Here is a 55361-nt window from a genome sequence, read left to right on the forward strand (position 1 = left end):
CTAACCCGCGCCAGTTCTAGCGATGCCCAATTTTTCCCGGTGGTTCGGGTGTGCCATTTCGATCACCTCCCCATTTGTGCCGCCAAGCAAAACAGGCCCGAAGGCCTGTTGCTGCAAGGCAGGTCGGGGCCTGCGGAGCAGGTACGCCTTATTGCGGGTCGGTCACGAAACCGATCTTGCGCACGCCGGCGCGCTGGGCGCTGGCCATGGCCTGGGCCACGCGCTCGTAGCGCACTTCCTTGTCGCCGCGGATGTGCAGGTCCGGCTGGGGCTGCTTGGCAGCCTCGGCCTGCAGGCGCGGGAACAGTTCCTCGTCCGTCACCTGCGACTCGTTCCAGTAGTACTTGCCGTCGGCCGCCACGGACAGGCGCACGGTTTCGGGCTTGATGTCCTCGGGCTGGTTGGTGGCCCGGGGCAGGTCCACGTTCACCGAGTGCTTCATCACGGGCACGGTGATGATGAAGATGATGAGCAGCACCAGCATGACGTCCACCAGCGGCGTCATGTTGATCTCGTTCATCACGTCATCGGCTTCGTCTTGCGTTCCGAAGGCCATGGCTCAGCTGCCTTTCTTGATGGGCAGCACCTTGCCCTGTTCGCCGCCGGCGGACACGCGGGCACCGGTCACGAAGTAGGCGTGCAGGTCGTGGGCAAAGCTGTTGAGGCCGCCCAGGATGGACTTGTTGCCACGCACCAGGGCGTTGTAGCCGAGCACGGCGGGGATGGCCACGGCCAGGCCCAGGGCGGTCATGATCAGCGCTTCGCCGATGGGACCGGCCACCTTGTCGATGGTCGACTGGCCCGAGGTGCCGATGGCCAGCAGCGCGTGGTAGATGCCCCAGACGGTACCGAACAGGCCGATGAAGGGGGCCGTGGAGCCGACCGAGGCCAGGATGGCCAGGCCCGATTGCAGGCGCGCGGTGAACTCGTCGATGCAGTTGCGCAGGCAGCGCGTGACCCAGTCGCTCACGTCCAGGCTGTCGTGCAGGTGGGCCTTGGTGTTGCGATGGTGGGCCGTTGCTTCGCGGCCTTCCAGGGCCAGGTGGCGGAAGGGGTTGGTGTTGTCGTTGCCCAGCTTGGAGAGGCCGGCGGCGAAGTCCTCGCTGTGCCAGAAATCCTGGGCGGCACGGGTGTGCTTCTTGAACTTCACGATGTCCAGGGCCTTGATGATGATGACGATCCACGAGGCCAGGGACATGGCCAGCAGGATGACGGCCACTGCGCGGGTGACAAAGTCGCCCTGGATCCATACGTTGGCGATGCCGAATTGCGATTCCATGAGAACTCCTGATGATTATTCGAGAACAAAATTGACGGGCACCAGGTTCCACATGGTCTCCGGCACGCCATTGCGCTTTCCGGGCACGAAGCGCCAGCGCATGACGGCTTCCTGGGCCTGGCGGTCCAGGCGTTCGAAGCCGCTGGACTTGTTGATTTCGACCTTCTGCGGCGCGCCGTCGGTACCGATCAGCACGCGCAGGATGACCTTGCCCTGCTCGCCCATGCGCTTGCTGATGGCGGGGTAGCTGGGCTTGGGGTTGTTCAGGTAGGCCGCGTCGCTGGACGGCAGCTCGATCTTGGGCGGGGCAGGTGGGGCGGGCGGAGCCGGGGGCGGCGCCTCCACGGCCACGGGTGCGGCGATGGGTGGGGCCGGGGGCTGCGGCGTGGTGACGCCCGTGGGAGCATTGGGGGCCGGTGTGGGGTCGGGAATGGCCACTGGCATGGGCGCTGGTTTCGGTGCCTTGACCTGGGGGGCCGGCCGTGGTGGCGGCGGCGCCGGCGGCTTGGGCGGCGGCGGTTCGACCTTGGGCGCCGGTGGCGCGATGAATTCGCTGAGCAGCTCGGCCGGCACGATGACTTCCGCCGCGCGGCGCAGCAGGCCCGACTGCAGCGCCCAGATCCCCGCCACATGCAGCAGCACGACGGAACCTACGATCACGGTATTGCGACTGACGCCCCCGGGAGGGGCAAAACGATCAGGGTGAGACATAAGTGTGATGGCGGCTGCCGCCGCTTGCGCAGCGCGACGCAGGCCTGTGAGACCTTGATTATTTGCGGAAGATCCACCAGGCCGAGCCTGCGACGAGGATCAGGCTGCCGGCGAGTGGTGAGAGGAGTTCCATGCCCTGCTTTCCATGATGGAGCTGGCAAGCTGGATCGTCTGGGGCGCTGCCTCGTTGTGCAGGGCGGCGACCGGACCCGTAGCGCTGCATTGGGCCACCACGTCGCGGGCGCAGCTTTCGCAGCATCCGCATTGCGTGGCAACGCCCAGTTCGAACTGGATTTCATCAAAGCTCATGCCCGCACGGGCGTGGCGGGCGATCTCGCGGTCAGAAATCCGGCGGCAAACACAGACGATCATGGCGGCAGGCAGTGGTGGCTGGCTGGTAGAAGATGGGTGATTATAAATGCGAATTTTTCGCATTTGCAATAAATCATTCAGCGTAAGAGGGGAAACCCGACAATTCGGTTCCCATCCATTGCACCGCCGGCATGTGGCAGCGCCGTGTCCCAGCCGGGCGGGAGCGGCAGGAGGACGCAAAAAAGCCGGCACAGGGCCGGCTTGATTGCAGGAGCGCGGGCGCGTTCCGTGGGGGCGGTGGCAGGACTGCCTTGGCGCTTACTTGACGTGCTTGCCGATCAGGCCAGCCAGTTCAAACATCGACACCTGGGGCTTGCCGAACAGCTCCTTGAGCTTGGCGTCTGCATTGATGTTGCGCTTGTTGGCAGCATCCTGCAGGTTGTTGGCCTTGATGTAGACCCACAGCTTGCTGATGATCTCCGTGCGTGGCAGCGGTGCCGAGCCGACCACAGCCGCCAGGGCGGGGCTGGGGGTGAGGGCCTTCATGAACGCAGCATTGGGCGTGCGCTTCTTGGCAGGAGCGGCGGCCTTGGTGGCTGGCGCCTTGGCGGCGGGAGCTGTTTTTGCCGGAGCCTTTTTTGCAGTTGCCATGTTGGATTTTCCTTGTTGGAAGTAGATTGTCTGACCAGTGAGAGCCTAGCCTCTCTGCTGGCAGGCCGATGCTACTGGGAAAAAAACGCGTTTCCAAGGGAGAAAACGCTTTTTTTGCCTCGATTTGTTGCTTGGGTGCCCCGGGGAAGGTAAAGCTCCCTGTTTTGGTGCTTTCCCTAGGGGAAAAACGGGCTCCCGCAGTCTATTCGGGTGCGCGCTGCGCGGGGCCCGGCCGGGGCCGTGGGCGGCTGTGCACGACAATGGCAGGTGATCACCGCCCAGGCGGCATTCTTCCCATTTTTCGCACGAAAGGTCCATGCAACATGACAGCCCCATCCTCTCCGGCATTCAGCACCTGCGACTTCTGCGATGCGCACAAGGGCGACGACAGCGGCGCCTTCCGCGTGCTGCCCCCGGTGTTCCAGGACCTGGGCGGCGTGCCGGCCTTTTGCGGGCCGGTGAGCACCGTCAAGTGCTTCGAGGACAACACCCTGGTCAAGGCCGCAGTCGATTCGCCCGGCAACGGCCGCGTGCTGGTGGTGGACGGCGGCGGCTCGCTGCGCAAGGCCCTGGTCGGAGGAAACCTGGCCGCGGCCGCGGCACGCAACGGTTGGGCCGGCGTGGTGGTGGATGGCTGCGTGCGCGACATCGCCGAGCTGCGGGCCGCGGCCGTGGGCATCCGCGCCCTGGCGCTGATGCCGCTGCCCACCGAAAAGCGCAACGAGGGCGGGCGTGACGTGGCGGTGCAGATCCAGGGCGTGTGGGTGCGCCCCGGCGACTGGCTCTATGCCGATGCCGACGGCATCGTGGTCAGCTCGGCGTCACTGTCGGCCTGAGGCGTCTTTTCCGACCCGCCAGGCCAGGCGTGAGGGCAGGGTGGCCAGCAGCACGCTGGCCAGCGCGATGGCAAAGGCCACGAGCTGCAGGCCGCTGAGCGATTCGCCCAGCACCAGCACGCCCACCAGGGCTGCGCTCACCGGCAGCAGCACGGTGAACACGCCGCCCTGCGCGGCAGGCACCGCGCGCAGGCCGGTCATCCACAGCCACACGGTCCAGATGCTCGCGGCCAGCGCATAGAACACCAGCAGCAGCCAGGTGCCCCAGCCCACGGCCGCGAAGTCGAAGTGCCACGCGGCATACAGGCCCAGCGGCGCCGACAGGGCAAAACCCCAGAGGTTGATGATGGAGGTGATGCGCCGGGGGCCCAGCGCACCGGTGAGCTTCTTGCCGATCACGGAGTACGCCGCCTCGCACACCACGGCGCCCAACAGCAGCACCTGGCCGAGCCAGGCCGGGCCGGCCTTGCCGGTGGTCGCGCCAGGTTCGGGCCCATGGCCCGGGCTGGCGATGGCAAACATGGCAATGCCGGCGACGGCCAGGCCCACGGCCACCCAGGTGCGCGGTGGCACCCTCTCGCGCAGAAAGGCCCAGCTCATCAGCGCCACGGCGGCTGGCATGCTGGCCATGGTGACCCCGGCCGTGACCGCATTGGTCAGGCTCACGCCGTAGATCATGCAGGCGGTGAACAGGAAGTTGCCGAGGAAGGATTCGAGGAACAGCAGGCGCCGGGTCTGGGCGGTCATCGGCGGCTCGTCAGCCGGCTTCTTCAGCCAGTGCAGCATGGCCAGGCCGCCGATGCCAAAACGCATCCAGGCGAGCAAAAACACCGGCAGCACCGCGGCGAGAGGCTTGGACAGGGCGACATAGCTGCCCACCAGGGACATGCTGAGGCCCAGGCACAGGTAGGCCAGGGGGCGGGAGGGCGGGGCGGAGCGGGACATGGGGGCTGGGGCGCACAGCGGCTTGCGGGCTGCGCAAAGGGAGGGCAGGGCTGCCTACACTGGCGGTCTGCAAAAGAAACGGACCCGCATGATGCCTGACGAAATCCCTTCTCCGAGCCCTGCGCGCTGTGTTTTTGTCTACGGGACGCTGCGCCGGGGCGGCTCCAACGACATCACGCGGCTGCTTCCCGCCCCACGCTTCTTGGGGCCCGCCCAGATCCAGGGCACGCTGTACCACCTGGGGGGCTATCCGGGGCTGGTGCTGGGGGATGGCGGGGCCGTCGTGGGCGAGGTCTATGCGATCGAGCCCGGGCTCGAGTCGCGCCTGGACGGGATCGAGGAAATCCACGGGCGGCCTGACGACGAGTATTTCAAGCGCAAGGTCCGATTGCTGGTGGATGGCGACCCCGTCGACTGCCTTGTGTACGAGATCAATCCCGACCGGCTGACCGCGGCGCCTCGCATCGACAGCGGAGACTGGATCCTGCAAGCAGGTGGCAGCCCCGCCTGATGCGGCGTGCGCCCCGCGGCTTTGCGCAACGGGCGTAAGCACTTGTGTCGGATCAACGTGTGAGTCCCTGGTTCTTCAGGGGTGAGGCACCTTATTTCATATTGCAAAAATTGCTTTTGCCGATGTGGAATGCAAGAATGTTGCGGTGCGGCAATTTCTCTCAATACGAGAAAATGGTTTTCATATTGAGGAATTTGAAGCATAAAGTCTTGTTTTATAAGGGAAAAATTTATCTCTTATATAAGACATAAGAGCTTGTGCAACTCTTATACAAGACTTAAAGTTCTCTCCATGGGCAGCAGACGCAGCCCGGTGTTTTCAACCAACCTCAGGAGTAGACCCCATGCCCCAATCCTTCAACGAACAACTGAGCCGCGAACAGCAGATTGCCGCCCTGGAAAAAGACTGGGCGACCAACCCCCGCTGGAAGGGCATCAAGCGCGGTTACACCGCTGCCGACGTGGTGCGTCTGCGCGGCTCCTTCCAGGTCGAACACACGCTGGCCCGCCGCGGTGCCGAGAAGCTGTGGGACCTGGTGAACAACGAGCCCTACGTGAACTGCCTGGGCGCGCTGACCGGTGGCCAGGCCATGCAGCAGGTGAAGGCCGGCATCAAGGCCATCTACCTGTCGGGCTGGCAAGTCGCTGCCGACAACAACGAATATTCGGCCATGTACCCCGACCAGTCGCTGTACCCCGTCGACTCGGTGCCAAAGGTGGTGGAGCGCATCAACAACTCCTTCACCCGTGCTGATGAAATCCAGTGGTCCAAGGGCATCAACCCCGGTGACAAGGGCTACATCGACTACCACGCCCCCATCGTGGCCGATGCCGAAGCCGGTTTCGGCGGCGTGCTCAACGCCTACGAACTGATGAAGGCCATGATCCGCGCCGGTGCCGGCGGCGTGCACTTCGAAGACCAACTGGCTTCCGTGAAGAAGTGCGGCCACATGGGCGGCAAGGTGCTGGTGCCCACCACCGAAGCCTGCCAGAAGCTGATCGCCGCCCGCATGGCTGCCGACGTGTACGGCGTGCCCACCCTGGTGATCGCCCGTACCGATGCCGAAGCCGCCGACCTGCTGACCAGCGACTACGACGAGAACGACAAGCCCTTCCTGACCGGTGAGCGCACCGCCGAAGGCTTCTACAAGACCAAGAAGGGCATGGACCAAGCCATCTCGCGCGCCGTGGCCTATGCCGAGTACGCCGACCTGGTGTGGTGCGAAACCGGCACGCCGGACCTGGAGTTCGCCCGCAAGTTCGCCGAAGCCGTGCACGCCAAGCACCCCGGCAAGCTGCTGGCCTACAACTGCTCGCCTTCGTTCAACTGGAAGAAGAACCTGGACGACGCCACCATCGCCAAGTTCCAGCGCGAGCTGGGCGCCATGGGCTACAAGTACCAGTTCATCACGCTGGCTGGCATCCACTCCATGTGGTACAACATGTTCGATCTGGCCCAGGACTACGTGGCCCGCGGCATGTCGGCATACGTCGAGAAGGTGCAGGAGCCAGAATTCGCTGCCCGCGACCGTGGCTACAGCTTCGTGTCGCACCAGCAGGAGGTGGGCACGGGTTACTTCGACGAAGTGACCACCGTGATCCAGGGCGGCAAGTCCAGCGTGACCGCGCTGACCGGCTCGACCGAAGAAGAGCAGTTCCACTGATCCGGAATTCCTCGCCAAGAGGGATGAGGAGACTGCAAGAGGCCACCCGCGGGTGGCTTTTTGCATGGCCGGGCCCCGGGGGCTGACGTTGCCACCGTGCGACGCCGGTGCTGCTGCGCTGCAGCAGGGGGGCGAACATGGTTAAAATGGCGCAATCAACTGTTTGATTTCCCACAAGGGCGAGAAAGGCAATCTGGTTATGACACCGCGAACTACCACGGAGTTCTCCACCGGCCACTAGTGGCTGGCCGTTCGCGCCTGCACGAGATTCACCTCTCCCCAATCAAAAGCGCGGCCGGTTCCGCGCTTTTTTGTTTTTCGGTTTCGGCTGGCCTGCGCCCCGCAATCGACCCCCGATACCCACAATCTACCGACGATACCCATCATGATTCACATCACGCTCCCCGACGGCTCGCAGCGAGAGTTTCCCGGCCCGGTCACGGTCGCCGAAGTGGCGGCTTCCATCGGCACCGGCCTGGCCAAGGCCGCGCTGGCCGGCAAGATTGGCGACAAGGTGGTGGACACCAGCTATCAGATCACGGCCGACAGCCCGCTGTCCATCGTGACGGCCAAGGATGCCGATGGCCTGGACGTGATCCGCCACTCCACGGCCCACTTGCTGGCCTATGCCGTCAAGGAGTTGTTCCCCGAAGCGCAGGTGACCATCGGCCCGGTGATCGAGAACGGTTTCTTCTACGATTTTGCGTACAAGCGCCCCTTCACGCCCGAAGACCTGGTGGCCATCGAAAAGCGCATGGCCGAGCTGGCTGCCAAGGACGAGCCCGTGGTGCGCCGCGTGCTGCCGCGCGACGAGGCTGTGGCCTACTTCAAGGGCCTGGGCGAGCATTACAAGGCCGAGATCATCGCCAGCATCCCGAGCAACGAGGACGTGAGCCTGTACCGCGAAGGAGCGTTCGAGGACCTGTGCCGCGGCCCCCACGTGCCCAGCACGGGCAAGCTCAAGTTCTTCAAGCTCATGAAGGTGGCCGGCGCCTACTGGCGCGGCGACCACCGCAATGAGATGCTGCAGCGCATCTACGGCACGGCCTGGTCCACCAAGGACGAGCTGCAGCAGTACCTCACCATGCTGGAAGAGGCGGAAAAGCGCGACCACCGCAAGCTCGGCCGCGAGCTCGACCTGTTCCACATGGACGAGCACTCGCCCGGCACCGTGTTCTGGCACCCCAAGGGCTGGGCCCTGTGGCAGGAGGTGGAGCAGTACATGCGCCGTGTGTACCGCAACAACGGCTACCAGGAGGTCAAGGGCCCGCAGATCCTGGACAAGCAGCTGTGGGAGAAGACCGGCCACTGGGACAAGTACCACGAGAACATGTTCACGACCGAGTCGGAAAAGCGCGAGTACGCGCTCAAGCCGATGAACTGCCCGGGCCACATCCTGATCTACAAGCAGGGCATCAAGAGCTACCGCGACCTGCCGCTGCGCTACGGCGAATTCGGTGCCTGCCACCGCAACGAGCCGACGGGCGGCCTGCACGGCATCATGCGCGTGCGCGGCTTCACGCAGGACGATGGCCACATCTTCTGCACCGAAGAGCAGGTGCTGGAGGAGTGCGCCAATTACACGGCGCTGGTGCAGAAGGTCTACAAGGACTTCGGTTTCACCAACATCATCTACAAGGTGGCGACGCGGCCCGAGGCGCGCATCGGCACCGATGAGTCGTGGGACCGCGCCGAGCAGGCGCTGATGGCCGGCCTGCGCCATTCGGGCTGCGAGTTCGAGATCGCCGAAGGCGAGGGCGCCTTCTACGGCCCCAAGATCGAGTACACGCTCAAGGACGCGCTGGGTCGCCAGTGGCAATGCGGCACGATGCAGATCGACCCGAACCTGCCCGAGCGCCTGGACGCCGAATACGTGGCCGAGGACGGCAGCCGCAAGCGTCCGCTGATGCTGCACCGCGCCACGGTGGGCAGCATGGAACGTTTCATCGGCATGCTGATCGAACACTACGCCGGTGCCTTCCCCGTGTGGCTGGCCCCGGTGCAGGTCTCGGTGCTCAATATCACCGACGCGCAGGCCGACTACTGTCGCGAAATTGTTGAACGGCTGCAAAAAGCACTGCCGAATCAAGACCTTAGGGTAGCCCTGGATCTGCGCAACGAGAAGATTACGTATAAAATACGCGAGCATTCGTTGCAAAAGCTGCCGTACATCCTTGTCGCGGGCGACAAGGAGAAGGCGGCCGGCGCCGTTGCAGTGCGCGGCCGGGGCAATCGTGACCTCGGAGTGATGTCCATCGAAGCGTTCGCTGAGCTGATCGCGAAGGACATCGCCACCAAAGCCTGATGTTTGACTCAAAACCTGCTTTGTTGCACGCCAGCTGTGCGGCTGTTGCTACACATTTTGTAGTATTTTGATTGAAGGAAAATAGCCATCGCTACTGAATTTCGTGATCGTCGCCACCGTGAAGAGCGCAAGCACCGCCTGAACCGTGAAATCATGGCCCCCGAAGTCCGCCTCTCTGGCCCGGACAACGAGCCTTTGGGTGTGGTCAGCCTCATGGAAGCCCTGCGCATGGCGGGCGAGCTGGACGTGGACCTGGTGGAAATTGCCGCCACGGCCAATCCTCCGGTGTGCCGCCTGATGGACTACGGCAAGTTCAAGTACCAGGAGCAAAAGCGTGCTGCCGAGGCGAAAGCCAAGCAGACGGTGATCGAGATCAAGGAAGTCAAATTCCGTCCGGGTACGGACGATGGTGACTACAACATCAAGATGCGCAACATTCGCCGCTTCCTGGCCGAAGGTGACAAGTGCAAGATCACGCTGCGGTTCCGCGGCCGTGAAATCACCCACCAGGAGCTGGGGCTGGCGCTGCTCAACCGCATTCGCGACGAGCTGGCCGACTCCATCATCATCGAGCAGTTTCCCAAGCTGGAAGGCCGCCAGATGATCATGATGATTGCGCCGGGCAAGAAGAAGCCCGCCGCTGCCAAGCCGGCCGCCACCGAAGGCACGCCTTCGGGCAGCGCCGCCTGAGACGGCAGCAGTACAGAGACAGGATTTGCCAGGCGGTCCCCGCAAGGGATTGCCGGGCGATAGGCAGCGCGAAAGCACTGCCGCACAGCCGGTGAAAACAGGCTGAAAAAGTGGCTCGGGGCCAACAAGTTTGCAGATCGGTTTCTGCAAACGCCTCACGAGCACAAAGAAAAGGAGCATTCACATGCCCAAAATGAAGACCAAGAGCAGCGCGAAAAAGCGTTTCCGCGTCCGTCCAGGTGGTACCGTCAAGCGCGGTCAAGCCTTCAAGCGTCACATCTTGACCAAGAAGACCACCAAGAACAAGCGCCACCTGCGTGGTGCAGTGAATGTGCATGAGACCAACATGGGCTCGATCGCACAAATGCTGCCCAGCGCTGGCCTGTAAATAACGACGAACAAGGAGTACTCACATGCCTCGCGTCAAACGTGGTGTAACGGCCCGTGCCCGTCACAAGAAAGTTCTCGCCCTCGCAAAGGGCTTCCGTGGTCGCCGCGGTAACGTCTTCCGCATCGCCAAACAGGCGGTGATGAAGGCTGGGCAATATGCCTACCGTGACCGCCGCACCAAGAAGCGCGTGTTCCGCCAGTTGTGGATCGCCCGTATCAACGCCGCTGCGCGTGAATTGGGCCTGACCTACAGCCAGTTCGCCAACGGCCTGAAGAAGGCATCCATCGAGATCGACCGCAAGATGCTGGCCGACCTCGCAGTGCACGACAAGGCTGCCTTTGGCAGCATCGTGGAGCAAGTCAAGGCCAAGCTGGCTGCTTGAGTTCACGACAGGCGGCCGTCTCTCACCGGACGGCTGCTTGCGCAATAACAGCAAGGGCTAGGGCTTGTGAAGGCACTAGCCCTTGTTCATTTTCAAGAGTCGATATGAACGAGTTGGATACCCTGGTCGAGAGCGCGACGCAACTGTTTGCCCAAAGCGCCACCCCTGCTGATCTGGAAAACGCCAAGGCGCAGTTCCTGGGCAAGTCGGGCCGCGTGACCGAGCTCATGAAGGGCATGGCCCAGCTGTCGGTGGACGAGAAGAAGTCCCGCGGCGCCGCCATCAACGTCGCCAAGCAGGCCATCGAGGCCGCGCTGACCGCGCGCCGCCAGGCGCTGGCCGATGCCGAACTGCAGGTCCAGCTCAAGGCCGAGGCCCTGGACGTGAGCCTGCCAGGGCGCCAGCGCGGCAATGGCGGCCTGCACCCGGTGTCGCTCACGCTCGAGCGCATCGAGGGCATCTTCGGCTCCATGGGTTTCGACGTGGCCCAGGGCCCCGAGATCGAGACCGACTGGTTCAACTTCACCGCGCTGAACACGCCGGAAGACCATCCCGCGCGTTCCATGCACGACACCTTCTACGTCGAAGGCGGCACGCCCGAGGCGCCCAACCTGCTGCGCACGCACACCAGCCCGATGCAGATCCGCCACGCGGTGCAGCATGTGAAGCAGCACCGCGCCGCGCTCGATGCCGGCCTGCCCATGCCCGAGATCCGCGTCATCGCGCCGGGCCGCACCTACCGCGTGGACAGCGATGCCACGCACTCGCCCATGTTCCACCAGTGCGAAGGCCTGTGGATCGGCGAGAACGTGAGCTTCAAGGACCTGAAGGTGGTCTTCACGGCCTTCTGCCGCACCTTCTTCGAAAGCGATGATCTGGTGCTGCGCTTTCGCCCGAGCTTCTTCCCGTTCACCGAGCCCAGCGCCGAGATCGACATCCAGTTCCAGACCGGCCCGCTGGCCGGCCGCTGGCTGGAGGTGGCGGGCTCCGGCCAGGTGCACCCCAACGTGGTGCGTAACATGGGCCTGGACCCCGAAAAGTACATCGGCTTTGCCTTCGGCATGGGCCCCGACCGCCTGACCATGCTGCGCTATGGCGTGAACGACCTGCGCCTGTTCTTCGACGGCGACATCCGCTTTTTGTCGCAGTTCCAGTAAAGGCTGGCCGCAAGGCTGGGCCGCCGAGCCGTTTTCGCCCTGGCGCGCGCTGCATTGAGGCTGCGCAGGGCACCTTCCGTACAAGAGTTCGACTATGCAATTCCCTGAATCCTGGTTGCGTGAGTTCTGCAACCCACCCCTTTCGACCGGCGAGCTGGCCGAGACGCTGACCATGGCCGGCCTGGAGGTGGAAGAGCTGCGCCCTGTGGCGCCGCCGTTCTCCAAGATCGTCGTGGGCGAGATCAAGGAAGCCGTGCAGCACCCCGACGCCGACCGCCTGCGCGTGTGCCAGGTGGATGTGGGCCAGGGGGCCCTGCTCAACATCGTCTGCGGTGCGCCCAATGCGCGCGTCGGCATCAAGGTGCCCTGCGCTCTGGTGGGCGCCGAGCTGCCGCCTGGCGACGATGGCAAACCCTTCCTCATCAAGGTGGGCAAGCTGCGCGGCGTGGAAAGCCAGGGCATGCTGTGCTCGGCACGCGAACTCAAGCTGTCGGAAGACCATGGCGGCCTGCTCGAGCTGGATGCCAGCGCCCCCGTGGGCCAGGACATCCGCGAGCACCTGAACCTGGACGACACGCTGTTCACGCTCAAGCTCACGCCCAACCTGGCGCACTGCCTGAGCGTGTACGGCATCGCCCGCGAAGTCTCGGCGCTGACCGGCGTGCCGCTGTCGCAGCCGGCCTTCCCGGCCGTGGCGGCCAAGGCCGCCGACAAGCTGGCCGTGAAGATCAGCGCGCCCGACCTGTGCGGCCGCTTCTCCGGCCGCGTGGTGCGCAACGTGAACACGCGCGCCACCACGCCGCAGTGGATGCTGGACCGCCTGGCGCGCTGCGGCCAGCGCGGCGTGTCCCCGCTGGTGGACATCTCCAACTACGTGATGTTCGAGCTGGGCCGCCCCTCGCATATCTTCGACCTGGACAAGATCCATGGCGGGCTGGATGTGCGCTGGGGCAAGGCGGGCGAGTCGCTCAAGCTGCTCAACGGCAACACCATCACGGTGGACGACAAGGTCGGAGTGATCGCCGACGGCCAGCAGGTCGAGTCGCTGGCCGGCATCATGGGCGGCGATGCCACCGCCGTGTCCGACGACACGAAGCACATCTACATCGAGGCCGCCTTCTGGTGGCCCAAGGCCGTGGCCGGCCGTTCGCGCCGCTACAACTTCTCGACCGATGCTGGCCACCGCTTCGAGCGCGGCGTGGATCCCGAACTGACGGTGGAGCACATCGAGCGCATCACCCAGCTGGTGATCGACATCTGCGGCACGCCCGAGACGGCCTGCGGCCCCATGGACGACCAGCGCGTGAATGTGCCCGTGCCCGCACCCGTCACGCTGCGCGTGGCGCGTGCGGCCAAGGTCATCGGCATGCCGATCACGCAGGCGCAGTGCGCTGACGTGTTCAAGCGCCTGGGCCTGCCGTTCAGCGAAGGCGAAGGCACCGTGACCGTGACCCCGCCGGCCTACCGCTTCGACATCACCATCGAGGAAGACCTGATCGAAGAGGTCGCGCGCATGGTGGGCTACAACAACCTGCCCACCACGCCGCCGCTGGCCCCCATCACGCCCAAGCTGCCGGCCGAAGCCACGCGCAGCCCGTTCGCCGTGCGCCGCACGCTGGCCGGCCTGGGCTACCAGGAGACGATCAACTTCAGCTTCGTGGAAGAGCGCTGGGAGCATGAGCTCGCGGGCAACGCCCAGCCGATCAAGCTGCTCAACCCCATCGCCAGCCAGATGAGCGTGATGCGCTCCAGCCTGCTGGGCTCGCTGCTGCAGGTGCTCAAGTTCAACCTGGACCGCCGCGCCGAGCGCGTGCGCGTGTTCGAGCTGGGCCGCGTGTTCCTGCGCGATGCCAGCATGAAGAACACCGACACCACGGTGGAGGGCTTCCACCAGCCCATGCGCGTGGCCGGTGTGGCCTATGGCGCCAACGACATGCTGCAGTGGGGCCGCAAGGAGCAGGGCATCGACTTCTTCGACGTGAAGGGTGATGTCGAGGCCCTGCTGGCACCGCTCAAGGCCACCTTCGAGCCCGGCGAGCACCCGGCCATGCACCCCGGCCGCTGCGCTCGCGTGCTGGTGCAGGGCCAGCCCATCGGTTTCGTGGGCGAGCTGCACCCGCAGTGGCGCCAGTCGTGGGAGCTGCCGCTGGCGCCCGTGATGTTCGAGCTGGAGCTCGATGCCGTGCTGCAGCGTGTGGTGCCGCAGTTCAAGCCGGTGGCCAAGCACCAGGCGGTGGAGCGCGATCTGGCCGTGGTGGTGGCCGAGCGCGTGACGCATGCCGAGGTGGTGGCGGCCGTGCAGGCGGCCATTCCTGGTGGCATGCTGCGCTCTGCCGTGCTGTTCGACGTCTACCGCCCCAAGCCGCTCAAGGCCGGTGAAGAGACGCCGGCCGGTGGCCTGGCCCCGGGCGAGAAGAGCCTGGCTGTGCGCCTGACCCTGGGCAGCGATGAAGCCACGCTGACCGAGGCCGAGATCGAGTCCGCCGTGCAGGCGGCTGTGACGCAGCTCACACAGCGGGTGGGCGCGCGGCTGCGCGGCTGACCATCGCGGCGACAATAGCCCAAGCGAACGAACACAACAACATGACGATGCTGAAGGGGAGAGATGCCGTGATCGAATTTGCAGTCGAAAGCCTGGAAACCCCTGCGCTCACCAAGGCGCAGCTGGCCGATCTCTTGTTCGACCAGATCGGGCTGAACAAGCGCGAGTCCAAGGACATGATCGACGCCTTCTTCGACCTCGTCTCGCAGAGTCTGGTGGAGGGCAACGACGTGAAGTTGTCGGGCTTCGGCAACTTCCAGATCCGCACCAAGGCGCCGCGTCCCGGGCGCAACCCGCGCACCGGCGAGGCCATCCCGATCCAGGCGCGCCGGGTGGTGACCTTCCACGCCAGCAGCAAGCTCAAGGAACAGATCCAGGCCGCGGCCGGATTGTGAATTTTTGCCTGATTGGTGGCTGAATCGGGGCTGGCGGTCTGGCGGTTCCTGCCGGCCTGCAGTACCCTTGCAGGCTTTCCCGTTTGATTGCTGAATCACCCATGGGCACTGTGCTTCCCGCCATTCCTGCCAAGCGCTACTTCACCATCGGTGAGGTCGCGGAGCTGTGCGGCGTGAAGCCGCATGTGCTGCGCTATTGGGAACAGGAATTCACCCAGCTGCGCCCGATGAAGCGGCGCGGCAACCGGCGCTACTACCAGCACCACGAGGTGCTCATGATCCGCCGTATCCGCGACCTGCTGTATGAACAGGGTTTCACCATCAGCGGTGCCCGCAACAAGCTGCAGGAGCTGGCCCTGCCGGCGCGCAGCGAAGTGGGGCAGGGCGATCCCGATGCGCCGTACATCGAACCGCCGAGCATGCTGATCGATGATGCGATTGCGCTGTCCATCGGTTCGTCGGCCTTTGTTTTCGACTCGAATGCAGTGCGCCAGGAATTATTTGAGATTCGAGCCCTACTTTCTCCGAACTAGCCAAATTTGTGCATATAATCTAAGTCTTGTCGGCGTGTAGCGCAGCCTGGTAGCGCACTTGCATGGGGTGCAAGGGGTCGCGAGTTCGAATCCCGCCACGCCGACCATTTTTTTCCGATGAACAACGGGCTATCGCCACAAGCGGTAGCCCGTTTTTCTTTGTGCGCTCGCCTGCGGCAGCCTGGCGATCAGCACACCGGGTGTTGCCGGCCGGCGGCCTTGCCATCGCGTTCTGGTGGTCATGCTTTCCTTCATCCCGGTACCTGCACGGAGCCCTTGGGCAGCCTTGGCCTCGCATGGGTGCTCGCCGCCGGCAGCGCAACCCATTTTTGTTTATGTATCCATGTGTTTCTGGTAAGTTCTGCGACCGCAAGGTCGAAGACTTTTCTTGGCCAGATCACCGTCAAGGTCAACAAGACCACGGCCTTCCATCCCGCGCCGACACCGAGCTCGTGAACGACAGGCTGCGCTAGAGGGCTGCTGCCATGGGTGCTGACGCGGTGGTGCTGGCGCTATGGCGACGTGGGCATTTCGATGATGAGCTGGGGTAGCCTGGAGGGCAAGGGCCGTGCAGTCAAGTTCCTACCTTAAGGTGCTGGGCGGCGCGGCCGCATTGGTCCTCGTGGCGGGTTGTGCCACCCGGGCGCCTGCGCTGCCGCTGGGTGCGGCCATTGGTTCGGCCACGGACCGCAGGCCGCAGTCGCGCTACCAGTTCCGCTACACCGTGCGGCTGGGTGATGGCGAGATGCGCTACGTGGACGAATACACAACCACCCCGTTCCGGCACTCGCCGGGCCTGTGTGTGCGCGTGCCTGAGCTCGTGCAGGTGGGGCAGCACGTCTGCAGCCAGACGCCGGAGTCGGTGCGCCAGCGCTACCTGGCGATGGAGTGGACGCCGCCCGCCGCCGTGGCGGCGCCGGTTGGCGGTCCGCCTGCCGCATCGACAGCCGATGGAGTGCCCGCGCCGGCGACCCCCGCGGACGCTGCTGTACCCAGGTCTGCCAACAATCCCCCTGCCAAGCCGGTGTTGTAGCCGGCGCTGCAGCCGGTGGTTTCGCCCGCGCACCCGAGGAGCGTGGGGTGCCCTGGAGCGGGCCTTTAGCGCCCCAGCCGGGCCAGCGACTGCTGGATGTTGGCAAAAGCCTGGGTGAGCTTGTGGGTGGCGCGCTGCAGCTGCTCGGGCTGGACCTCACTGGTGCGGCGGCACCGCGGGCAGGTGATGCGCGGGTTCAGCTTGAGCCTGCCCAGCCGTTCCTTGACGGTCTGCTGGCAGTGCGGACAGGGCAGTTCGATGCTGGCGTCGTCCAGAACAGCCATGGTAGCCCCTCTCGAAAGATGGTGGGTGTGAACTGGTGGAGGTTGCAGGGCCATTGTGACCGGTTTGTGGGGTGGCTTCAAATCCCGGTGGACCGCGCTGCCCTGCACCGCGGGGAGCCGCACCCGCCCGGGCCGTGCTGGTCAGCTGTCGCGCCGCCGCCGCACCTGCCCGGTGAAAGCCCCTTGCATCGAGGCCGATGGTTACAATAGGTACAGGCTGTGGGATGGCCGTGGGGGTTGCGCACACAGGTGTCGGCATGCCCGGGTGCCGGGTGGTTCGGTGGCATGGTCCAGGCGATGGCAGTCGTGCCCGAGACTGCCTGCAGGACGTTGCGCAGCGCCGATGACCTGCCATTGGCAATGAAAGCCCATTGCCCGTGGTCCTGGGCTTTTTTGTGTGTGCGCATGGCAGGCCTTGGTGCGTGTCCTGTTCAGCCGGGTGGGGTGGGGTGGTGGCCCCGACAACGACAACAAGTGCTCAGTGGGGATTGCATGATCGATGGACTGATTTCGGGCCGCCTGTACGGGGGTCCAGAGCGCCGTCTTGACAAGGTGGGTAAGCCCTACATGGTGGCCAAGGTGCGGGCCCCCAGTGCGGAAGGTGAGATGCTGTTCGTCAACGTCATCGCGTTCGATGACGATGTGTGCATGGCCATGGAGCAATTGCACGACGGGGAGTCCATCTCCGTGGCCGGCTCCATCACGCCCAAGGTCTGGACGGACAAGCAGGGCAACGTGCGCCCGGCGCTCGACATGGTGGCCCACCGGGTGCTGAGTGCGCGCGACGCCTACCAGACGCAGATGAACTGAAGGGGGGAGGGTAGGCGCTGGCTCGCCTGCCGGGTTCATTGAACAGGTTCTTGCGCCTCAGCCAGGCCGGTGCTGCACTGCGGGCGATGGCGCCCGTCCAAAGCCCAGTGCCACCATTTCCTCGTGTGAAAGATACAGCTCGCGCACTTCGGGCTGGCGGTTTTCTATGGAGCGGCGGCGTTCGTGCTTGCCGGGCGGGCCGTCTTCCCGCTGGCGGCGGTCCGTGCCGCTTCTGCGCTCGTGCAGCACGCTCCGGTCCATGGCCGGGGCCTGCAAGGTTGGGGCGAAAGATGGGCTCATGTCTGCTGCAATCGTTGACCGCATCCAGTATGCCCGCACGGTCGGGTCGCATGGCCTCGAAAAGGCCGGCAAACGCCCCCAACTGACGGTTGTTGACGTTTGCCGGTTCGTCGTGGATGCACCACCGCAGGCGGGCATTCCCGTCTTCTGTTCCGGTGCGGCTGCCGGGCTGGCTGTTCAGGCGGCTTTCTCGATGGCCTGCTTGAGCAGGGACAGGCCGAGATCGATCTCCGAGTCGCTGACCGTGAGCGGCGGTGCGATCCGGAAGACGCCGCCCATGCCTGGCAACTGCACGATGTTCATGCTCAGGCCCAGCGCCATGCAGGCGCGGGTGATCGCCGAGCCGAGTTCGGGGGCCACCTGCTTGCCGGTCTTGCTCTTGACGATTTCCACGCCCAGCAGCAGGCCGCGGCCGCGCACGTCGCCGATGCAGTCGAACTCGGCCTGCAGTGAGCGCAGGCCTGCCTCCAGGCGCTGCCCGGCCACCCTGGCGCGCTCCACCAGGCCGTCGCGCGTGACCACCTCCAGCACCTTCAGGCCGACGGCGGCCGGCAGCGGGTCGGAGACATGCGTGGTGTAAAACAGGAAGCCGCGCTCGTGGCAGGTTTCCTCGATCTGGGCAGAGGTCAGCACGGCGGAGAGCGGCAGGCCCGCCCCCAGTGTCTTCGACAGCGTGAGGATGTCCGGGGCCACGCCATCGCGGTTGCAGGCGAACATGAGGCCGGTGCGGCCCACGCCGGTCTGGGCCTCGTCCACGATCAGCAGCATGCCGCGCTCGGTGCATTTCTTTTTCAGGGCTGCCAGGTAGCCGGTCGGCAGATCGATCAGCCCACCGGAGCTGAGGATGGGCTCGGCGATGAAGGCCGCCAGGTTGCCGCTGGACTGCTGGTCGATCAGCTCGAACGCGTAGTCGAGTTCGGCCTGCCAGTCGAAAGCGCCGTTGCGCTCGAAGCGGGGCCGGTAGGGGTAGGGCGCGGGGATGGCGAAGGAGCCCACGGCCGCCGGACCGTAGCCCCTGCGCCCGGCGCTGTAGGTGGCCGAGGCGGCGGCCCCGGTCATGCCGTGCCATGACTGGGCGAAGCTCACGACCTCGTACTTGCCGGTGTACAGCTTGGCCATCTTGATGGCGGCTTCGTTCGCTTCCGCCCCGGTGCTCAGCAGCATGGAGCGGCTCAGGCCCTCGGGCGCGATCTCCGCCAGCCGCGTGGCCAGGTCCACCACCGGGCGGCTGAGCATGCCGCTGAACAGGTGGTCCAGGTTGCGCGCATGCTCGGCCACCACCTGGGCGATCTCCGGGTGGCCATGGCCCAGCAGCGAACTCATCTGGCCCGAGGTGAAGTCGAGGATGGCACGGCCATCGGCGTCGTAGACGAAGCTGCCCTGGGCGCGCTCGATGATCAGGGGCTCGAAGCTGCCGCCATAGCGGATCAGGTGCTTGCGGGCGTTGTCCCAGAACGTGGGGTTGGTGTTGCGTGACATGGGGCCTCTCTGGCGGGGTGGTTTGTCGTCCTGCCAGCTTAGGGACGCGAACCCGGCCCGGGAAGCGAATAATTCTGATGTGCGGCATCAGGGGCGGTGATGGCCGGCCCTTGCGGGTGACGGGCCTTCAGGCCAGCGGGAGGAACCGGTGCACGTGGGCTGCAAACGCCGCAGTGAGCGCGGAGGGCTGGGTGCGGTCGAAGGCCAGCGTGATGCCTACGCTGGGCAGCTCGGGAAGCCCGTGCGCTGGGGTGAGGATCTCCAGGTCGTCCGGCACTGCGGTGCGCGTGAGCACCGTGACGGCCTGCCCGGAGCGGGCCATGCCGACCAGTCCCATGAGGCTGCTGCTGGCATAGGCGATGCGGTAGCTGCGGCCCGCGGCCTTCAGGGCGCGCAGGGGAAGTTGGTGGTCGAGGGCGTCCGGCGCACCCAGGGCCAGGGGCAGGGGGTCCATGGCCGCCAGTGCCGTACCGCGCCGGGCCACCCACACCAGGGGCTCGCTGCGCACCACTTCTTCTTTTTCTCCATCGCCACGGCCCTGTTGCACAGACACCAGCGCCAGGTCGACCGCACGCCTGGCCACCAGCTCCAGCAGCCGGGGCGTCGGGGCGCATGCCACCTCCATCTGCACGCGGGGGTGCAGGCTGGCGAAGCCCTGGAGCAGGTACGGCAGGAACACGGCGGCATAGTCGTCCGGACAGCCCAAGCGCAGCACGCCGGAGATCTGCGTGCCGCGCAGTTCGGCGAGCGCCTCGTCGTGCTTGCGCAGCAACTCGCCCGCGTGCTGCACCAGCCGCTCGCCCGCCGCGGTCAGCGTCACGCCGCGGGCCGTGCGGTGCAGCAGGGGTTGGCCGGCCACGTCTTCCAGCCGCTGCATCTGCATGCTCAGCGCCGACTGTGTGCGCCCGACGCGCGCTGCGGCCTTGCCCAGCACGCCGGTTTCGGCAACGGCGACAAGGCTGCGCAGCAGATCGAGATCGAGGGATTGGCTCACGGTAGGCTCCTCGTGGCATGGTGCCATGCAAAAAGCCCCTGACTCTTGCGAATCAGGGGCTTTGCGTTTGGTGCCGGAGAGATGAATCGAACACCCGACCTTCTCATTACGAATGAGCTGCTCTACCGACTGAGCTACACCGGCGTAAGACTTAGATTATAGCGTGGAATGGTAGCTTGTCACGCGTTCCACTTCATTTTTTGATCCGAGGATCACGCTGACGCGTTCATGCAACTGCGTGGGCACTATGTCCATGATGCGCTCTTTGCCGTTGGTGGCCGCGCCGCCGGCCTGCTCGATCAGCCAGGACATGGGGTTGGCCTCGTACATCAGGCGCAGCTTGCCGGGCTTGTTGGGCTCGCGCTTGTCCCAGGGGTACATGAAGATGCCGCCGCGCGTGAGGATGCGGTGCACGTCGGCCACCATGCTGGCAATCCAGCGCATGTTGAAGTCCTTGCCGCGCGGCCCGTCCTTGCCCTGCAGGCATTCGTCGATGTAGCGCTTCACGGGCTCGTCCCAGTGGCGCATGTTGCTCATGTTGATGGCGAATTCCTTGGTGTCGTCCGGAATGCGCACGTTCTCTTCGGTGAGCACGAAGGAGCCCTGCTCGCGGTCCAGCGTGAACATGGCCACGCCGTCGCCCACGGTCAGCACCAGCGTGGTCTGCGGGCCGTAGATGCAGTAGCCCGCGGCCACCTGGGCGGTGCCGGGCTGCAGGAAGTCGCCGGCCTCGACGCCGCGGTCGTCGTCGGGCTTCTTGAGCACGCTGAAGATGGTGCCGATGCTCACGTTGACGTCGATGTTGCTCGAGCCATCGAGGGGATCGAACAGCAGCAGGTATTCGCCCTGCGGGTAGCGGTTGGGCACCAGGTAGATGCCGTCCATTTCTTCCGAGGCCATGGCCGCCAGGTGGCCGCCCCATTCGTTGGCTTCGATCAGCACCTCGTTGGCGATGATGTCCAGCTTCTTCTGGATCTCGCCCTGCACGTTTTCGCTCGATGCCGAGCCGAGCACGCCGCCCAGGGCGCCCTTGTTGACGGCCTGGCTGATGCTCTTGCACGAGCGCGCCACCACTTCGAGCAGCAGGCGCAGTTGGGAAGGGATGTGCCCGTCGATGCGCTGCTGTTCGACGAGGTAGCGGGTGAGGGATATGCGGGAACTCATCGTTGAATCGTCCTTGGCGGGTTTTGGATTATTTGGATTGCTGCTCGCGCTCGGACAGCTCGGCCAGCGTGGCCTCTGCTTCTTCCAGCAGGTCTTCGTCGCCGCTGGCGCGGGCGATGGCCACCCGCTGCTGGAGCAGGCTGTGCGCCAGGGCGCTGTCGCCGGTCTCATGGGCCAGCACGCCTTGCTGGAACAGGGTGTCCAGCACGATGCCATCGTCCTTGAGGGTCTGGCCCAGGGCCAGCCGCTGCTGCAGGTAGTGCTGTGCCTGGGTAGGGTCACCCAGTTCGTAGGCGTTCTGCGCCAGGTTGTTCACCAGGCCTGCCAGGCGTTGGTCGGTGTCGGAGCCGAATACCTGCCGTGCGTCGGCCAGCAACTGCTGGTTGTGTGCCAGGGCCTCGGCAAAGCGGCCGGCCTCGTGCAGGGCATAGCCGATCTCTTCGCGGATGCCCAGCTTCTGGTCTGCGCTCAGCGTGGCACCCTCCTGCTCGGCCCAGTGGGCCGACTGGCGCAGGTGCTCGATGGCGGTGTCGTACTCTTCGGACTGCAGCGCCGATTCGCCGATGGCGTAGTGCTTCTGGCAGCGGTCCGCCGTGGTGAGGTCGCCCAGTGCCGAGCGGATGGCCAGCGAGCGCAGCCCCAGGGGCAGGCCCTCGTCGTCCATCTGGCGCTTGGAATACACCACGAACTGCAGCCACAGCAACTGGGCCAGCTCGGGCGACTCTGCGCCCAGGCCTTCGGCCAGAGGCCGCAGGGCGGCCAGGTCGGCCGACATGGCCGAGCCGCTGAACATGGCGTCGGCGTCGTACACCGTGTCGAGCAACTGGTTGAAGCGCCGCGCGAACTCCTGCGCGGAATCGGTGAATGCCATGGTGTGTCGCTTGTCGTCAGTCTGCCAGCGCGCGGGTGACCACCTCGCGCACGTCGTTGCTCAGGTCCGGGCGCGTGGCCACGCGGGCAATCGCCTCGCGGGCGGCCGTGCGCCAGGGTTCGGCCAGCTTCTTCCAGCGGTCGAGCGCGCGCGCCAGGCGGGCGGCGACCTGCGGGTTGATGGCGTCGAGCTCGATCACGCGGTCGCTCCAGAACACATAGCCGGCCGCGTCGGTGCGGTGGAAGGCGCCGGGGTTGGCGCTGCAGTAGCTGAAGATCACGCTGCGCGCGCGGTTCGGGTTCTTCAGGCTGAAGTCCGGGTGCTGCATCAGCTGGCGCACGGCGGGCAGCACATTGCCACCCTTGTCGGGCGCGCCGGCCTGCAGGGCGAACCACTTGTCGATGACCAGGGGTTCGTCCTTGAACAGGGCGTGGAAGCGCGCCAGCGCCGGGGCCGCGTGCACGCTGCCGCTGGCCACCAGGGCCGTGAGCGCGTTGAAGCGGTCGGTCATGTTGCTGGCCACCTTGAAGCGCTGGTAGGCCTTGCCGGGCCACACCTCGTCGCCCGTGCGCTGGGCGGCGATGCACAGCATGTGCAATGCCATGCCGCTGAGCGAGCGGCGGCCCGAGGAGACCGGGTCGGGGCTGTAGCCGCCGGTGTCCTGGTTCTGTTCCCACGCCCATTCCCAGTCGGCCTTGAGGGCCAGGGCGAGCTGTTCGCGCATGGCTTCGCGCACGGCGTGGATGCGCTGCGGGTCCACCACGTCGAGCTGCTCGGCGATGTAGGTCTCGGACGGCAGGGTGAGCACCAGTTCCTTGAAGGCCGCATCGAGCACCGGGTTGCGCAGCACGCCGCGCAATGCATCGACCACGGCCGCGGGCAGGATGTCGCCGCTGCTCGGGCCGCTGCCGGTGATTGCGTGGATGGCGGTGCGCAGCGCCAGGCGCTGGCCGGCTTCCCAGCGGTTGAAGGCGTCGGGGTCGTTGGCCAGCAGGGTAAGCAACTGCTCGTCGCTGTAGTCGATGTCCAGCACCACGGGGGCGCTGAAGTCGCGCAGCAGCGAGGGCACGGGCGCGGCATCGAGGCCGGTGAACACCAGGGTTTGGGAGGCCTCGGTCAGCACCACGGTGCGCGATGGCGCGCTGGCGGCGTCCTCGCCCTGCAGTTGCAAGGGCAGGGCGGCGCCGTCGAGCGTGAGCAGGCCCAGGTTGACCGGTATCACGAAGGGCAGCTTTTCGGCCTGGCCCGGCGTGGGCGCGCAGCTTTGCGACAGGGTCAGCGTGTAGCTGCGCGCGGCGGCATCGTAGCTGCCCGTGGCCTTCACGCGCGGCGTGCCGGCCTGGCTGTACCAGCGCTTGAACTGGGGCAGCAGGCGCGCCAGGTCGCTTTGCGGGTTGGCGTCGGCAATGGCCTGGGCGAAGTCGTCGCAGGTCACGGCCTGGCCGTCGTGGCGCTCGAAATACAGCTTCATGCCCTTGGCAAAGCCTTCGCGGCCCACCAGGGTGTGCATCATGCGCACCACCTCGGCACCCTTTTCGTAGATGGTGACGGTGTAGAAGTTGTTGATCTCGATGTAGCTGTCGGGCCGCACCGGATGGGCCATGGGGCCGGCATCCTCGGGGAACTGGGCGGTGCGCAGCACGCGCACGTCCTCGATGCGCTTGACGGCGCGGGCTGAGAGGCTGCCGGCCAGGTCCTGGCTGAACTCCTGGTCGCGAAAGACGGTGAGGCCTTCCTTCAAGCTCAGCTGGAACCAGTCGCGGCAGGTCACGCGGTTGCCGGTCCAGTTGTGGAAGTACTCGTGGCCGACCACGCTCTCGATGTTGGCGAAGTCCACGTCGGTGGCGGTCGATTCGCTGGCCAGCACGTACTTCGTGTTGAAGATGTTCAGGCCCTTGTTCTCCATGGCGCCCATGTTGAAGTCGCTGGTGGCGACGATCATGAAGCGCTCCAGGTCCAGCGGCAGGCCGAAGCGCGCCTCGTCCCAGGCCACGCTGGCCATCAGCGAGTTCATGGCGTGCTCGGTCTTGCCCAGGTCGCCAGGGCGCACGTAGACCTGCAGCAGGTGGTCCGTGCCAGCACGGGCGCGGATCTTCTGCTCGCGCGCCACCAGCTTGCCCGCCACCAGGGCGAACAGGTAGCAGGGCTTCTTGTGCGGGTCCACCCACTTGGCGAAGTGGCGGCCTTCGTCGAGGTCGCCGCTGTCCACGAGGTTGCCGTTGGACAGCAGCACCGGGTACTGGGCCTTGTTGGCGCGCAGGGTGACGGTGTAGCTGGCCATCACGTCCGGGCGGTCCAGGAAGTAGGTGATGCGGCGGAAGCCCTCGGCTTCGCACTGCGTGAAGAAAGTGCCCTGGCTCACGTACAGGCCCATCAGGTGCGTGTTCTTGGCGGGGCAGCAGGTGGTGAAGATCTCGAGCGCGAAGGCATCGGTGCCGGTGGGCAGGTTCTCCAGCACCAGGCGGGTGCCTTCCATCTTGAACGAGGTGCCCTGGCCGTTGACCAGTACACGCGCGAGGTTCAGGTCCTCGCCGTCGAGCTTGAGCGGCTGCTCGGCCACGTCGGGGTTGCGGCGCAGCGTCATGCGGTTGAGCACGCGCGTCTTGGCCGGGTCCAGGTCGAAGGTCAGCTCGACGCTGTCGATCCAGTAGGCGGGGGCGGTGTAGTCCTCGCGGCGGATGGCGGTGGCCGGGCCCGCTCCGCTGGCGTCGGCGTTATGCGATGGCAACATGGATGCGCTCCAGAAAGTCGGTGTTCATGAGTTCGTTGTAGTCGCGCACGGCAGCCAGCACGTGCGGGCCGGCGAGTTCCAGCGCGCTGTGGGTGCTGCACACCGCCACGGCATGCATGCCCGCGCGGCGCGCGGCCTCGATGCCGAAGGGCGCGTCCTCGAAGACGACGCAGCGCTCGGGCGCCACGCCGATGCGGCGTGCCGCTTCGAGGAAGATGGCCGGCTGCGGCTTGCCCGGCAGGCCCTCGTCGCCGCGCACGATGGTCAGCGGCTCGGGTTCCATGGACAGGCGGGCCATGGCGAAGGCCACGTTGTGGATGTCGCCCGCCGTGCCCACCGCCAGCTTGTAGCCCTGCACCGCGGCATGGGCCGCGAAGCGGCGGAAGCCCGCCACCTCGGTGAACGAGGGGCCGAACAGCTCGCGGTAGATGTCTTCCTTCTCGCGCGTGAGGGCATCGGCCTCGGCCTGCTCCACCTCGCGCTGCAGCAGCTCGCGGATGCACTCGGTGCCGTTGCGGCCCGTGGTGCGGGCCATCAGGTCGGGCACGTCGATGGCCATGCCGCGGCGGCGCGCGAACTCCACCCAGGCCTTGGCGTGCCAGGGCATGGAGTCGATCATGGTGCCGTCCATGTCGAAGATGAAGGCTTCGACGGGGATCGCGCTGCGGCCTGGGGCCGTGGTTTCGACAGTGGTGGCGGCTGCTGCGTCGCGCTGCATCACACGCCCTGCTTGAGCGAGGCTTCGATGAAGGCGTCCAGGTCGCCGTCCAGCACCTTCTGCGTGGCCGAGATTTCCACGCCGGTGCGCAGGTCCTTGATGCGGCTGTTGTCCAGCACGTAGCTGCGGATCTGGTGGCCCCAGCCCACGTCGGTCTTGGTGTCCTCGAGCTTTTGCTGCTCTTCCATGCGCTTGCGCATCTCGAAGTCGTACAGCCGGCTGCGCAGGCGCTGCCATGCCACGTCGCGGTTGCTGTGCTGGCTGCGGCCGTCCTGGCACTGCACCACGATACCGGTCGGGATGTGCGTCAGGCGCACGGCTGAGTCGGTCTTGTTGATGTGCTGGCCACCCGCGCCCGATGCGCGGAAGGTGTCGGTGCGCACGTCGGCCGGGTTGATGTTGATCTCGATGGAGTCATCGATCTCGGGGTAGACGAAGAGCGAGGCGAACGAGGTGTGGCGGCCGCCCGAGCTGTCGAACGGGCTCTTGCGTACCAGGCGGTGCACGCCGGTCTCGGTGCGCAGCAGGCCGAAGGCGTACTCGCCCTCGATCTTGATCGTGGCGCTCTTGATGCCAGCCACGTCGCCCGGGGTTTCGTCTTCCACCGTGGTCTTGAAGCCCTTGCGCTCGGCGTACTTGAGGTACTGGCGCAGCAGCATGCTGGCCCAATCGCAGGCCTCGGTGCCGCCGGCGCCGGCCTGGATGTCGACAAAGCAGTTGAGCGGATCGGCCTCGTTGCTGAACATGCGGCGGAACTCCAGTTCCTCGATCAGCGGGCGCAGCTTGGCGGTCTCGGCCTCGATGGTCATGAGGCCAGGCTCGTCGCCTTCCTCCTTGCTCATCTCGTACAGCTCGGCGTTGTCGGCCAGCTCGCGGGTGAGCTTGTCCAGCGTGACGACCACGCTGGACAGGGACTTCTGCTCCTTGCCCAGCTCCTGGGCTTTCTTCGGGTCGTTCCAGACCGCAGGGTCTTCCAGCGAGGCGTTGACGGTTCTCAGGCGTTCGAATTTGGCATCGAAGTCAAAGATACCTCCGTAACTCTGCCGTGCGCAGAGCCAGGTCGTCGAGGGTGGTGCCGATGAGGTTGATGCGTTCTGCGTCCATGATGGTGTCCTGTCGTATGGTTGTTCGGTTCTGTAGGGTGGTCGATGCACCATGGGTGCCCCGCGCATGGCGGTGGCAAGGCCCTGGCAGCCTGGCTGGCGGCGCTGCCTGTCCCGCCCGCACAAGGCCGCATGGGGCGGCGCGAACGCGGGTTCGGCATCTTCCGAATCAACCATTTTCTCACGGACCGGGGGCGGGCCTGGCAAAGCCCCTTGCACCGGTGGAAACCCGACGTTACAGGCCGCTTCAGGACAGGTGTTCTTCGATCAGCCGGGCCACCGCTGCCGGCTGGTCATGGTGCAGCATGTGGGCGGCATCCTGCACCACGGCCGTGCGGCAGTCGCGCACATGGGTCAGGCGCTGGTGGTATTCGGGCAGGGCATAGCGGCCCTTCCACCACTGGCCCAGGCTGTCGTCGCTGGCCTCCACGGCCAGCACCGGGGCCTCGATCTGCGCATACAGGGCCAGGGCCTCGTCCAGCCGGTACAGCTGCGAGCTGGTGATCTTGTGCGCCGGGTCGCCCAGGATCTCCCAGCGGCCAAGTGCATTGGGCTCGGCCCAGTGCTGGGCCAGCCAGTCGGCCTTGTCCTGCGACAGGCGCGGGTTGGTCTTCATGAGGCGCTGGGCCACCCCTTCAACGCCGTCATAGGCCTTGAGGGCCATCTCGCCCTGCTGCAGCTTCTTGATCTCGTCGATCCACTGGGCGTAGCGTTTGGGCGCCTGCTCGGGTTTCGTGGCCGGCATGCCGAAGCCCTCCAGGTTGACCAGCCGGCGGATGCGTCCGGGCCGCACCCCCGCATACATCATGGCGATGTTGCCGCCCATGCTGTGGCCCACCAGGTCCACGGGGCGGTCGCCGACGTAGTGGTCCAGGAGCATGTCCAGGTCGGCCAGGTAGTCGGGAAAGGTGTAGTGGTCGCATGGGGCCGGCAGCTTGCTCAGGCCGAAGCCCCGCCAGTCGGGCGCGATGATGTGCCGGCCCTCGGCAAACGCGGCCGAGAAGGCATCCACCACGAACTGGTAGGAGGCGCCCACGTCCATCCAGCCGTGCACCAGGACCAGCGGGGGCCTGGCCGGGTCCTGGGAGGCCTCGCCCCATTGGCGGACGTGGTACTTGAGGGTGCGGATGGGGACGAACTCGCTGCGCGAGGGGCGGACGGTGGAGTACATGGAGCGCGAAGGGGAGGGATGGACGGGTCTGGCTCCGATGGTACGTCGGCAGCCCGCCTGGCATGGCCGTGGGGGTGTCGCATGGGCGCCTGCCGGCACATGGGTATGGAAATTGCTGCGGTTGATGCACATCAAAGCGGTGCGCCCCGATGCGAGCTGCGTCCCTTCCCACGCGAGGTCTCTGTCCGATGGTTCCCATGTCCGCCCTGTCCCTGGATCTGTCGGCGCTGCAGCAGCGCCCGGTCTTCACGTCGGACCTGCGGGTGGACTCCCACGACCTGGTGGCGCGCGAGTTCTCGGACCATGGGCTGAAATGGTGCGGTGGGCCCGTGGCCACGGCGCTGTCCAAGGTGCGCGTGCGCCAGCTGCAGCTGTTCATGCTGCAATACGGTGCGGAGGTGGAGATCCGCCCGCGCCCCTTCGACGATTTCGTGCTGGTGCACCTCTCGCTCTCGGGCACTGCACAGTTGGTGTCCGATGGCGTGCCCGTGCGCCTGCCGGCCGGTGCCGCTGCGCTGATCGCGCCGCGCCACAACCTGCACATGCACTGGCAGCAGGGCGCGCGCCAGCTCATCCTCAAGGTGCCGTGCAGCCTGCTGCGCGCCTGGGCGCCCGAGTCGCTGGCGGGCGACTCGACCTTCGTGCACCCGCTGCTGCCGCTGAGCGCGGGGCAGGGCCAGCAGTGGCACTTCCTCATGCAATCGCTGCTGCACGTGAGCCAGCAGGCGGTGGAAAGCACGGCGCATGCGCGCTGGGTGGACCACATGGAGAGCAATGTGGCGCTGTTCCTGGCCTCCTGCGCGCAGAGCGTGCCGGTGCCGGCTGCGCCGCTGCTGTCGCTGGGGGCGATGGACATCGACGCCGCGAGCCCCGTTCCGCCAAGCGACATGGGCCGGCTGGACCGGCTCGACGCCTACATGCGCAGCCGCCTGTGCGCACCCGTGGCGCTGGAGGACCTGGCGCGCGCCGCTGGTGTCAGCGTGCGCGGGCTGAATGCACTGTGCCAGCGCCACCACGGCGAATCGCCCATGGCGCTGCTGCGCAACATGCGGCTCGATGCCGTGCGTGCGCGCCTGATGGAGCGCCCCGGCCACTGCGTGACGGATGCGGCGCTGGAGTTCGGCTTTGGCCACCTGGGGCGTTTTTCCAGCTACTACCGCGAGCGCTTTGGCGAGCTGCCGAGCCAGACCGCCGTCAACTGAGCGGGCCACCACCGCACATTTGCAAGAACCGGACAGGCCCGCAGCGCCGCGTGCCGATAGTGGATAGCGGGGCAGGGTGTTGATTTCTAGCATGGAGGCAACCCAATCGAAGAGGTCGCTCCCATGTCTGAAATCCCCGTCGTCGCCGTTGCGCCACCTGCCTCGCTCAAGGCCCAGCGCCAGGTCTTCTTTCCGCAGCCCGATGGCTCCAACGTGCCCTACCGGGTGTTCAGCTCGCAGGAGGTCTACGACCGCGAGCAGGAGCGCATCTTCCGTGGCCCGGTGTGGAGCTTTCTGGGGCTGGAAGCCGAGATCCCGAATGTGGGCGACTTCAAGTCCACCTTTGTCGGCGACACCCCCGTGGTGGTCACGCGCACGGCCGAGGGCCTGGCCTGCTGGGTCAACCGCTGTGCCCACCGCGGCGCCATGGTGTGCCGCGAAAAGCGCGGCAACGCCGCCAGCCACACCTGCGTGTACCACCAGTGGAGCTTTGCCGCCAACGGCGACCTGCAGGGCGTGCCGTTCCGCCGCGGGCAGAAGGGCATGGTCGGCATGCCCAAGGATTTCAAGACCGAGGAACATGGCCTGCAGAAGCTGCGCGTGGACAGCTACAAGGGCCTGCTGTTCGCCACCTTCAGCGACGCGACGCCGCCGCTGCCCGAGTACCTGGGCGAGCAGATGCGGCCGTGGATCGACCGCATCTTCCACAAACCCATCGTCTACCTGGGCTGCACGCGCCAGTACTCCAAGTCGAACTGGAAGCTGTACTTCGAGAACGTGAAGGACCCCTACCACGCCAGCCTGCTGCACCTGTTCCACACCACCTTCAACATCTTCCGCGTGGGGATGAAGGCGCGCTCCATTCCCGATGCGACGCACGGCCTGCACAGCATCATCACCGTGACCAAGCCCGAGGTGGAGACGGACACCGCCGCCGCCTACAGCGCGCAGAACATCCGCTCCATGGACGAGGGCTTCACGCTCGAAGAGCCCACCTTGCTCGGCCAGATCAAGGAGTTCGACGAGATGACCACCAACCACATCCAGCCGATCTTTCCGCAACTGGTGGTGCAGCAGATCCACAACACGCTGGTGGTGCGCCAACTGCTGCCCAAGGGGCCGGGCAACTTCGAGCTGGTGTTCCATTTCTTCGGCTACGCCGACGACACGCCCGAGCTGCGCGAGCTGCGCCTGCTGCAGGCCAACCTGGTGGGGCCGGCGGGCTACATCTCCATGGAGGACACCGAGGCCACCGAGCTGGTGCAGCGCGGCACCGTGCGCGACGGCGACAAGCACTCCTACATCGCCATGGCGCGCGAGGCGCCCGAGCAGATGGACACCGTGATCACCGAGAACCTGATCCGCCGCTTCTGGGTGGGTTACCAGGGACTGATGGGCTACTGAAGGACCGCACGCCATGACCACGATGACCACCCCCACCGCCCCCATCGGCATCAGCCGCCAGGAGCGCCTGCAGCTGTGGACCGAACTGCTGGAACTGCAGCACCGCTACGTGAGCGCGCTGGACAACAACCGGCTCGAAGAGTGGCCCGGTTTCTTCGTCGAAGAGGGCCGCTACGAGATCATCCCCAAGGAGAACTTCGACGCGGGCTTTCCCGCGCCCATCATGTACTGCCGCAATGCCGGCATGCTGCGCGACCGCGTGCTCTCGCTGCGCCACGCCAACATCTTCGAGGACCATGTCTATCGCCACGGCACCTCGGGCCTGGTGATCACCGCGGTGAAGGACGGCGTGGTGCACACCCAGTCGAGCTACGTGGTGGTGATCACCGGCACGGCAGGCGAATCCAGCGTCTACCAGGCCGGCACCTACCTCGACGAGGTGGTGCAGCACCAGGGCGAGTGGCGCTACCGCAGCAAGCGCGTGGTGTACGACACCTCGCGCGTGGCCACCTTGCTCGCCACCCCCATCTGAGGACCCGCACCATGCAGACAACGACCGACAAGGCACTGGAGCAGGGCGCGGTAGCCGCCTGGCACGACGTGGGCGAGCCCGAGGATTTCCCGGACGGCGCCGTCTGGCCCGTGGTGGTGCAGGGGCTGCCCGTGGCGGTGTTCCGCGACGGGGAGGGGCTGTTCGCCCTGTACGACCTGTGCACCCATGGCGCCGCCAAATTGTCCGATGGCTGGGTGGAAGACGGCTGTGTGGAATGCCCCTTGCATCAGGGCACCTTCGACATCCGCACGGGGGCGCCCTGCAAGGCGCCGGTCACCGAAGCGGTGCGCACGTTCCCGGTGCGCGTGGTGGCGGGGCGCGTCGAGGTCGGTCTCTGACGCCCCGACTGCCCAGCCCCCTGGCTCTCTTTTTTGTTGATGGATAAGGATCGAAGATGGCACAACTCTCCCGCACCTCGCTTCGCAACCGCCTGGGCGCAGCCGCCCTGGCCACCCTGGCCGCCTGCGCCAGCTTCACGGCCATGGCGCAGCAGGGCCCCATCAAGGTCGGCATGGCGCTCGACATCTCGGGTCCGTTCTCCGGCCCCGGTGCCGATGCGCGCGACGGCTTCAACCTGGCCATCAAGCAGCTCGCGGGCAAGCTCGGTGGCCAGCCGGTGGAGTTCTTGCAGACCGACATGGCCGGCAGCCCCGACCAGGCCAAGCAGCTGGTGGACCGCTTCGTGCAGCGCGAGAAGATCGACCTGTTCACCGGCCCCATCGCCTCCAACGTGGCGCTGGCCGTGGCGCCCACGCTGTTCGCGGCCAAGGTGCCCTACCTGTCGAACAACGCGGGCCCGAGCCAGCTGGCCGGCGCGCAGTGCAACCCCTACTTCTTCGGCACGGCCTACCAGAACGACCAGTACCACGAGGCCGCCGGCCAGTTCGCGGCCGACCGCGGCTTTGGCCGCATGGTGCTGATCGCCCCCAACTACCCCGCGGGTAAGGATGGCCTCACCGGCTTCAAGCGCAAGTTCAAGGGCACGGTGCTCGACGAGATCTACACCAAGGTCGGCCAGCTCGACTACGCGACCGAGCTGGCGCAGCTGCGTGCCGCCAAGCCCGAGGCGGTGTACTTCTTCCTGCCCGGCGCCATGGGCATCAACTTCATCAAGCAGTTCGTGGGGGCCGGCCTGTCCAAGGACATCATGCTGGTGACCAGCGGCTTCTCGGCCGACGAGGACATCATCGGCGCGGTGGGCGAGCCCATGCTGGGCCTGTTCAACACCTCGCACTGGGCGCATGACCTGGACAACGCACCGAACAAGGCCTTCGTGGCCGCCTTCCGCAAGGAGTACGGCGGGCGTTACCCGTCCATCTACGCCGCACAGGCCTTCGACGTCATCAGCGCCATGGACGCGGCCGTGAAGGCCGTGGGCGGCAAGGTGGGCGACCGCGAGTCCCTGGCCAAGGCCTTGGCCAAGGCGCAGTTCCCCTCGGTGCGCGGCAGCTTCCGCTATGCCAACAACCACTACCCGGTGCAGAACTTCTACCTGCGCACCATCGGCAAGAACGCCGAGGGCCGCGTGACCAACAAGACCATCAAGACGGTGCTGGAGAACTACGGCGACGCTTTCTCCTCGCAATGCCCGCTGAAGTGACCCTGCCTCCACTGCCCTCGCGCATTCCCTGCACACCATGAACTGGATCCTCGTCATCGAGCAATTGCTCAACGGAGCGGGCTACGGGCTCATGCTCTTCCTGATCGCGGCCGGCCTCACGCTGGTCTTCGGGATCATGGACGTGATGAAGCTCTCGCATGGCTCGCTGTTCATGGTGGGCGCCTATGTGGCGGCCACGGTGCATGTGCACAGCGGCTCGTTCGCGGGGGCGGTGCTGGTGGCGATCGCCGCCACCGTGTTCGTGGCCGCGCTGCTGGAGGTAACGCTGATGCGCCGCCTCTACGGCCGCGACCACCTGGCCCAGGTGCTGGCGACCTTCGGCGTGATCCTGGTGGCCGACGACGCGGTGAAGATGGCCTGGGGCCCTTCGCCCGTGATGGCACCCACGCCGGCCCTGCTCGCGGGCCCAGTGGAGCTGTTCGCGGGCCTGCCATACCCCTCGTACCGGCTGGTGGTGCTGGTGGCCGGCGTGGCGGTGGCGGGGCTGTTGTACCTGCTGGTCAACCACAGCCGCGTGGGCATGCTGGTGCGGGCCGGTGCCTCGGACCGGTGGATGGCCGAACTGATGGGCGTGCGCGTCAAGCGCGTGTTCTGCGGCATCTTCGTGCTGGGCGCTGCGCTGGCGGCCCTGGCCGGCGCGCTCATGGGGCCCATCATGGCCGTTCAGGTGGGCATGGGCGAATCCATCCTGATCCCGGCGCTGGTGGTCATCGTCATCGGCGGCATCGGCTCGGTGCGCGGCGCCTTCGTGGCGGCCTTGCTGGTGGGGCTGGTGGACACCATTGGCCGGGCCTTCCTGCCGATCTTGCTGCGCGCCACGCTGCCGCCTTCCGTGGCGGCCGACCTGGGGCCCTTGTTTGCCGAGGTCGCCATGTACGCCCTGATGGCTGCCGTACTGAGCTTTCGCCCTGCGGGGCTGTTTTCTGCCAAGGCCTGAGCATGTCCGCTTCCCTGACTTCGTATATGCCCGTGGGAACTGCCGTGCCGCGTTGGCGCGGCGCACTGCTGCCGCTGGTGCTGCTGGCCGCGCTGGCGGCCTTTCCCCTGGTCGCACCGGCCCTGGGCCTGGATTTCTATGTCGGCTTTGTGCGCCGGGTGCTGGTGGTGGCGCTGGCCGCCGCCAGCCTGAACTTCATCATGGGCTTTGGCGGCATGGTGGCGCTGGGGCATGCGGGCTTCGTGGGGGTGGGCGCCTATGCCGTCGTGGTGCTCAGCGATGCGGGCACCACGTCGGCCTGGGTGGTCTGGGGTGCTGCCGTGGTGGCGGGCGCCCTGGTGGCTGCGCTGGTAGGGGCCATTTCGCTGCGCACCCAGGGCGTGTACTTCATCATGATCACGCTGGCCTTCGCGCAGATGCTGTACTTCGTCTTCGTCTCGCTGCGCAGCTACGGCGGCGATGACGGCTACACCCTGCCCATGCGGCCCGCGCTGGGGCTGGGCCTGGATGCGATGCACGAGCCCACGCTGTACTGGGTGGTGCTGGCCCTGGTGGCGCTGGTGCTGTGGTGGCTGGACCGGGCCACGGCTTCGCGCTTCGGCGCGGCGCTGGCGGGCATCCGCGACAACGAAACGCGCATGCGTGCCCTTGGCTACCCCGTGTATCTGCTGCAACTGGCGGCCTTCACGCTGGCCGGCGCCATGGCTGGCCTGGCCGGGGCGCTGCTGGCCACGGGCAACAGTTTCGTGAGCCCGTCGATGATGCACTGGACGCAGTCGGCCACGCTGATCGTGATGGTCGTCATCGGCGGCCTGGGCCGGCGCTGGGGCGGCCCGCTGGGCGCGGCCGTATGGCTGGCGCTGGAAGAGGCGCTCAAGCTGCACTCCGACTACTGGCACATGCCGCTGGGCGTGCTGCTGATCGCCACCGCGCTGTACGCGCCCAAGGGCCTGGCCGCGCTGGCGGACCTGCGCGCAAGGAGCAAGCCATGAGCCTTTTTCAAGTGCAGGGCCTGGTCAAGCGCTTCGGCGGCCTGCTGGCCACGGACCATGTGAGCCTGTCGGTGGCGCATGGCGAGGTGCATGCCCTGATCGGCCCCAACGGTGCGGGCAAGACCACGCTGGTCAACCAGATCTCGGGCCTGCTGGCACCGGATGAAGGGCGCGTGCTGCTGGGCGGCACCGATATCACCGCGCTGCCCATGCACCGCTGCGTGGCCAAGGGCCTGTCGCGCTGCTTCCAGGTCACGCGCATCTTTCCCAAACAGAGCGTGCGCGACAACCTGCTGCTGGCCGTGCAGGCGCACAGCGGGTCGAGCTTTCGGTTCATGAAACCCCGTGCGCACGAGCGCGGGCTTTACGAGGAGGCCGGCCGCCTGGCCGAGCGGGTGGGGCTGCAGGGCCAGCTCGATGAGGTCGCGGGTGCCTTGCCGCACGGCGCGCAGCGCACGCTGGACGTGGCGCTGGCGCTTGCGTCGGCGCCGAAGCTGCTGCTGCTCGACGAGCCCATGGCCGGCATGGGGCCCGATGAGTCGCAGCAGATGGTGCAGCTCATCGATACCCTGCGCAAGGACATGGCGGTGCTGCTGATAGAGCACGACATGGAGGCCGTGTTCCGCCTGGCCGACCGCATCTCGGTGCTGGTCTATGGCCGCGTGCTCACCGCCGGTACGCCCGACGAGATCCGCAACAACGCCGAGGTGCAGGCTGTGTACCTGGGCACCGAAATCCTGGAGACCACCCCATGAGCGCGCCCGAGCCATTGCTGAGCTGCCAGGGCCTGGAGGCTGGTTACGGCGTGAGCCAGGTGTTGTTCGGCATCGATCTGCAGATCGGGGCCGGCGAGGTGGTGTCCCTGCTCGGCCGCAACGGCATGGGCAAGAGCACCACCATCAAGACCCTGGTGGGGGCCTTGCGCCCCACGGCCGGCGGCATCCGCTTTGCCGGCCAGGCGACCGACAAACTCAAGAGCGATGCCATCGCCCGCCTGGGCCTGGCCATCGTGCCCGAGGGGCGCCACGTGTTCCCCAACCTCACGGTGCGCGAGCACTTGCAGGCCTTTGCCGACCACCGCAACGGCCTGCGCGACGCCTGGGACATCGAGCGCATCTACGGCGTTTTTCCTCGCCTCAGGGAGCGGCAGAACAATTTGGGCAACCAGCTGTCGGGAGGCGAGCAGCAGATGCTGGCCATCGGCCGGGCGTTGTCCACCAACCCGCGCCTGCTCATCCTGGACGAGGCCACCGAGGGCCTGGCGCCGGTGATCCGCGAGGAGATCTGGCGCTGCCTGGCCACGCTCAAGGCCGCAGGCCAGACCATCCTGGTGGTGGACAAGTACGTGCACCGCTTGGTGGGCCTGGCCGATCGCCACGTGATCCTGGAGCGCGGGCGCGTGGTCTGGCAGGGCGACTCCGCCGCGCTCAATGCCGACCGCGGCCTGTGGTCGCGCTACCTCACCGTGTAGACCGTTCAAGGTTTTCCCCATGCAGATGACCGAAGAGGCCGGCGCAGCCGTGGCCGAAGCGCCCGCGTGCGCCATCACCCTGTTGCCGTCCGGCAAGTCCTTCACCAGCCAGGCGGGCGAAAGCGTGCTCGATGCCGCGCTGCGCCAGGGCATCCTGCTGCTCCACCAGTGCAAGACTGGTACCTGCGGCGCCTGCCGTGCCCGGGTCGTCGATGGCGCGGCCGCCTACCTGCCGGGCGCCCAGCCTGTTGCGCTGTCGCCGCAGGAGGCAGGGCAGGGCCTGCACCTGCTGTGCTGCACGCAGGCAGCCAGCGACCTGCTCATCGAATGCGCGGAGATCCCGCACATCCCCGGCATCGCCGTGCGCAAGCTGCCGGTGCGCGTGGCCGCGCTGGAGCGCCTCGCACCCGACGTGGTGCGCGTGCTGCTGCAACCCCCGCCGGGCCAGCACCTGCACTACGCGGCCGGCCAGTACGTGGATGTGCTGCTGCCCGGCAACCGCCGGCGCAGCTATTCGCTGGCCACGCCGGCCCGCGAAGGGCAGGAGCAACTGGAGCTGCACATCCGCCACCTGCCCGGCGGGCTGTTCACCGACCAGGTGTTCGGCAAGCTCAAGGCGCGCGACGTGCTGCGCATCGAAGGACCGTTCGGCACCTTCGGCATGCACGACCGTGACTCGCAGGCACCTGCCATCCTGCTGGCCAGCGGCACCGGCTTCGCACCGGTGAAGGCGCTGGTCGAACAGCTGCTGGCCACCGGCAGCAGGCGCCGCATGCACCTGTACTGGGGTGGACGTACGCGGGCCGACCTGTATCTGCACAGCCTGTGCGTTGAATGGGAGTGTGCGCTTCAGGGCCGCCTGACCTACGTGCCCGTGCTCTCCGATGCACCGGCATCGGACGGCTGGACCGGCCGCACCGGCTGGGTGCACCAGGCCGTGCTGCAGGACCATGCGGACCTGTCGCAACACGAGGTGTATGCCTGCGGCGCACCGGCCATGGTGGATGCTGCGCGGCGCGACCTGGCTGTCCAGGCGGGCATGCGGCCCACGGCGTTCTTTGCGGACGCCTTTGTGGCGCAGCCGGGCTGACCTGTCCATGGCTGCTGCTGCATGCTTGCGCGGGGCGCTTCTTCTGCTGCCTCTGCCCCTCAACTGGCCTGTGTGGTCACGAAGGTGACGGATCCTACCGGGGCGATCTGCTGCGGGCCGATGCCGTCGCTGGTAGCCGCCTGGGCATAGCGGGAATCCAGCACGCCCAGGGTCAGTGCCTTTTCGAACTTGTCCTCTGGAATCACGTAGTTGGCCGTCACCGTGATCTGGCTGCCCGCAGGCGGTACCTTGCCGGAGGTGTTCCAGTACTGGATGGCGATGGATGCGTTGAAGCCGGGGTCCACATTCACCTGGATGCCTGCCACATAGCCGTTGCCATTGGTTTTCGTGGGGAGCAGGGCGATGGATGTCATCTCCGGCGTGTAGCAGTCGGTGATCAGGCCGATGGTGTCTCCGGCCGGAATGCCCTGGACGGAAACACCGATCTGCAATGTGGCGGACTCTCCCACGCTCATGGGAATGTCGAAGCCCAGCCGGTAGAGCATGGCCCCCTCCACCGGATCGAACGACACCATGTTGCGAAAGCCGAACCCGAGTTGCTGCGTGAGCAACTGCGACATCTCCAGCCAGCTGCTGACGGTCGGGATGGCGCTGGCCGTGTTCTGGGAGACGAAGGCGTAGAACGATTCTGCGTTTGGCAGTCGCTCTGATCCGGTGTTCAGCAGGAAGGGCTGGGCGCCCACGCCGATGTGCCCCGCATCAGCCTGGACGCTGGCGTCCTCCAGGCCTTTCTGCGTGGTCAGCGGGTTGTTCTTCCAGCTGGACGGAAAGAGGATGAGCTGCGAGGGGGCCCAGTACAGCCGCACGCTGCCGTCGAATGCTTCCAGCGATCCATTGAGGCCGCGCAGGTAGTAGTAGTTCTGCCCCGGCGTGGGTTCGGTGGGGTAGGCCTGCTTCCAGCTGTCGATGGTGCTGAAGGCTACTGTCGGATTGGGCACCGGCACGCTGCTCTGGATGATGTCGGGGCTCTGGTTGAACGGGCTGACGGCCGGGATGGTGCCGGTGGATGCGAGGTTGTCCCGGAAATAGAAGCCGTCGTAGGTCGAGGCAGTGCTGGCCTGGGCGGGCGCTGGCTGGTTGGCAAATCCTGTGGTCATGAGGGTTCTCCTGATGGGTGTTGAAGGAAAGAGCGGGGTGCCGGGGGCTATCTGCTCACCGTCTCCCAGTTGTAGGTGCCCTGGATGATCCAGGCCTGGGGGCCGATATCGAAAACCTCAGGGCAGTGGCGGCGCAGGCGAAACATGAACTCCGCGTCGATCAGGTTGCGGGCGACGGCCTCCCGCAGTTGCGCAGGCGCCGAGGCCACGTAGTTCACCGACATCGGCACGCGCGCGCCTGCGGGCGGCTTGCTGCCGTTGGGGCTGTACATGTTGACGGTCATGAGCGCCTGGTAGCCCGGCTCCAGCACGGCGCTGCTCACGCCCAGCAACACGCCGTCCTGCGTCACCTTGGTGCGGCCGAGCCTGATGGGATTGCCTGCCGAGTCGGGGCGGCTGGCATAGAACTCCGCATCCCAGCCGACATAGCCGGTGGGCGAGATGAAGATGGAGTAGGCGTTGGTGGTGGGGTAGTCCACCGGAATGGACAGTGGCTCGGTGTACTGCCACGTGGGTGTGGCGGCGATCATCGATGTGTTGCGCCAGCCCCAGCCCAGGTTGTTCATGATCAGCGAGCCCATGTCCAGCGCGGTGTCCACGCTGGGGAAGGGATTGCTGTTGTTGGCGTCGTTGAACTGCGCGAACAGGCAGTAATGGTCGCTGCCTGGCGGCGGAGGCGTCACATTGGTCCACACGAAGGTGGCGTCGCAGACGCCCACGGTGTTCGTTGCCAGGTTGTTGATGTGGCCCTGCGTCTGGCCCAGGTCTGTCTTGATGACGTTGTTCTGCCATTGAGAGGGCGAGTTGATGATGCCCGAGGGTGCGTAATACAGCTGCACGGTGTTGGTCTTGTTGACGGTTGCACCGTTCTTGCCGCGAACATAGATCAGGTTGGTCTGGCCCGAGTAGATGTTGTTGCTGGACGAGGTGGCGTAGCTGCTGTCCGTGGCCAGGACCTGCTGGAAGTTGGCAATGGGGGTGGTGCCCGCAAACCAGATGTCGGGCGATGCCGAATACGGGCCGGATGCGGGAATGCTTCCGCTGTTGCCGGAGTTCGGGCGCAGATAGACCCCATTGAACTGGCTGACGGCCTGGGCGGCGCGCATGGTGGGCAGCCCCACGGGGCCGCGGCTGACAATGGTCTGGGTTTTGGGAACGCGGATCAGCATGATGAACTCCTTGAGGGGAGAGGGTTGGGGAATCGGGCGGTGCGGATGTGCTGGGCGATCAACCCAGCAGGGCTGGAACCGCTCCGGCAATGGGGCTTGGAGATGCGTTGGAGGATGCGAGCAGGTCGGCGAAAGAGATCACGCCGGCGGCGGTGATGCACAGCGCGTCTGCTGCGGCAACCACGACCAGCGAGATGCCCGATGTGGCGGTCTCGATGGTCGGCAGCTTGAGCAGCTTGCACACCTCGGGAACGCACTGGACGATGTTGGCGGCCCGCGAGAGGCCGCTCAGTTCGCTGAAGGTGATGCCGGTGACGATGACATGCCCGGCACCGTACAGGGTGGCCACTACCAGGCCGGGGACGGTGTCGTCGTTCTCAGGGAAGGCCCCTTCGTACACCGCAAAGCCGCAATCGAGCACCACCCCCAGGCAGGTGTAGATCCAGACCCACTTGCCGGCGCCATCGGCCGTGGAGCAGTTGGGGCCGCCTGCGCTGTAGATCCATGGGCAGTACGCTGCCTGGGCGTAGATCTCCGTGCCCAGCGCGAACTTGGTCAGCACCTTGACCAGCGGGTCGACGGCGCCGGCACCGGTGGTGGGTTTGAGGTCCATGCCGGCCGACAGGAAACCATAGGCGAAGCTCGATACGGTGGCGGACACCCCGAGCAGTACCTGCGCCGCATTCAGCGCCCCGGCTGACAGGGGGACGGCAGGGACCGGGGCCTCGACGGCGGCTTTCTTATTTCCGGCCGGTGTGCCCTGGGCCAGGCCGGAATTGGCCAGCATGGTCTGCGCGCTGAACGAGGCCTTGAACTGGTCCACGCTGCCCTGGTCGGGGAAGGGCGCCGCGCCGTACATGGCCTTGTAGATGATGGTCGATGGAATCGCCAGGATCAGGGAGGACAGGTCGGCCAGCGAGAGGGCAGAGCCATTCGTCAGCCAGGCATAGAACTGGGTGACGAAGGGAATGTTCCACTCGGCTGTGAATTCCTGCTGCAGGGTGGTCAGGAAGCTTTGCACCAGCTGCAGCAGCCCGTCGACGATGGCCTGGACTCCGGCGAGCATGGCATTGGCCAGGCCCTGCACCACGCGCAGCAGCGCTGACAGCAGCTGCGAGAAGATCTGGTCGGGGTTGCCGCCCAGGTTCTGCATGTAGCCCAGGGCCGCGGTGAAGGCAGGGTCGTCCTGGACGGAGGTGGTCCACGCCTGTATCTGCTGGGTGAGGATGTCCCAGGGGCTGGCGTTGGGCGGCAGCACGGTATTGACCTGGCTCGATGCCGACGAGTTCTCCAGCGTAGCGTTGAGCACGAGGTTGTTGGCATTGCCCGACGAGTAGACCGGTTCGGACGGCGTCTGGCTGTTGGTGTAGCCCCCGAGCGATGCCGTGCCCCCCACGCTGGCCACCAACTGGTCGAATACTGCGGCCAACTCGCTGCGTGCCGTGGCGATGCCTTCGTCGAACAGGCTCTGGATGCCGGCCACGGCACCCGGCAGGAAGCCCAGGAACTGGGCCATGGTGTACGACAGCGCTTCATGCGTGCGCAGGATGTCGGACCAGGAGAAGATGAACCCGAGCCACTCGAAGATTTGGGTGAAGACCACCTTCACCTGGGCGAAGAACACCTCGACCAGATCGAAGGCCTGCTCGATGAACTCGACCACCGTCTCGAACAGGTAGGTGACCCCATTCACCACGAACGAGATGGCTGCATTGACGGCATTGCCGATGGTGGTGATGACCGTGTCGACCACGGTGATGATGCCGTCCACCACACCGCTCACGAAGTCGCCGATGCTGCCGATCCAGTCGAAGAAACCGCCCACCGACTGGCCTGCCGCCACGTGGGACGCCCGCTTTTCCAGCAGCAACTGGTGGGCCTCGGTGGCGCTCAGTTCGCGGTACTGCGGCTGGCCGCTGCGAAAGTCCAGTTGCCAGTGGGTGCCTTGCGCGGGTGCCGTGATGCGGTTGAGCAGGTGTGTCGCGTCGCTGGCGACGCAGCCGACACCGCGCTTGGGGGCTGGACCCAGCATGGCGTGGCCCGTGGTGCGTGCCACTTGCGGGTTGCCGGCCAGGGCCATGCACTGGTTGAATGCGGTGGCCAGGCTGTCCGTCTGCTCGGCGGTCCGGTACTGCTCCTGCAGCAGGTAGCTACCGTCGGCCGTTCTGGCGTTCATCAGCTCGGTGCCGGTGACGTCCTCCAGGCGCTGCTGGACGCCGGCATACTGCTCCAGCGCAATGCCTTGGCCGGCGGGCATCTGGCTGACGATGTTGATCTGCAGGGCTGGAATGCCAAGGATGCCGGTGCCCTGGGTGATGCTCAGCGTTCCCGAGCTGGCGCAGGTGAGATTGGCAGGTGTGCTGGCGTCGATGGTGTAGGAGGCGCCGTTGACGACGATCTGCGTCTGCGTCGCGGCCCACACCTGGATCGGGGCGTTGGGCATGGGCGCGCCCACGGCGTCGTACACCATGATGTCGGTCGAATACGAGATGAACTCTTCCACCTGCCCTGACGTCGGCACCTCCAGGGGGGTGATCTGCCAGTTGCCGCTTTGCTGCTGGTTGATCAGGTGGCGCAGGGTGGCCTGTGCCGTGCCCACGGTAAAGACTTCGAGGTTGCCCTGGTTCTGCTGCGCCACGCCCATCAGGGCCACGCCCGAGTCGATGACCATGGGGTCCGTCCAGCCCCTGCCGGTGGCCTGGCTGGGCTGGAAGTGGAACAGGCGCCCGCCGGTGTCCAGCGTGAACAGCTGGACCTCATGCGTGTTCGACAGTGCGCTTTGCACGTCCCGGTAGCCCATGCCCTGCGTGACCTGGGCCCAGCTGAAAGTGGTAGAGCCCACCATCTGGTACAGGTTGCCATCGGCAAGAATGGCGAAATACTGGTTGTTGCCGGTGCCGTCCAGGCTGGTTGTCACCGCCAGGGACTTGAACGTGGCGGCAAACGGATAGCGCCGTATGGTCTGTGTCGCCACGTTGAATCCGAGGTACACCGTGTCGAGCACGGTGAATTCGGCAGTCGATGCCGCCGAGCCGGACCACACGCAGTTCAGCGTGGACAGGTTGACCGTGGTGGAGGTGAACGCGCCAGGCTGGTCGTCCCAGAGGGCATAGGCCAGCGCATACGCATTGCCCGGACTGGCGCTCTTGAACCTGGTGAGCGCGGCCACGTACAGGCGCCCGCCGATCTGCTGCGCGTACAGGCCGGAGATGGCGATGGCGGTCGATGGCTGTGCCAGCTGTGCCGTCATCACGCGGCCCCATCGGGCCGCGCCCGCCTGGCCGGTTTCGACCACATAGTTCAGCACCAGGTTGTTGGCGGCGAACAGCACGATCTTGCCGGCGGCATTGAGCCCTGCCACCACCCACCTGGCCGCCAGGCCGGTGCTGACGCTGCTGTAGCCCGTGTCGCTGTTGGTGTCGGGGTAGAAATTCCAGACGGTGCCGTCGGTCCCTACGGTGAACGTCTCGACCTGGCCACGGCCATTGCGCAGCGCAACGATGTCGCCGCCGCCGTGCGCGGCAGCGGCGATGCGGTACTGCTGCATGAACTTGGTCTCGGTATTCAGCTGTGGCCCACCCTGTCCGCCGGACTGGGTGGCGAAGGAGGGGAGGCTGGCTGCGATGGCGGGGGTCAGCGGTTTCGGGGTTTCGGACATGGTGCGTGCTCCTGGTGGTGCGGTGGTGGGCAGGCCGGCCTGTCTCTGGATGCGGCGGTTTCGGCCTGCAGTGCAAGGGGAGGGGGGAGCGCGCGCTTCGCGCTCGGTGGCGTACGCAAGAGGGCTGCCGGGCGTGGCCTGCCGTGCCCTGGTTTAGCGGCTCAGGACAGCGCGGGTGATGGTTGCCTGGCGAGCGGGCGTTCGACGTTGACGGCCTGCAGCGTGGTGTCATCCACCTCGACGACGCATGCGACCGTCATCGCGATGCCGATGCGCACCGGTGGTCCGAGGCGGTGGATGTGCACCCCCTGCCGCTTGAGCAGGCGCTCGATGGCCAGGGTGGTCACGGTCACATAGCGGCTGATGCCGTGTGCCATCGCAAACCGCGCAGCCTCGGCCATCAGCGAGACGGAAAGCGGCCCGAAGCCTTCTGCGCTGGTAGCAATCCGTTCCGTTGCAAGGGCGAACCGGCTCATTTCCCAGACATCGAGTGCCTGGGGCGCCGGCTGGCCGTGCAGGAGCTCGGGAAAGGTGTCCTTGAGCATGTAGGGGCCCACGGTGGGCAGCAGGCGCCAGCATGCGTCCACCCGGTGGTCCGGCGTCTTGCCCAGGATGTAGACGGCCGACGTGGCATCGAAGGCATCGCGCTCCATGCCATCGTCGGTGGAGACATCCCAGCCCAGGCGGGTGTGGAAGGTGTCGTAGCGCAGCCTGAACATGCCCTCTGCATCTGCGGGCGACATGCTTTGCAGTCGGTGGGTCTGAACGAAATGCACGATTTCCCCTCGTCGTTGGCGTGGGGGGATTTCACCAACACAAGGCGCTGGACGGTACTATCAAAAATCGGAGGGGCGGCGCATGTTGCAGGGGCGGCAGGCCCTTGCCAGGTTCAAGGCGCCGGGTGCCACGGGATCCGGGAAATGGCGCCCAGCAGGTGCCTTTGCGAAGCGGGCAGGGGCAGGTCGTAGCCTTGCCGGTCCCTGATCTGGATATTGGTCCGGATCCCGGCGGGGAGATCGATGCAGGCCCCCTGGCTCCCCACCTGGAACCAGTCCCATCCCAGCGAGAGCACCTGGCCGTCCTTGACGGAACTCCATTCGGCAGCGCCGCAGCGCATCCAGTCCATGCGCGTGTCTTCGATGAAATGTGCCAACACCCAATCGAGCGATGCCAGTTCGCTCGCACACAGCCGCAGGTAGCCGTCCCTGGAGTGGACCTGGGGCGCTTGCGGCGGGAGAAGGGGCTCTCGCAGCAGATGCCAAAAATTTCTTGAGCCCGACGAATGGTTGGTCATAGCATCCTCTTTCGCTTGGAGCTTCTATGTCAACAACGCCATCCCTGGAAGACGTCGCGGCCGTCATGGCTGCAGACTCGGAGCAGTCGCTTCTGGACGTGGTCCGCAAGTCGGCCACTGCGCTGGGTTTTGACCATTTCATGCTGGGCATCGAGGTGTCTCGCCCCTTGCTCAAGCCCGTGCAGCACGTGAGCAGCGGCTATCCGCTGGCTTGGCGGCGTATCTACGCGGACAAGGAGTACGCATGGAAGGATCCGACGGTAAGCCACTGCAAGAGGCTGGCCACGCCCCTGGTCTGGTCCGAAGCCATGTACCCGGCGCAGAGCCGCGACCTCTGGGAGGATTCCAGGGCCCATGGAATAGGCTTTGGCATGAGCATCCCGGTGCATGACTTCGCGGGGAACAAGAGCATGTTCAGCCTCGCGCGCGACCAGCCGATGGACCCGGACACCGGGGTGCTCGAGCATGTCATGGCCTGTGCCCTGGTGCTGGCAAGCTGCGCCCATTTCGTCATGAACCGGCTCATCGTTCCCGGACTGCTGAGCAAGGTCGACCCGAAGCTCACAGCCCGCGAGCGGGAGTGCCTGGCCTGGACGGCCAAGGGCAAGACAGCGGCCGAAGTGGGGATGATCCTGCAGATCTCTGAAGCAACAGCGGTGTTTCATCTGAACAATATGGTGCGCAAGTTCAACGTGGCCAACAAGACCCAGGCCATTGCGGTGGGGGTCGCGATGGGGCTGGTGAACTGAACTTCCCCGGGGCCCGCCCTGGCGGTGAAGTGCCGGTTCGCCCGGCCATTGTGGGCAGGTTCCCGTGGGGTATGCACTCCCAAGAGTGATAGGACGCCTCGCGGCCCGGGCCTGATAGGCTGGGAAGGTTTGCGGGTGCTTCGGGGGGGGCGTCAGTGGCGGGGCAGGCCGCTGCCCTGCCGGGTCTCGGACGGGGTTTCGCCAAAGCGCTTTCGGTAGCTCTCGGCAAAGTGCCCCAGGTGAAAGAACCCATAGCGCGCCGCAATGTCCGAGACCTGCGGGGCGCGTTCTGACGGGGCGGGCTGCAGCAGCGCCGCGTGCACCGCATCGAGCCGCAGCTCGCGCAGGAAGGCCATGGGGCTCCTGCCCGTGCACTGGGCGAACGTCTGCTGCAGCGAGCGGGCGCTGACGCCCACGTGCGCGCACACATCGGCCAGTGTGAGGGGCAGCTCCAGCTGGCTGTGCATGAACTCTTGCGCCCGTTTGACCACACGTGGCAGCACCACGGGTGCGCTGCCCGGCAGGGCCGTTCCCGCTGCCAGCGCTGTGGAGTAATTGTGCTGCGTGGACAGCAGCAGGCTGGTGAGCAGGTGGCTTTCGGCCTGCTCGGCCAGCACCGGGTGGCTCAGAAGGACGGCATTGGTCTCGACCGCCGAGCGCAGGTAGGCAATGAAGCTGGCCATGCCCATGAGGGCGGGGTTGGCCAGGTCCACCCCCAGCCCGAACACCAGCGGCTGCTGCACGGGCGCCTGCAGCAGGGCCGACAGGCGCGCCTGCAGGGCCTCGCGCTCGATCTTGACGATGAACTGCGGGCTGTCCTCGTGCCAGCGCATGGACAGCGGCTCGGTGGGCGAGGGCAGGGACGCCATGAGCGCATGCGACTCCACCGCCTGGCCGCCGCAGCGCACGCTGGCACCCCCGCGCAGTGGTATCTGCAGCAGGTAGAAGCCCGCGAGGTGGCCGGGCTCGATGCGCACCGCCGGGCCGTACTGCACGTAGTTCAGGCTGGCGTCGCGGTGCAGGGGCACGCTGTGATGGCAGGCATCGAGCTGTGCGCCCGGGTGCAGCGTGGCCAGCTCGTGCGGGCAGAACACCCGGCCCACGAACTCGCGCGCCTCGTCCAGGTCATGGCTGTCGAACAGGCGGTAGTGCGCCAGCGGTAGCGGGTGCGCGGTGCTGCTGCTCTGCTGGGCGGTGGGCATGCGGTTCGGCCGGTGGGGTGTAGTTTCTTCTGGAGCAAGCACGAAGCACGCCACGGCAGGGGCGCGAAAACATGCGTTTGCGGGATACGCCCTGCGCTTTCGGGATGCGGATGCGCGAGCAGCTTTCCTATTCTTGTGCATGCCCCGGATGCTTTGCAAGAGCGTTAGCACCCGGGCGCACCGGGGCGGGTGTGACGGTGTGTTACCGCTGCTGCGCCGCAACATGTTTCAGTCAGCACAGGAGTCAGCATGGTCCAGGGATTCGAAGGCATGCGCGGCAAGAGCGCGATCGTGACCGGGGGCGCCACGCTCATCGGCGCCGGGGTGGTGCGTGCACTGCACCAGGCTGGGGTGAAGGTGGTGGTGGCCGACATCAATGCCGAAGCAGGGCAGGCCCTGGCTGACGGGCTGGGGGATGGGGTGCTGTTCAGCCGCACCGACATCACCGATGACGCCCAGGTGGCCGCCTGCGTGGACCTGGCCGCCGAACGCCATGGCGGGGTGAACTACCTGGTGAACCTGGCCTGCTCGTACCTCGACGACGGGATCGCGTCGCCGCGGGAGGATTGGCTGGCCTCGCTCAACGTCAACCTGGTCAGCGCGGTGATGGTGCTCAAGGCCGTGCGCCCGCACTTCCAGCGTGCGGGTGGCGGGGCCGTGGTCAATTTCACCAGCATCTCCTCGGGCGTGGCGCAGACGGGGCGCTGGCTCTACCCGGTGGGCAAGGCGGCCATGGTGCAGCTCACGCGCAGCATGGCCATGGACCTGGCGGGCGAGGGCGTGCGCGTGAACAGTGTCTCGCCCGGCTGGACCTGGTCGGCCATCATGGACCAGCTCACCGGCGGCGACCGTGCCAAGACCGACCGCGTGGCCGCGCCCTTCCACCTGCTGCGCCGCGTGGGCGACCCGGCCGAGGTGGCCAATGTGGTGCTGTTCCTGTGCTCGGACCTGGCCAGCTTCGTGACCGGTGCCGACTATGCCTGCGACGGCGGCTACTCGGCCATGGGCCCCGAGTCCTACACCCCCGCCATCCCCCAGCTCATGTCGTAAAGGAGCTACCATGACCATCCGATCCGTAGGCATCATCGGTGCCGGCTTTGCCGGCCTGTCCACGGCCAAGGTGCTGCGCGCCTTCGGCTTCGAGGTGACGGTGTTCGAGAAGGAGCCCGACGTGGGCGGTGTCTGGGCCGCCTCGCGCCGCTACCCGGGCCTGACCACGCAGAACCCCCGCACCACCTATGCGCTGTCGGACTTTCCCATGCCGGCGCATTACCCCGAGTGGCCATCGGGCCAGCAGGTGCAGGCTTACCTGCATGCGTACGCCGAGCATTTCGGGCTGATTCCGCACCTGCGCATGTCCACCACGGTGGAGAGCGCGGTGCTGGACGAAGAGGCCGGGGTGTGGACCGTGAAAGCCCGGCGGGCGACAGCCGGGCTGCCGGCCGAGGCGCACCGTTTCGACTATCTGGTGGTGTGCAACGGCATCTTCAGCGAGCCGGCCGTGCCGCAGTACCCCGGCGCCGATGCCTTCGAGGCGGCGGGCGGGCGCGTGTGCCACACCAGCCAGTTCAACGACGCGAATGAAGCGCGCGGCAAGCATGTGCTGGTGGTGGGCTACGGCAAGTCTTCGTGCGACGTGGCCAATGCCATTGCGGCCGACAGCGCGAGCACCACGGTGCTGGCACGCCAGCTGATCTGGAAGATCCCCAAGAAGTTCATGAACGTGCTGAACTTCAAGTTCCTGCTGCTCACGCGCATGGGCGAGGCGCTGTTCAAGTACATCGAACCCAAGGGCTTCGAGAAATTCCTGCACGGTGCGGGCCTGCCGGTCCGCAACTCCATGCTGGGCAGCGTGGAGTCGGTGGTCACGCGCCAGCTCAAGCTGCGCGAGATCGGCCTGCACCCGGGCACCCCGCTGGAGACCATTGCCCGCAGCACCGTGAGCCTGGTGACCGACGGCTTCTACGAGAAGGTGGCGGCCGGCCAGTTGGGCGTGCGCAAGGGCGTGAGCATCCGCACGCTGCAGCCCGGCCAGGCCGTGCTGAGCACTGGCGAGACGGTGCCCGCCGACCTGGTGGTCTGCGGCACGGGCTGGCAGCAGCAGGTGCCGTTCTTCGACGCCAGCGTGCTGCAGCGCGTGACCGATGCCCGCAGCAACTTCCGGCTGTACCGTTCCATCCTGCCGGTGGGTATGCCCCGCCTGGCGTTCAACGGCTACAACTCCTCGTTCTTCAGCCAGCTCAACTGCGAGATCGGCGCGCTGTGGCTTGCCAACCTGCTGCGCGGTGGGCTGCAACTGCCGCCGCAGGAGGGCATGAACGCGCTGATCGACCGGCGCCTGGCCTGGATGGAGGAGCGCACCGACGGCAAGCACTCCAAGGGCACCAACATCATCCCGTTCTCGGTGCACAACATCGACGAGCTGCTGCAGGACATGGAACTGCCGCTGGGCGTGCTCACCCGCCTCAAGCAATGGCTGGGGCCGGTGGACCCGGCCGACTATGCCGTGGTAACGCGCCAGTTGCTGGCGCGGCATGCGGCTGCGCCCGCCGTTGCGGCCACGCCCCAGGCCACCTCCGGTGCCGCAGCCTCCTGAATCCACCCCTCCCATAGACACAAGGAACCCGACCATGCCAGGACAATGGACCACGCTCGACGCCGCCGATGGCGGCGGCCGCTTTCGCGCCTACCTCGCCACCCCTGCCTGCGGCAGCGGCCCGGGGCTGGTGCTTGCGCAGGAGATCTTCGGCGTCAACGCCACCATGCGCGACGTGGCCGACTATTACGCCGAAGAGGGCTATGTGGTGCTGGTGCCCGACCTGTTCTGGCGCCAGCAGCCCGAGGTCGAACTCGATGCCGCCAACGACATGCCGCGCGCGTTTGCGCTCTACCAGGGCTTTGACGAGGCCAAGGGAGTGGACGATCTGCAAGCCGCGATAACGGCTCTGCGCGGGCGGCCCGAAGTCCGGGGACAGGGCGGCAAGGTGGGGGTGCTGGGCTTTTGCCTGGGCGGCAAGCTGGCCTACCTGGCGGCCTGCCGCACCGATGCCGACGTGGCCGTGGGCTACTACGGCGTGGGCATCGAGGCCGCGCTGGCCGAGGCCGCAGACATCCAGTGCCGCCTGGTGCTGCACATCGCCGAGCTCGACGGCTTCTGCCCACCGCCCGCGCGCGAAGCCATCGTGCAGGCGCTTTCGGGCCGGCAGAACGTGGAGCTGTACGTCTACCCCGGCACCGACCATGCGTTTGCACGCGCGGGCGGCGACCATTTCCACAAGCCCTCGGCCCTGATGGCGCACCAGCGCAGCGTGGCCGCGCTGCGGCGCGCCATGGGCCCGCACTACGACCTGTCGACCCTGTGGGACAAGCACTGCGAATACGAGTTCGCCACGCGCGATGTGGACGCCACCATGTCCACCATGGTGGCCGAGCCCTATGTGAACCACATCCCCACCATGACGGGCGGGGTGGGCTACCAGCACCTGCATGACTTCTACACCCGCCATTTCGTCAACAGCAACCCGCCCGACACCAGCCTGACCCCCATCTCGCGCACGGTAGGGGCCACGCAGGTGGTCGACGAGATGCTGTTCAGTTTCACCCACACCACCGAGATCCCCTGGATGCTGCCCGGCGTGGCGCCTACGGGCCGGCGCGTGGAGATACCGCTGCTGGCGGTGGTCAAGTTCCGCGGCGACAAGCTCTATCACGAGCACATCTACTGGGACCAGGCCAGCGTGCTGGTGCAGGTGGGGCTGCTCGACCCCAAGGGCCTGCCGGTGGCGGGGGTGGAGACGGCGCGCAAGCTGCTCGACGAGACGCTGCCGTCGAACGGGCTGATGACACAGTGACGCCTGCAGACTTGGCCGGCAACCCGTAAACTGCGCGGCTTGCCAACGGAGTCCGCATGAAAACCATCCAGCTCGGTCAGAGCGATCTGCACGTCACCCCCATTTGCCTGGGCACCATGACCTTTGGTGAACAGGTCAATGCATCCGATTCCCACGACATCCTGAGCCGGTCCCTGGCCCGGGGCGTGAACTTCATCGATACCGCCGAGATGTACGCCGTGCCCGCCAAGGCCGAGACCTTCGGCGCCACCGAGACCATCATCGGCAACTGGTTCGCCAAGAACCCCGGTGCGCGCGAGAAGCTGGTGCTGGCCACCAAGGTGGCAGGCCCGTCGCGCGGCATGCCCTGGGTGCGCGAAGGCAAGGGCATGACCCCTGCCGACATCGTGGCGTCGTGCGAGGGCAGCCTGCGCCGCCTGCAGACCGATGTGATCGACCTCTACCAGATCCACTGGCCCGAGCGCCATGTGCCGGCCTTCGGCGGCATGTACTACGACCCGGCCAAGGAGACCTCGGAGACGCCTATCCACGCGCAGCTGGAGGCGCTCTCCGGCCTGGTCAAGGCCGGCAAGGTGCGCTATATCGGCCTGTCGAACGAGACGCCCTATGGCGTGCACGAATTCGTGCGCCTGGCCGAGCAGCATGGCCTGCCGCGCGTGGCCACGGTGCAGAACCCCTACTGCCTGGTCAACCGCACCTGGGAAAACGGGCTGGACGAGACCTGCCACCGCCTGAACGTGTCGTTGCTGGCCTATTCGCCCCTGGCCTTCGGTCTGCTGACCGGCAAGTACGACGAGAGCGGCACCACCGGCCCCGACGCCCCCAAGGGCGCGCGCATTTCGTCCTACGAATCGGTGCGCAAGCAGCGCTGGGGCCGCCCCGAGGCGCTGGAGGCCGCGCGCCGCTACAACGCGCTGGCGCGTGCCAACGGGCTCACCCCCGCGCAACTGGCCTTGGCCTTCTGCTACACCAAGTGGCAGGTGGCCAGCACCATCATCGGCGTGACCTCGGTGGCGCAGCTCGAAGAAGACCTGAACGCCTGGGGAACGACGCTGTCCCCTGAAGTGCTGAAGGCCATCGACGCGATCCGCCAGGAACTGCGCGACCCGGCGCTGTGACGGCCAGGTGACGGCCCGGCCGTCACCACATCTTCAGGCGGCGCTGGCCTCGGCGGCCAGCGCGCCTTCCTTCCACGGCACGCCCGCGGGCTCGCCCAAGTCCCAGAACAGGCCGGCCATCACGGCCAGGCCTTCGCGGGCCACGCTGGCCAGCAGGTGCTCGTTGGGCGCGTGCTGGGCGCAGGCCGGGTAGGAGTGGGGCACCCACAGTGTGGGCAGGTGCAGGTCGTCGGCAAAGATGTCGTTGGGCAGCGAGCCTGCCAGGTTGGGCAGCAAGGTGGCGGGCGCGCCCGCGCTGTGCTGCATGGAGGCCAGCGCCCAGTCCACCCAGGGGTTGTGCAGGTCCAGGCGCGTGGCGCCGCACTGCATGCCCAGTTCGATCTCCACCTCGGCAAAGCCGTGCGCATCGAGGTGGGCGCGCACGATGTCCTTCAGGTTGCGCCAGTCCGTGCCGACCACGAAGCGCAACTGGCAGTGCGCCACGGCGCCCGACGGGATGGCGTTGACGGGCCGCGCGGGTGAGCCAGCGCCCAGGGCCAGCACCTCCAGGGTGTTCCAGCCCACCAACTGCTCGCCCGGTGTCAGGCCGGGCTCGCCCCAGCCCGGGGTCAGGGCCGGGTCGTCGGCGCTGCCGCCGATCACCACGTCCTTCATGGCGGTGCGCAGCTTTTCCGGGAGGGGCGGGGGCAGCAGGCCGGGCACCCGCATGCGGCCATGCGCGTCAACCATGCTGGCCACCGCATGGGCCAGCACCGTGGCCGGGTTGGACAGCACGCCGCCCCAGTTGCCCGAGTGGTAGGCCCGAGGCCGGCTGTTCACCTTGAGCGAGAAATTGATGGCGCCGCGCGAGCCCAAAAACAGCGTGGGCCGCGCCGCATTCACGCGCGGGCCGTCGCTGGCGATGAAGAGGTCGGCGCGCAGGGCCTCGCGCTGCTGCTGGCAGAATGCGGCCAGGCCCGGCGAGCCGGCTTCCTCGCCCATCTCCATGAGCAGGGTCACGTTGTAGCCCAGGCGCCCATGGCGCGCGGCGATGGTCTGCGCCAGGGCCGTGAGCACCACCGTGTGCTGGCCCTTGTTGTCGGCCGTGCCGCGGCCGTACCAGCGGTCACCCTCGATCTTCAATTCCCAGGGCGAGAGGCCTTCGCGCCAGTTGGCGTCCTGGCCGTTGACAACGTCGCCGTGGCCGTAGGTCAGCACCGTGGGCAGCTCGGGCGATTCCACACGACGCGCCAGCAGCACCGGGCCGCCGCGCGCGTCAGTGTTGTCCAGCACCTCGCAGGCAAAGCCCAGGGGTTCGAGGCCGGGCACGATCTCGTCGGCCAGGTACTGGCGCAGGGCGGGCGCGCCGGGCTGGCCGGTATCGCTCTCGGTGCGCCAGGCCACGCGGCGGCGCAGGTCGGCCTCGAAGCGGCCTGCATCGAAGTGCTGGTGCACGCTGGCGAGCAGTTGCTCTCGGTTCATCGTCGTCGTTGTCATGTCGTTGTCACTCCACAATGATCTTGGCGCGGTGGGCCAGGGCGCGGTAGCGCACTATTTCCTCGTCGATCACGGCCCGCGTGGCCACGGGGCCCAGGTGCACGGGCTCCATGCCCTGGGCGCGCATCTGCTCCTGGATCGCGGGGTCGCGCGTGATGGCCTCGACCTCGGTCACCAGCCGGCGGATCACGGGCTGCGGTGTGCGCGCCGGTGCGGCAATCGCATACCAGGCGTCGAAGGCGGCGGCGGGCAGCTTGAGCTCCTCGACCGTGGGCACGCCGGGCAGCATGGTCGAACGCGCCTTGCCCGCGATGGCAAGTGCGCGCAGCTTGCCGGCGCGGATCTGCGGGGCGGCTGCCGCCACGGTGTCGATGCCCAGCTGGATCTCGCCGCCGATCAGCGCCATCAGCGACTGGCTGCTGCCCCGGTACGGCACGTCCTGCAGCTGGATGCCGGCGGCCTGCTCCAGCAGCGCACCGGCCAGGTGCGGACCCGAGCCCGAGCCGAAGGTCGCGTAGTGGATGGTCTTGGGCGCGGCCTTGGCGGCGGCGATCAGGGCGTTGAGGTCCTTGTACGGCGCATTGGCACTGACCACCATGACCAGCGGCGCACGCGCCACGGTGGCCACGGGCACCAGGTCGGTGGCCGGGTCGTAGGGCAGCTTGGCGCGCAGTGCGGGGTTGACCGAGTAGCTGGTGGAGCCCGAGACCAGCAGCGTGTAGCCGTCGGCCTTGGCGCGCACCACGGCCTCGGTGCCGATGATGGTGGAGGCGCCGGGCTTGTTGTCCACCACCACGGGCGTGCCCAGGCGGGTACCGAGCTTCTGGCCCAGGGCGCGGGCCACGGCGTCGGTACCGCCGCCAGGCGGGAAGGGTACAACCAGGCGCACTCTCTGGCCGGGGTCGGGCCAGGCGTCCTTGGCGGCGGTGGCGCTCTGCGCATGGGCCAGGCCGCAGGCGGTGGCAAGGGTAGCCATCAGCAGGGGGACTCGAAGACGTTGTTTCATTGGGGGCTCCAGGCTAGGGCGCCGGGCTGCGCAGCACAAGGTGGCTGCGGCAGGGCGATGGGTTGATTGGAGCCTCGATGCACGCAAGATCGATGCTGGTTTACCATTGCTATCGATAGAGAATAAGCACCAAGGTATTGCCTGAAAGGCAATACGAAAGCCGACCCATGCCCCTGTCCCTGCTGAGCCTGCCCCTGCGCTACTTCCTGGAGGTGGCGCGCACCGGTTCGGTCAACCAGGCCGCGCAGCGCCTGCATGTGGCGGCGTCGGCGGTCAGCCGCCAGTTGGCCAAGCTGGAGGACTCGCTGGGCGTGGCGCTGTTCGAACGGCAGACGCGCGGCATGCGCCTGACGACGGCGGGTGAACGCCTGCTCGCCCATGCGGGTGCGCATGCGCAGGAGTCCGCGCAACTGGTGGAGCAACTGCAGGGCCTGGCCGAGCAGGAGGCGCGGCGCGTGCGGCTGGCCTGCACGGAAGGGTTTGCAGCCGGCTTCATGCCCCTGGTGATGGCGCAGTTCCGCGAAATGCACCCCGAGGTGGAGCTGCAATTGCACGTGGGCGTGCCCGAGGAGGTGTCGGTGCAGGTCCAGCGTGGCGATGCGGACCTGGCCCTCAAGTACAGCGTGGCGCCCGAGAAGGGCCTTGCGGTGCTGCACTCGGCCATCGCCCCGGTGTTCGCGATCACCGTGGCCGGCCATCCGCTGGCACAGCAGCGCATGGTGAGCGTGGCTGACGTGGTGCGCTACCCGTTGCTGCTGGGCACGGCCGGCATCACCGGGCGCCAGTTGTTCGACCTGTCGTGCACGCTGCAGGGCCTGCGCTACACGCCTGCGGTGGTGAGCAATTTTTCCTCGGCCCTGCTCCCGCTGCTGGGCCCGCGTGATGTGGCGCTGGCCAGCTACCTCACGGCCGCGCGCTGGGTCGAAGAGGGTGTGCTTGCAGCCCGCCCGTTTGAGGACGTGCAGCTGCAGCAGCGCCGCCTGCAGGTGCTGGCGCTCGATGGGCGCCTGCAACCGCCGCTGGTGCAGGAATTCACCGGGGTGCTGGTGGCCGCCATCGAACAGTACGGCAAGCGCAAGGTGGGGCGGCGCAAGCATGCGAGCCTGTGAATGGGTACCATCGCTGCGCCATGGCCAAGAAAGAACACGTCTCCGAAACCCCTGCCACCCAGCTGCTCAAGGCGCGCAAGGTGGCCTTCACCGAGCACCCGTATGAGTACCTGGAGCATGGCGGCGCCCTGCACAGCGCCGAGGTGCTGGGGCTGGACCCCTTCACGGTGGTCAAGACCCTGGTGATGCAGGACCAGAATGCCAAGCCCCTGATCGTGCTGATGCACGGCAACCGCAAGGTCTCCACCAAGAACCTGGCGCGCCAGATCGGTGCCAAGTCGGTGGAGCCCTGCGCGCCCGAGGTCGCCAACCGCCACAGCGGCTACCTGGTGGGCGGCACCTCTCCCTTCGGCACGCGGCGCGAGATGCCGGTGTACATC

Annotated in this window: 54 protein-coding genes and 2 tRNA genes (1 of these 56 running past the window's edge); 31 read left to right on the top strand and 25 right to left on the bottom strand. The window is 66.6% G+C overall.

Annotated elements, in window-relative coordinates; genetic code table 11:
* Positions 1-148: 148 nt before the first annotated feature.
* The 5 genes from AC07X5_RS14225 to AC07X5_RS14245 form a co-directional block, all read right to left on the bottom strand.
* On the bottom strand, positions 149-556 hold the full coding sequence (locus AC07X5_RS14225; protein ID WP_409963083.1) for an ExbD/TolR family protein: 408 nt from the start codon (positions 554-556) through the stop codon (positions 149-151).
* Positions 557-559: 3 nt separating this feature from the next.
* Positions 560-1279 carry a MotA/TolQ/ExbB proton channel family protein gene (locus AC07X5_RS14230; protein WP_409963081.1) on the bottom strand — a complete coding sequence of 240 codons (720 nt, stop codon included), beginning with the start codon at positions 1277-1279 and terminating at the stop codon, positions 560-562.
* Positions 1280-1294: 15 nt separating this feature from the next.
* Positions 1295-1990 (bottom strand): energy transducer TonB, encoded by a 696-nt coding sequence (locus AC07X5_RS14235; RefSeq protein WP_494770694.1) that lies wholly within the window; start codon positions 1988-1990, stop codon positions 1295-1297.
* Positions 1991-2089: 99 nt separating this feature from the next.
* Positions 2090-2362 (bottom strand): (2Fe-2S)-binding protein, encoded by a 273-nt coding sequence (locus AC07X5_RS14240; RefSeq protein WP_409963103.1) that lies wholly within the window; start codon positions 2360-2362, stop codon positions 2090-2092.
* 258 nt (positions 2363-2620) lie between these two features.
* Positions 2621-2953 carry an SWIB/MDM2 domain-containing protein gene (locus tag AC07X5_RS14245; RefSeq protein ID WP_409963101.1) on the bottom strand — a complete coding sequence of 111 codons (333 nt, stop codon included), beginning with the start codon at positions 2951-2953 and terminating at the stop codon, positions 2621-2623.
* 323 nt (positions 2954-3276) lie between these two features.
* Between AC07X5_RS14245 and rraA the strand changes: the two genes are divergently transcribed.
* A complete protein-coding gene (gene rraA / locus AC07X5_RS14250) occupies positions 3277-3789 on the top strand; it encodes a ribonuclease E activity regulator RraA (RefSeq protein ID WP_494770695.1) in 513 nt (170 codons plus the stop codon).
* On the opposite strand, the gene AC07X5_RS14255 is transcribed toward rraA, so the two are convergent.
* Positions 3775-4734 carry a DMT family transporter gene (locus AC07X5_RS14255; protein ID WP_494770696.1) on the bottom strand — a complete coding sequence of 320 codons (960 nt, stop codon included), beginning with the start codon at positions 4732-4734 and terminating at the stop codon, positions 3775-3777. The genes rraA and AC07X5_RS14255 overlap by 15 nt on opposite strands.
* 91 nt (positions 4735-4825) lie before the next feature.
* Here AC07X5_RS14255 and AC07X5_RS14260 point away from each other — a divergent pair, with 91 nt between their 5' ends.
* From AC07X5_RS14260 to AC07X5_RS14315, 12 genes are all read left to right on the top strand, one after another.
* Positions 4826-5245, top strand: coding sequence for a gamma-glutamylcyclotransferase family protein (locus AC07X5_RS14260; protein ID WP_494770697.1), 420 nt, complete (start codon positions 4826-4828; stop codon positions 5243-5245).
* Positions 5246-5588: 343 nt separating this feature from the next.
* On the top strand, positions 5589-6908 hold the full coding sequence (gene aceA, locus AC07X5_RS14265; protein ID WP_409963071.1) for an isocitrate lyase: 1320 nt from the start codon (positions 5589-5591) through the stop codon (positions 6906-6908).
* A 385-nt stretch (positions 6909-7293) separates the two neighbouring features.
* A complete protein-coding gene (gene thrS / locus AC07X5_RS14270; protein ID WP_494770698.1) occupies positions 7294-9213 on the top strand; it encodes a threonine--tRNA ligase in 1920 nt (639 codons plus the stop codon).
* Positions 9214-9294: 81 nt separating this feature from the next.
* Positions 9295-9903: a translation initiation factor IF-3 gene (gene infC, locus AC07X5_RS14275; RefSeq protein WP_409963099.1), complete on the top strand. Its 609-nt coding sequence runs from the start codon at positions 9295-9297 to the stop codon at positions 9901-9903.
* Positions 9904-10087: 184 nt separating this feature from the next.
* Positions 10088-10291: a 50S ribosomal protein L35 gene (rpmI, locus tag AC07X5_RS14280; protein WP_005795135.1), complete on the top strand. Its 204-nt coding sequence runs from the start codon at positions 10088-10090 to the stop codon at positions 10289-10291.
* A 25-nt stretch (positions 10292-10316) separates the two neighbouring features.
* Positions 10317-10676, top strand: coding sequence for a 50S ribosomal protein L20 (gene rplT / locus AC07X5_RS14285; protein ID WP_005795139.1), 360 nt, complete (start codon positions 10317-10319; stop codon positions 10674-10676).
* A gap of 104 nt (positions 10677-10780) precedes the next feature.
* Positions 10781-11833, top strand: coding sequence for a phenylalanine--tRNA ligase subunit alpha (locus AC07X5_RS14290; protein WP_409963067.1), 1053 nt, complete (start codon positions 10781-10783; stop codon positions 11831-11833).
* Between the two features lie 94 nt (positions 11834-11927).
* Positions 11928-14375, top strand: coding sequence for a phenylalanine--tRNA ligase subunit beta (gene pheT, locus AC07X5_RS14295; RefSeq protein WP_494770699.1), 2448 nt, complete (start codon positions 11928-11930; stop codon positions 14373-14375).
* Positions 14376-14416: 41 nt separating this feature from the next.
* Positions 14417-14770: an integration host factor subunit alpha gene (locus AC07X5_RS14300; RefSeq protein WP_494770700.1), complete on the top strand. Its 354-nt coding sequence runs from the start codon at positions 14417-14419 to the stop codon at positions 14768-14770.
* 101 nt (positions 14771-14871) lie between these two features.
* Positions 14872-15303 (top strand): MerR family transcriptional regulator, encoded by a 432-nt coding sequence (locus AC07X5_RS14305; RefSeq protein WP_409963097.1) that lies wholly within the window; start codon positions 14872-14874, stop codon positions 15301-15303.
* A gap of 30 nt (positions 15304-15333) precedes the next feature.
* Positions 15334-15410 (top strand) — tRNA-Pro (locus AC07X5_RS14310).
* Between the two features lie 461 nt (positions 15411-15871).
* Positions 15872-16336, top strand: coding sequence for a hypothetical protein (locus AC07X5_RS14315; protein WP_494770701.1), 465 nt, complete (start codon positions 15872-15874; stop codon positions 16334-16336).
* A 65-nt stretch (positions 16337-16401) separates the two neighbouring features.
* On the opposite strand, the gene AC07X5_RS14320 is transcribed toward AC07X5_RS14315, so the two are convergent.
* On the bottom strand, positions 16402-16620 hold the full coding sequence (locus AC07X5_RS14320) for a hypothetical protein (protein WP_494770702.1): 219 nt from the start codon (positions 16618-16620) through the stop codon (positions 16402-16404).
* A 492-nt stretch (positions 16621-17112) separates the two neighbouring features.
* Here AC07X5_RS14320 and AC07X5_RS14325 point away from each other — a divergent pair, with 492 nt between their 5' ends.
* Positions 17113-17430 (top strand): single-stranded DNA-binding protein, encoded by a 318-nt coding sequence (locus AC07X5_RS14325; RefSeq protein WP_409963056.1) that lies wholly within the window; start codon positions 17113-17115, stop codon positions 17428-17430.
* A gap of 57 nt (positions 17431-17487) precedes the next feature.
* Here the strand turns inward: AC07X5_RS14325 and AC07X5_RS14330 are convergent, their stop codons facing one another.
* The 10 genes from AC07X5_RS14330 to AC07X5_RS14375 all read right to left on the bottom strand — a co-directional run bounded on the left by AC07X5_RS14330 (position 17488) and on the right by AC07X5_RS14375 (position 27961).
* Entirely contained in the window at positions 17488-17730 is a 243-nt protein-coding gene (locus AC07X5_RS14330; RefSeq protein ID WP_494770703.1) for a hypothetical protein, read from the bottom strand.
* Between the two features lie 177 nt (positions 17731-17907).
* On the bottom strand, positions 17908-19209 hold the full coding sequence (locus tag AC07X5_RS14335) for an aspartate aminotransferase family protein (protein ID WP_494770704.1): 1302 nt from the start codon (positions 19207-19209) through the stop codon (positions 17908-17910).
* A 127-nt stretch (positions 19210-19336) separates the two neighbouring features.
* A complete protein-coding gene (locus AC07X5_RS14340) occupies positions 19337-20203 on the bottom strand; it encodes a LysR family transcriptional regulator (protein ID WP_494770705.1) in 867 nt (288 codons plus the stop codon).
* 68 nt (positions 20204-20271) lie between these two features.
* A tRNA-Thr gene (locus AC07X5_RS14345) sits at positions 20272-20347 on the bottom strand.
* 12 nt (positions 20348-20359) lie between these two features.
* Positions 20360-21367: a class 1 fructose-bisphosphatase gene (locus tag AC07X5_RS14350; protein WP_409963048.1), complete on the bottom strand. Its 1008-nt coding sequence runs from the start codon at positions 21365-21367 to the stop codon at positions 20360-20362.
* Positions 21368-21395: 28 nt separating this feature from the next.
* The gene (locus tag AC07X5_RS14355) at positions 21396-22238 is read right to left on the bottom strand and encodes a tetratricopeptide repeat protein (protein WP_494770706.1); all 843 of its coding nucleotides are present in this window, start codon (positions 22236-22238) and stop codon (positions 21396-21398) included.
* Positions 22239-22254: 16 nt separating this feature from the next.
* Positions 22255-24969, bottom strand: coding sequence for an aminopeptidase N (gene pepN / locus AC07X5_RS14360; protein ID WP_494770707.1), 2715 nt, complete (start codon positions 24967-24969; stop codon positions 22255-22257).
* The gene (locus tag AC07X5_RS14365) at positions 24953-25687 is read right to left on the bottom strand and encodes an HAD family hydrolase (protein WP_494770708.1); all 735 of its coding nucleotides are present in this window, start codon (positions 25685-25687) and stop codon (positions 24953-24955) included. The genes pepN and AC07X5_RS14365 overlap by 17 nt, the downstream gene beginning before the upstream one ends.
* A protein-coding gene (gene prfB, locus AC07X5_RS14370; protein WP_184861001.1) for a peptide chain release factor 2 occupies positions 25687-26791 on the bottom strand; the annotation gives its coding sequence in 2 pieces (ribosomal slippage) (positions 25687-26709 and positions 26711-26791; 1104 coding nt in all). Before prfB ends, AC07X5_RS14365 begins: the two co-directional genes overlap by 1 nt.
* Before the next feature lie 246 nt (positions 26792-27037).
* Positions 27038-27961, bottom strand: coding sequence for an alpha/beta fold hydrolase (locus tag AC07X5_RS14375; RefSeq protein WP_494770709.1), 924 nt, complete (start codon positions 27959-27961; stop codon positions 27038-27040).
* Positions 27962-28158: 197 nt separating this feature from the next.
* Between AC07X5_RS14375 and AC07X5_RS14380 the strand changes: the two genes are divergently transcribed.
* From AC07X5_RS14380 to AC07X5_RS14425, 10 genes are all read left to right on the top strand, one after another.
* Complete coding sequence (locus AC07X5_RS14380; protein ID WP_409963040.1) at positions 28159-29163, top strand: AraC family transcriptional regulator; 1005 nt, start codon at positions 28159-28161, stop codon at positions 29161-29163.
* Between the two features lie 123 nt (positions 29164-29286).
* Positions 29287-30567 (top strand): anthranilate 1,2-dioxygenase large subunit AndAc, encoded by a 1281-nt coding sequence (gene andAc / locus AC07X5_RS14385; protein WP_494770710.1) that lies wholly within the window; start codon positions 29287-29289, stop codon positions 30565-30567.
* A gap of 13 nt (positions 30568-30580) precedes the next feature.
* Positions 30581-31099 carry an anthranilate 1,2-dioxygenase small subunit AndAd gene (gene andAd, locus AC07X5_RS14390; protein ID WP_494770711.1) on the top strand — a complete coding sequence of 173 codons (519 nt, stop codon included), beginning with the start codon at positions 30581-30583 and terminating at the stop codon, positions 31097-31099.
* A gap of 11 nt (positions 31100-31110) precedes the next feature.
* Positions 31111-31458 carry an anthranilate 1,2-dioxygenase ferredoxin subunit AndAb gene (gene andAb / locus AC07X5_RS14395; RefSeq protein ID WP_007857444.1) on the top strand — a complete coding sequence of 116 codons (348 nt, stop codon included), beginning with the start codon at positions 31111-31113 and terminating at the stop codon, positions 31456-31458.
* A 56-nt stretch (positions 31459-31514) separates the two neighbouring features.
* The gene (locus tag AC07X5_RS14400) at positions 31515-32720 is read left to right on the top strand and encodes an ABC transporter substrate-binding protein (RefSeq protein WP_494770712.1); all 1206 of its coding nucleotides are present in this window, start codon (positions 31515-31517) and stop codon (positions 32718-32720) included.
* A gap of 37 nt (positions 32721-32757) precedes the next feature.
* A complete protein-coding gene (locus AC07X5_RS14405) occupies positions 32758-33678 on the top strand; it encodes a branched-chain amino acid ABC transporter permease (protein WP_494770713.1) in 921 nt (306 codons plus the stop codon).
* Positions 33679-33704: 26 nt separating this feature from the next.
* Positions 33705-34670, top strand: coding sequence for a branched-chain amino acid ABC transporter permease (locus tag AC07X5_RS14410; RefSeq protein ID WP_494770954.1), 966 nt, complete (start codon positions 33705-33707; stop codon positions 34668-34670).
* Positions 34667-35425: an ABC transporter ATP-binding protein gene (locus AC07X5_RS14415; protein WP_494770714.1), complete on the top strand. Its 759-nt coding sequence runs from the start codon at positions 34667-34669 to the stop codon at positions 35423-35425. Before AC07X5_RS14410 ends, AC07X5_RS14415 begins: the two co-directional genes overlap by 4 nt.
* The gene (locus AC07X5_RS14420) at positions 35422-36141 is read left to right on the top strand and encodes an ABC transporter ATP-binding protein (RefSeq protein WP_494770715.1); all 720 of its coding nucleotides are present in this window, start codon (positions 35422-35424) and stop codon (positions 36139-36141) included. The genes AC07X5_RS14415 and AC07X5_RS14420 overlap by 4 nt, the downstream gene beginning before the upstream one ends.
* Positions 36142-36160: 19 nt before the next feature.
* Positions 36161-37231 (top strand): CDP-6-deoxy-delta-3,4-glucoseen reductase, encoded by a 1071-nt coding sequence (locus AC07X5_RS14425; protein ID WP_494770716.1) that lies wholly within the window; start codon positions 36161-36163, stop codon positions 37229-37231.
* Positions 37232-37290: 59 nt separating this feature from the next.
* Here the strand turns inward: AC07X5_RS14425 and AC07X5_RS14430 are convergent, their stop codons facing one another.
* From AC07X5_RS14430 to AC07X5_RS14450, 5 genes are all read right to left on the bottom strand, one after another.
* Positions 37291-38349 carry a hypothetical protein gene (locus tag AC07X5_RS14430; protein ID WP_494770717.1) on the bottom strand — a complete coding sequence of 353 codons (1059 nt, stop codon included), beginning with the start codon at positions 38347-38349 and terminating at the stop codon, positions 37291-37293.
* A gap of 47 nt (positions 38350-38396) precedes the next feature.
* Positions 38397-39518, bottom strand: coding sequence for a hypothetical protein (locus AC07X5_RS14435; RefSeq protein ID WP_494770718.1), 1122 nt, complete (start codon positions 39516-39518; stop codon positions 38397-38399).
* A 58-nt stretch (positions 39519-39576) separates the two neighbouring features.
* The gene (locus AC07X5_RS14440; protein ID WP_494770719.1) at positions 39577-43176 is read right to left on the bottom strand and encodes a hypothetical protein; all 3600 of its coding nucleotides are present in this window, start codon (positions 43174-43176) and stop codon (positions 39577-39579) included.
* Positions 43177-43337: 161 nt separating this feature from the next.
* Positions 43338-43919, bottom strand: coding sequence for an acyl-homoserine-lactone synthase (locus AC07X5_RS14445; protein ID WP_494770720.1), 582 nt, complete (start codon positions 43917-43919; stop codon positions 43338-43340).
* 146 nt (positions 43920-44065) lie between these two features.
* Positions 44066-44470, bottom strand: a complete 405-nt coding sequence (locus AC07X5_RS14450; protein ID WP_494770721.1) for a DUF4902 domain-containing protein — start codon at positions 44468-44470, stop codon at positions 44066-44068.
* 26 nt (positions 44471-44496) lie between these two features.
* Between AC07X5_RS14450 and AC07X5_RS14455 the strand changes: the two genes are divergently transcribed.
* Positions 44497-45219: a LuxR family transcriptional regulator gene (locus AC07X5_RS14455; protein WP_494770722.1), complete on the top strand. Its 723-nt coding sequence runs from the start codon at positions 44497-44499 to the stop codon at positions 45217-45219.
* A gap of 152 nt (positions 45220-45371) precedes the next feature.
* Here AC07X5_RS14455 and AC07X5_RS14460 read toward each other — a convergent pair whose 3' ends face one another.
* Positions 45372-46421, bottom strand: coding sequence for an AraC family transcriptional regulator (locus AC07X5_RS14460; protein WP_494770723.1), 1050 nt, complete (start codon positions 46419-46421; stop codon positions 45372-45374).
* Between the two features lie 249 nt (positions 46422-46670).
* On the opposite strand from AC07X5_RS14460, the gene AC07X5_RS14465 reads away from it, so the two are divergent.
* From AC07X5_RS14465 to AC07X5_RS14480, 4 genes are read left to right on the top strand one after another with little or no spacing between them, the layout of a single operon-like run.
* Positions 46671-47471: an SDR family oxidoreductase gene (locus tag AC07X5_RS14465; protein ID WP_494770724.1), complete on the top strand. Its 801-nt coding sequence runs from the start codon at positions 46671-46673 to the stop codon at positions 47469-47471.
* A 10-nt stretch (positions 47472-47481) separates the two neighbouring features.
* Complete coding sequence (locus tag AC07X5_RS14470; RefSeq protein ID WP_494770725.1) at positions 47482-49017, top strand: flavin-containing monooxygenase; 1536 nt, start codon at positions 47482-47484, stop codon at positions 49015-49017.
* Positions 49018-49051: 34 nt separating this feature from the next.
* Positions 49052-50272: a dienelactone hydrolase family protein gene (locus AC07X5_RS14475; protein WP_494770726.1), complete on the top strand. Its 1221-nt coding sequence runs from the start codon at positions 49052-49054 to the stop codon at positions 50270-50272.
* Between the two features lie 56 nt (positions 50273-50328).
* Positions 50329-51390 (top strand): aldo/keto reductase, encoded by a 1062-nt coding sequence (locus tag AC07X5_RS14480; RefSeq protein ID WP_494770727.1) that lies wholly within the window; start codon positions 50329-50331, stop codon positions 51388-51390.
* Positions 51391-51423: 33 nt separating this feature from the next.
* Here the strand turns inward: AC07X5_RS14480 and AC07X5_RS14485 are convergent, their stop codons facing one another.
* The gene (locus AC07X5_RS14485) at positions 51424-52851 is read right to left on the bottom strand and encodes a M20 family metallopeptidase (protein WP_494770955.1); all 1428 of its coding nucleotides are present in this window, start codon (positions 52849-52851) and stop codon (positions 51424-51426) included.
* Between the two features lie 22 nt (positions 52852-52873).
* Positions 52874-53842 carry a Bug family tripartite tricarboxylate transporter substrate binding protein gene (locus AC07X5_RS14490; protein ID WP_494770728.1) on the bottom strand — a complete coding sequence of 323 codons (969 nt, stop codon included), beginning with the start codon at positions 53840-53842 and terminating at the stop codon, positions 52874-52876.
* 197 nt (positions 53843-54039) lie between these two features.
* Here AC07X5_RS14490 and AC07X5_RS14495 point away from each other — a divergent pair, with 197 nt between their 5' ends.
* A complete protein-coding gene (locus tag AC07X5_RS14495; RefSeq protein ID WP_494770729.1) occupies positions 54040-54981 on the top strand; it encodes a LysR family transcriptional regulator in 942 nt (313 codons plus the stop codon).
* Positions 54982-55001: 20 nt separating this feature from the next.
* Positions 55002-55361 carry the 5' portion of an aminoacyl-tRNA deacylase gene (locus AC07X5_RS14500; RefSeq protein WP_184860942.1) on the top strand. Its footprint extends 132 nt past the window's final position, so 360 of the gene's 492 nt are visible here — the first part of the coding sequence; its start codon is at positions 55002-55004; its stop codon lies off the right edge, out of view.

This window comes from Acidovorax sp. GW458-11-26-14-TSB4 (genome assembly GCF_059423865.1).

Bases quoted from the DNA above. Each gene is read 5' to 3' on its own strand.
- AC07X5_RS14225 (WP_409963083.1), bottom strand. From the start codon at position 556: ATGGCCTTCGGAACGCAAGACGAAGCCGATGACGTGATGAACGAGATC.
- AC07X5_RS14230 (WP_409963081.1), bottom strand. From the start codon at position 1,279: ATGGAATCGCAATTCGGCATCGCCAACGTATGGATCCAGGGCGACTTT.
- AC07X5_RS14235 (WP_494770694.1), bottom strand. From the start codon at position 1,990: ATGTCTCACCCTGATCGTTTTGCCCCTCCCGGGGGCGTCAGTCGCAAT.
- AC07X5_RS14240 (WP_409963103.1), bottom strand. From the start codon at position 2,362: ATGATCGTCTGTGTTTGCCGCCGGATTTCTGACCGCGAGATCGCCCGC.
- AC07X5_RS14245 (WP_409963101.1), bottom strand. From the start codon at position 2,953: ATGGCAACTGCAAAAAAGGCTCCGGCAAAAACAGCTCCCGCCGCCAAG.
- rraA (WP_494770695.1), top strand. From the start codon at position 3,277: ATGACAGCCCCATCCTCTCCGGCATTCAGCACCTGCGACTTCTGCGAT.
- AC07X5_RS14255 (WP_494770696.1), bottom strand. From the start codon at position 4,734: ATGTCCCGCTCCGCCCCGCCCTCCCGCCCCCTGGCCTACCTGTGCCTG.
- AC07X5_RS14260 (WP_494770697.1), top strand. From the start codon at position 4,826: ATGCCTGACGAAATCCCTTCTCCGAGCCCTGCGCGCTGTGTTTTTGTC.
- aceA (WP_409963071.1), top strand. From the start codon at position 5,589: ATGCCCCAATCCTTCAACGAACAACTGAGCCGCGAACAGCAGATTGCC.
- thrS (WP_494770698.1), top strand. From the start codon at position 7,294: ATGATTCACATCACGCTCCCCGACGGCTCGCAGCGAGAGTTTCCCGGC.
- rpmI (WP_005795135.1), top strand. From the start codon at position 10,088: ATGCCCAAAATGAAGACCAAGAGCAGCGCGAAAAAGCGTTTCCGCGTC.
- rplT (WP_005795139.1), top strand. From the start codon at position 10,317: ATGCCTCGCGTCAAACGTGGTGTAACGGCCCGTGCCCGTCACAAGAAA.
- AC07X5_RS14290 (WP_409963067.1), top strand. From the start codon at position 10,781: ATGAACGAGTTGGATACCCTGGTCGAGAGCGCGACGCAACTGTTTGCC.
- pheT (WP_494770699.1), top strand. From the start codon at position 11,928: ATGCAATTCCCTGAATCCTGGTTGCGTGAGTTCTGCAACCCACCCCTT.
- AC07X5_RS14300 (WP_494770700.1), top strand. From the start codon at position 14,417: ATGACGATGCTGAAGGGGAGAGATGCCGTGATCGAATTTGCAGTCGAA.
- AC07X5_RS14305 (WP_409963097.1), top strand. From the start codon at position 14,872: ATGGGCACTGTGCTTCCCGCCATTCCTGCCAAGCGCTACTTCACCATC.
- AC07X5_RS14320 (WP_494770702.1), bottom strand. From the start codon at position 16,620: ATGGCTGTTCTGGACGACGCCAGCATCGAACTGCCCTGTCCGCACTGC.
- AC07X5_RS14325 (WP_409963056.1), top strand. From the start codon at position 17,113: ATGATCGATGGACTGATTTCGGGCCGCCTGTACGGGGGTCCAGAGCGC.
- AC07X5_RS14330 (WP_494770703.1), bottom strand. From the start codon at position 17,730: ATGAGCCCATCTTTCGCCCCAACCTTGCAGGCCCCGGCCATGGACCGG.
- AC07X5_RS14335 (WP_494770704.1), bottom strand. From the start codon at position 19,209: ATGTCACGCAACACCAACCCCACGTTCTGGGACAACGCCCGCAAGCAC.
- AC07X5_RS14350 (WP_409963048.1), bottom strand. From the start codon at position 21,367: ATGAGTTCCCGCATATCCCTCACCCGCTACCTCGTCGAACAGCAGCGC.
- AC07X5_RS14355 (WP_494770706.1), bottom strand. From the start codon at position 22,238: ATGGCATTCACCGATTCCGCGCAGGAGTTCGCGCGGCGCTTCAACCAG.
- pepN (WP_494770707.1), bottom strand. From the start codon at position 24,969: ATGTTGCCATCGCATAACGCCGACGCCAGCGGAGCGGGCCCGGCCACC.
- AC07X5_RS14365 (WP_494770708.1), bottom strand. From the start codon at position 25,687: ATGCAGCGCGACGCAGCAGCCGCCACCACTGTCGAAACCACGGCCCCA.
- AC07X5_RS14375 (WP_494770709.1), bottom strand. From the start codon at position 27,961: ATGTACTCCACCGTCCGCCCCTCGCGCAGCGAGTTCGTCCCCATCCGC.
- AC07X5_RS14380 (WP_409963040.1), top strand. From the start codon at position 28,159: ATGTCCGCCCTGTCCCTGGATCTGTCGGCGCTGCAGCAGCGCCCGGTC.
- andAc (WP_494770710.1), top strand. From the start codon at position 29,287: ATGTCTGAAATCCCCGTCGTCGCCGTTGCGCCACCTGCCTCGCTCAAG.
- andAd (WP_494770711.1), top strand. From the start codon at position 30,581: ATGACCACGATGACCACCCCCACCGCCCCCATCGGCATCAGCCGCCAG.
- andAb (WP_007857444.1), top strand. From the start codon at position 31,111: ATGCAGACAACGACCGACAAGGCACTGGAGCAGGGCGCGGTAGCCGCC.
- AC07X5_RS14400 (WP_494770712.1), top strand. From the start codon at position 31,515: ATGGCACAACTCTCCCGCACCTCGCTTCGCAACCGCCTGGGCGCAGCC.
- AC07X5_RS14405 (WP_494770713.1), top strand. From the start codon at position 32,758: ATGAACTGGATCCTCGTCATCGAGCAATTGCTCAACGGAGCGGGCTAC.
- AC07X5_RS14410 (WP_494770954.1), top strand. From the start codon at position 33,705: ATGCCCGTGGGAACTGCCGTGCCGCGTTGGCGCGGCGCACTGCTGCCG.
- AC07X5_RS14415 (WP_494770714.1), top strand. From the start codon at position 34,667: ATGAGCCTTTTTCAAGTGCAGGGCCTGGTCAAGCGCTTCGGCGGCCTG.
- AC07X5_RS14420 (WP_494770715.1), top strand. From the start codon at position 35,422: ATGAGCGCGCCCGAGCCATTGCTGAGCTGCCAGGGCCTGGAGGCTGGT.
- AC07X5_RS14425 (WP_494770716.1), top strand. From the start codon at position 36,161: ATGCAGATGACCGAAGAGGCCGGCGCAGCCGTGGCCGAAGCGCCCGCG.
- AC07X5_RS14430 (WP_494770717.1), bottom strand. From the start codon at position 38,349: ATGACCACAGGATTTGCCAACCAGCCAGCGCCCGCCCAGGCCAGCACT.
- AC07X5_RS14435 (WP_494770718.1), bottom strand. From the start codon at position 39,518: ATGCTGATCCGCGTTCCCAAAACCCAGACCATTGTCAGCCGCGGCCCC.
- AC07X5_RS14440 (WP_494770719.1), bottom strand. From the start codon at position 43,176: ATGTCCGAAACCCCGAAACCGCTGACCCCCGCCATCGCAGCCAGCCTC.
- AC07X5_RS14445 (WP_494770720.1), bottom strand. From the start codon at position 43,919: ATGTCGCCCGCAGATGCAGAGGGCATGTTCAGGCTGCGCTACGACACC.
- AC07X5_RS14450 (WP_494770721.1), bottom strand. From the start codon at position 44,470: ATGACCAACCATTCGTCGGGCTCAAGAAATTTTTGGCATCTGCTGCGA.
- AC07X5_RS14455 (WP_494770722.1), top strand. From the start codon at position 44,497: ATGTCAACAACGCCATCCCTGGAAGACGTCGCGGCCGTCATGGCTGCA.
- AC07X5_RS14460 (WP_494770723.1), bottom strand. From the start codon at position 46,421: ATGCCCACCGCCCAGCAGAGCAGCAGCACCGCGCACCCGCTACCGCTG.
- AC07X5_RS14465 (WP_494770724.1), top strand. From the start codon at position 46,671: ATGGTCCAGGGATTCGAAGGCATGCGCGGCAAGAGCGCGATCGTGACC.
- AC07X5_RS14470 (WP_494770725.1), top strand. From the start codon at position 47,482: ATGACCATCCGATCCGTAGGCATCATCGGTGCCGGCTTTGCCGGCCTG.
- AC07X5_RS14475 (WP_494770726.1), top strand. From the start codon at position 49,052: ATGCCAGGACAATGGACCACGCTCGACGCCGCCGATGGCGGCGGCCGC.
- AC07X5_RS14480 (WP_494770727.1), top strand. From the start codon at position 50,329: ATGAAAACCATCCAGCTCGGTCAGAGCGATCTGCACGTCACCCCCATT.
- AC07X5_RS14485 (WP_494770955.1), bottom strand. From the start codon at position 52,851: ATGAACCGAGAGCAACTGCTCGCCAGCGTGCACCAGCACTTCGATGCA.
- AC07X5_RS14490 (WP_494770728.1), bottom strand. From the start codon at position 53,842: ATGGCTACCCTTGCCACCGCCTGCGGCCTGGCCCATGCGCAGAGCGCC.
- AC07X5_RS14495 (WP_494770729.1), top strand. From the start codon at position 54,040: ATGCCCCTGTCCCTGCTGAGCCTGCCCCTGCGCTACTTCCTGGAGGTG.